Source organism: Dokdonia sp. Asnod1-B02 (assembly GCF_045063955.1).
Classification (GTDB): domain Bacteria; phylum Bacteroidota; class Bacteroidia; order Flavobacteriales; family Flavobacteriaceae; genus Dokdonia.
In genome coordinates, this window is sequence record NZ_JBEFNW010000002.1 from 1,551,886 (window position 1) to 1,609,556 (window position 57,671).

Genomic DNA, 57,671 nt, shown 5'->3' on the forward strand with positions numbered 1-57,671 from the left:
GGATCTTTTGAGCCAAAGTTGGGCTCAGGAGTGTAAGAATATGTGAAGTTGCTAGGTGAAAAATCTGGAGCTCCAAAAATTTGAAACTGCATTTCTGTTCCTCTTCCGGCATTAATGGTAGTTCCTTCAAAGAAACCTAGGCTAGGGTAGAGGTTAATACTTTTATCATTAGGCAAATTAGGGGAAGGACGCGTAGGTAAAGAATATGGAGTCGTGTAATCCCAATTTTCTAATGGAATCACCGTAAGATTACATTGCATTTTATCTTTAAGCCAGCCCTCACCATTAACCATCATCGCATATTCTCCTATTGTCATACCATATACTAAGGGCACTTCATGCATCCCTAAGAAGCTGGAGTGCTCCTTTTCCAGCGTAGGACCGTCTATATAATGAGCATTAGGATTTGGTCTGTCTAGTACAATCACCGGTATACCTTTTTCGGCAGCGGCTTCCATCACATAGGTAAGTGTAGATATATAGGTGTAAAATCGAACACCCACATCTTGTATGTCAAAGAGGATTACATCGAGTTCTTCTAGTTGCTCCTGGCTAGGTTTCTTGTTTTTACCGTAAAGAGAGATAATATTGAGACCAGTTTTTGGATCTTTTCCATCTTTTACTTGCTCTCCAGCGTCTACATCACCGCGAAACCCATGTTCTGGTGAGAAAACACGCGTAACATTAATTCCGTTAGCGATAAGTGAATCAACTAGGTGCGTACTTTCCCTTTCAGTGTGGGGAGTACTTTTAAATATGAGTCCGCTTTTGTTAGTAACCACACCTACTTTTTTATCTTTAAGTAATGGTAAGTAGAGCGCTGTTCTATTGGCAGCGGTAACGATTGGTTCTTGAGAAGGAGATTCTTGTAGTACAGTTTCTTTTTTAAATTCCGCTTTCGCGAAAGCGTTACTATCTCCACCGCTATTTGCACAAGAAATAAGCAGTGTGAGCATTAAAAAAAGGGTATTTTTGAAGAAAATGAGACGCATTTGAATTTAGAGTATTTTATAGCCAAACGCCTAAGTAGCGCGACATCGTATAAAAGTAGTGCTTCCAGTACGATAATTAAAATTGCTATCGTAGCAATTGCGATTGGTATGGTGATGATGCTTATATCTATTGCTACAGGACTAGGACTCCAGCGAGAAATTAGACAAAAAGTGTCTGCTTTTTCTGGAGATATTGTGGTGTCAAATTTTGACGGAAATAACAGTGAAGAGACGACAAATCCAATTTCTATAGATCAAGATTTTTATCCAGATTTTAATGCAGTACCAGAGGTAACGCATGTACAAGCAATTACTGTAAAAGCTGGCGTTATAAGGACTGCAGAAACCTTTGAAGGAGTAATTTACAAAGGCCTAGGTGATGATTATGACTGGAATCGTATCGAGGAATATATAGTAGAGGGAAGAAAGCCAGCACTTACGGGAGCGCTTAATAATGAGACTATCTTTAGTACCTATCTAGCTAACCGTTTAGGCTTTAAAGTAGGCGATAAGGCAATCATACAATTTGTAAATAAAGATAACACGCGCTTTAGACCGAGGGCACTAGAGATTGTAGGGCTTTATGAAAGTGCCTATCAAGAATTTGATAAAGTGTATATCATGGGTGATCGCCGTCATCTTACTCGTATAAATAACTGGGAAAAAGACGAGGTAGGAGCTTTTGAAGTTTTTGTAGATGATTTTGATAATCTTGAGGCACTGAATAATAAGGTGTATGAAAACTCTGGTTCTACTTTAAGGTCTATCTCTGTAATACAGAGTAATTACAATATTTTTGAGTGGATTAAACTATTTGATTTCAATATCATTTTAATAATTGTTATCATGATATTGATTGCAGGTATTAATATGATTGTGGCTTTGCTTGTACTAGTACTAGAACGTACAAAAATGATAGGCGTACTCAAGGCACTTGGAGCGTCAGACTGGAGTGTGCGTAAGATTTTTATCTATAATGCCATGTACCTAATAGGCCTTGGGCTCTTCTGGGGTAATCTTATAGGTCTAGGGATATTATATGCTCAGAAAATATTTGGTTTTGTGAAGTTAGACCCATCTACCTATTATGTAAGTGAGGCGCCTGTGCTCATAGACTTCTGGCATATTCTCTCTCTTAATGTAGGCGTGTTTGTGGTGTGTGTACTTATACTCCTTATACCATCTTACATCATAACAAAAATAAGTCCAGTAAAGGCAATACGTTTTGAGTAAAGAATAATAGCGATTAGTTAGATTGAAATCCTTTTTCCCATTCGCTATTAATTATAGTTGCTCCATAAACGAGTTTGTGGCCAAAGGTCCAAGCACCCATTGTAAAGTCTTCTTTAATGATGGAAGGTTCCATACGCCATTCCTCGTTGTTATTAGGTTTACCCATTAGCGATTCGGCAAGGGATCGTACGGTGCTCATATCTTTATATGCAATGGTGATAGCATATAATAACGGCTCTTGATTTTTTGTAAATAAATAGCTATACGATGTAATAGAGCTATCACTTACAGCTTCCATATATTCTATTTTAAACTCCGACTCTTTATCTAAGCGTGTCGCTTTTGGAGCCTTTTTTTCAAACTTTTTTAAAGTCATACCTAGATATAACTGCTTCTTTTTAAGTTCTTTTGGGAAGTGCTGTTGCTGTTTTCCTTTTGAAAATTCATCTAATGTCACTGAAGGAGCAGTAATAAACAAACATAAGAAGAGTAAATTCCATTTTAATAGCATATGATAGATGGTTGCTCATTATAAAGCAACAGTGTATTGGTTTGATTAACTACAGTTTCCTTTTTTGTATATAGAAATCCTCAGGTATACTCATATCAATTATTTTCTTAGACATTTTAAGCTCTTGCCACTGATCTGTAGGCTTGAGCCATTGTAATTTACCATTTATCATTATAGAAAGTGGCATAGAGAAATCACTTATCACATTTGTGTAGCGATAATTCAGTTTCTTTTTACTCACTTTATATTCAAAGGTTGGGATTTTTACCGTTCTTAAATATTGGTCAAATATAGGAGCGAGGTTCTGGTTTAATCTTTTAGACATAAAATCTTCTACCATGGCACTTGTAGTGGTTTTATGGTAAAACTCCTTGTTAAGTCCACGTAAAGTCTCTCGCCACAGCTCATCATTATCTACAATGGTGCGTATGGTGTGTAGCATATTTGCACCTTTATAGTACATGTCGCCACTTCCAGAACGATTTACATCGTAAGTACCTATGATAGGTCTATCATTTCTAATGTTTTTGCGCAGTCCAATTACGTATTCACTAGCAGCATCTTTTCCAAAATGATAATCTAGATAAAGATTTTCTGAGTAATTAGTAAAGCTCTCGTGAATCCACATATCTGCAACATCCTTGTTTGTAATGTTATTTGCAAACCATTCATGACCAGATTCATGTATGATTATAAAGTCAAATTTAAGTCCTTGTCCTGTGCCAGATAGATCGCTTCCTAGGTAGCCATTTTTAAACTTGTTCCCATAAGTTACAGAGCTTTGATGTTCCATGCCTAAGTACGGAGCTTGTACGAGTTTAAAACTATCCTCATAAAATGGATAAGGACCAAACCAATGTTCAAAAGCCTCCATCATCATAGGGGCTTGTGTAAACTGAGCTCTCGCTTTTTCCTCATCTTCACGAAGTACCCAGTAGCTCATATCCAGTGGGCCTTTCTCTCCTTTATATACTTCTGAGAAGTTTACATAATCTCCTATATTAAGGTTAACTCCGTAATTATTTATAGGATTTCTCACTGTCCAGTGATATGTTTTTGAAGATGCTGTACTATCTATGCCCACTAGTCGTCCATTAGATACATCTACTAGATTTTTGGGAACGGTAACATGCATGTCTAAGCTATCTACTTCATCTGCTGGGTGATCACGATTAGGCCACCATACGCTGGAACCTATGCCTTGATTTGAAGAAGCGATAAAGTGTTTACCACTGCTATCTTGTTGCCAAGTAATACCGCCATCCCATGGTGGGTTTACGGCGATGCGAGGCTTTCCTTCAAAACTTAAACTTATTGCTTTTAATTCTCCTGCTTTTTGAGCAGATTCTAGTTGGATAAAGTGAGCATCACCTTCAGAACGCACATCAAGAGAGTGTCCATCTTGCATTACTGCTGTGAGTTCCATAGGGGCTTGAAGATCTATTTGTAACTCGGTTACGCCTTCTTCTAGCACACGATAGGTCATTATATTAGTACCTATTAAAGATTTTGATTCTGGCATTACCGTGACAGAAAGATCATAGTGAACGAGGTCCCACCAGGCTCTTTGTGGAGTGATTGATCCTCTAAGGCTGTCTTGACGAGTAGCTTCTTGAGAAAAAACAGATAAGGTGATAAAAGAGAAAACTAGGGTAAATAGTAAGCGCATGTGTGTGTAATTATCTAATGGTGCAGATTTATGAAGGTAGAGCAAACTTTAAAAAGCGATGAGCGTATAACCTTCCATTTGTGATTGACTTAATACCGTCATTGCCGAGAGTCCTACGTCAATCATTTCTAGTCTTCGTTCTTTAGTAATATTACGCGCTCCAGCAGTTTGACCGCAAAGTATGAGTGACACGTTTGCTTCTTTTAAGGCTTTAAGTAATTCAATGTTCGGATTATCTACGCCAAATTTTTCTTTATATAATTCATTGGTAAGCATTCCATAGGCTGCTTGTCCATGTATAGCAGCGCGTATATGCATATTTTCTACGGGAACTCCTGCTTTTTCTTGCATGTTGAGAAATCGCGCCATCGTCTCGATGTATGGATTGCGCTGACTTGGATTTTCAGGTGCTTTTGCCACATCAAAAATCACTTTAAATACTGCTGTGGTATTTGTTTTAAAATCAGGATTGTCAACCTCATAGGTTTTCCCAAAATCACTTATGACATTCCCAGGAGTAGATACGGGTTGTTGTGCATGCGCTTTCGCGAAAGCGAGACTTAAAAAAAGTAAAAAAGTATATTTCATGTTAGTGAGTTTTTGTGTTATTATTTTTCTTTTTAAACATCAATGATATAATCAGCGAGTGTGGAAATGTCACTGCGGCGATAAAGGAAAAGAAAATTGCAAAGAAAAGCACACTTTCCTTAAGCCAAAAGTAGCTTAAACCAATCCCGATGATTGAAATAATCCAATAAGGCAACGCATTTTTTATATAGAGCCAGATAGTTTGATTAGTAAATCTACCATATATAAAGTGTATTTGTTCAAAAAGTGATGGAAGACTATGCCATAGCACAAAGTATATAGTGAATCCCCAGATGAGGGATGACATTTTAAATATGACCACCAGTAAGCCTAGAAAGAAGAGCTCTTTTAATAATACTTTTCTAAATATATCACTGTTAAAAGCTAAAATGGCTACTGTAACTACTAACAAAGTAAGAATACTGTATAAAGAGTACAATAGAAATGCGGGTGGAAAAGGTGCTCCTGTGATTGTCATTACAATCTCATCTACTTGCTCTGCATTAAAAAGGAATAATATAATGAGAATGAGGGCTCCATAACTCCCTTGCAATATAAGTGATAACCATTTGTACTTAGTGTCCACCTTTGACTCCCAGTGCTGTTCACCAAAATGATATGCGCTAAAAATGATAAATAGAATTACTGTGATAGAAGGGATGGTGTAAAATGCTAGAAAAGTAAGCAACACTGTAAGCACATAAAAGAAGAGCGATTTAAGGAAGCTCCTTTTTTTCTCCTTAGTAAATAACTTCTCTATTAATAATAAATCATTTGATCCGTGTATGATACCAAAGGTGAGAATAAGTAAAAAACCCAAAATCAGCTCAGCCTTACTAGAAAATAATGTGGCGACCCATAAGCCTGCAAAACTACCTATGATTGTGATATTGAGAATTTTTGTCATGAATAATTTATGTATTGATAATTTTAATATAAAAATTATGAGAAAATAATTATTTATTTGTTTAACATTATCTAAATTTACTTAAACAAATGTTTAATTAAAAATATCAATGCTATGAAATTTTTATTACTATTACTGGCCGACCCTACAAGATTAGATCCAAGTGATTATGTAGGATTTACATTCTTTGTAGGTGCGATGGCGATGATGGCAGCTTCTGCTTTCTTTTTTCTATCGCTTAACCAATTTAACAAGAAGTGGCGAACCTCAGTCCTTGTATCGGGGCTAATTACGTTTATTGCCGCAGTACACTACTGGTACATGAGAGATTACTGGTTTGCTATTCAAGAGTCTCCTACATTCTTCAGATATGTAGATTGGGTACTTACAGTTCCATTAATGTGTGTTGAATTCTACTTAATATTAAAAGTAGCTGGCGCAAAACCTGCACTTATGTGGAAGCTTATTGCATTTTCTGTAATCATGTTAGTAACAGGGTACTTTGGAGAAGCGGTATTCCAAGATCAGGCAGCCTTGTGGGGTGCTATATCTGGAGCAGCATACTTCTATATCGTGTATGAAATCTGGTTAGGAAGCGCAAAGAAAATAGCTGTAGCCGCAGGTGGAGATATCCTCAAAGCACATAAAATACTATGCTGGTTTGTACTCGTAGGTTGGGCTATTTATCCATTAGGATACATGCTAGGTACAGATGGATGGTACACAAGCATCCTAGGAAAAGGAAGCGTAGATATCGCTTACAACATTGCAGATGCTATTAATAAAATAGGATTTGGACTAGTGATTTATGCACTAGCTGTAAAGAAGAATGAAGTTGAGGTTGTTTAAGTTTGATTAGTAAAAGGTGAAAACACTCAATTGAAAAACGCAACCAGAAATGGTTGCGTTTTTTTATGTGTCGGTTTTAGTAATTATTATGCTGTAAAATAGATGTATTACGCTTTCGCGAAAAATTTCTAAGTCATTTAATAATTGCCAACCTTTGTGAGTCGTTACTTTTACGAGCCTCCAAACGTTGAAATGATTACAAGTAAATCTTACTCTTCCTCTTCTTGAAAAGTCTCTCTTGATAATAATTTACTAGAAATCTTATAAGTTCCAGCATAGGTAAGTCCTGCTTGACCTTTTCTAGAAGTCAAAAAAGCTTTTTTATACCACTTGGCATCTGTTGCTTTTTTTCTGAAATCTTCATGCTTTGATACACCAGTAGATACACCGTTGTGCCATGATTCGATGGTAAAGACACCTAAGCCAAAATGCTCTGCACGCTGAAGCACAATCTCAAAATCTGCCTCAGAGAACTGATACGAGTCATCTGCCTCCGACTCTTTATTGAGATTAGTCAAATCATTAAATAAGTGCTGTTCTAAAAATTCTGTTTTTTCCATAGTGGCGGTGAAGGTAGTGTTTAAAAGGGAAAAGTATAACTATTTTGTAACTACGAACTTATTTTTTAATCCTTGCAACGTTTTTCTGATGGGCAAACGTAGATGCATCTTAGGCTTTGTTTTATTGCTTGTTTGGTATTTGATCCATCGCTCTTTCTGCAATGGCAGTAATGGTAAGTGAAGGATTCACACCAGGATTTGCCGAAATCATAGCTCCATCAATAACGAGCATATTTTTATAACCAAAGACATTGTTGTCTTTATCTATAACTCCGCTATCTGTATTTTCTCCCATAACTGCACCGCCTAGTATGTGTGCTGTAGATGGTATTCCTGCTAGCGTTTCTAAAGCAAAGGAGGTACTTACACCTTTTATAGCCTTACTGTATGATTTAACAAGCGCTATAGATTCTGGAATAAATGGGGTAGGAGCCTTTCCAGAACTTACTGTGGATGTCATCTTCCCAAAAGCATTTCTTTTAAAACGTAATGTGCTATCTAGCGTTTGCATAAATAATAAGACAACGGTATTCTTTGCCCAGCCATTACTAATGTAGATTTTAAAATAATCTACAGGATTTTTGATAAGTTTGATTGCCGTTTTAAAAAGTCGTGAGAATACATTTGAACCCGTTACATAAGGTAAGTGAGCAAGTTTCCACGCATTAGAGCCTTCCCCATATCTACATATTTCTAGATGACTATTTTCATCTGTATCAAGTATGCTTCCTATAGCGATACCCTTTGAGAGGTTTTTATCTTTTTCTAGTGTGGAGACACTTATAAGCGTTTCATTATTACTTCGTATATCTTCACCTAGATGGTCTGATAGAAGTGGTAACGATTTAGTTTTCAGAGCTAGCAAAAGCTTGACTGTACCTAGTACACCGCCAGAAAAGATAACGCCTTTGGTAGTGATTTTTTGATGTTTACCAAAGATGCGCGTACTTCTTTTCATAAAGACTTCATATCCTAGAGCGCTGTCATTTTTATCTAATGGCTGTACATCATATACTTCATTTTCGGCAAGTATGGTGGCTCCCTGTTTTTGAGCGAGGTATAAGTAGTTCTTGTCAAGTGTGTTTTTTGCATTGTGGCGACAGCCAGTCATACACGCACCACAAAAATTACATCCAGCGCGATCTGGCCCTTCTCCATTAAAATAAGGGTCTTTTACTGTTTTATTAGGAGTTCCAAAGAAAACTGCAACCCGCGTAGGATTAAACTTTTGTGCAATATTTAAATCGTCTGCTACGGCTTTGAGAGCTTTATCTCCGTCATACAAGGAAGGATTTTGCGTTGCGCCTAGCATTCTTAGTGCTTCCTTATAGTACGGTTTTAAGTCGTTTTCCCAGTCATTGAGCGATTTCCAGCTCCCAGAGTTAAAGAAGGCACTTTTAGGTGTGGGTAACGTATTTGCATATACAAGCGAGCCGCCACCTACACCAGTTCCAGAAATAATGGCAATGTGTTTAAATATGGATAGTTTCATAATCCCAAAAAAGCGCAGGTATGGCATCCAGAGCCATTTTCTGAGATTCCAGTTGGTTTTAGGGAAGTCGGTTGCTTTGTACCATTTTCCTTTTTCAATAACGAGCACTTTATAACCCTTTTGAGAAAGACGAAGAGCGCTCACAGAACCTCCAAAACCACTTCCTACAATAATATAGTCGTATGCTAAGTCTTTTTGGTTCATAGTGATTTTGTGCGTGTGAGGTTATTGAGCTCGTAATTTACTAAACTTCTTTCTTCTGCTCGTTTATCACTGGTTTAATTAGCATAAAAGTGAATCTCAAGTTTAACTGTTCATAGACGAGCAGTATATAAGAGGGTAGGGGAGTTATTTGATAATGTGTGGTTTTTGATATCACATTTTCGCGTAAGCATAAAAAAAAGCCTCACAAATAAATGAGAGGCTTTACGCACTAATAAAACTAAGATTATAGGCTTATCGTAATCTATCTACAGATTTTACAAGATCTTCATCGCGCTTGATTGCCTTGTTTGCCAAGACTAGTAAAACGATAGAAACAAGCGGAATGATCATCCCAATACCCTTCTCAAGAACCGCCGTTCCTCCAGATAACATTTGTGATCGATATACCAAAATACCTAATAATGCAAAGTTTAATAAGATATTGAGACGTCCTAAGACGAATTGGTTCTTTCTATTATTCCATAAAAATATGGAAATAAATGAGAATACAGCACTAAGACTAAAAAGTGTTATGTAAGAAATATCATCTACTGCCCACACGGCCTCACCATCCATATCAGAATAAAGGCTAAAGGCATAAGGCAATCCTAGTGAAACTAAGGCTGCTAGTAAAAGATATATAGTTTGTATACGTTGTATCACGTGATTCTCATTTTAAACTGTGGTAAAAATAAGTCTCATTTTGTGATATTGCTAAGAAAACTTTGAAAATAAAATTGTATCATTGTCTTGTAATTATGTAAAAGGCTCTCCGCTTGTTACTTAATTGCTTAATATTTTTAGTATCAAATTCTTCTTTTGGTACGCTCTAATCACCCGATTAATAATTTACCCACATTACTAGATGTTTGATATTTCAGAATTAAAAGCAAAGAAGCTTCCCGAGCTTCAAGAGATTGCAAAAGGGATTAATGTTCCTAAATACAGAACATTAAAAAAGCTAGACCTTGTTTATAGAATACTTGATTTACAAGCAGCAGACCCAAAAAAAATAGAGGCAGTAGTGCCTAAAGTAAAAGAAGCAGCTGCACAAGCTCCTGCTCCTAAGACAGAACGTAAGCCTAGAGAAGAGCGTAAACCTCGTGCTCCACGTCCAGCAAAAACTGCAAAAGATACTAAGGATGCTCCCGCAGCAAACACTGAGGAAACTAAAGATGCTCCGGCAAAAGGAAAACCTCCTGTAAAAAAAGAAGCTCCTGCAAAAAGAGAACCGCAGGCAAAGAGAGAAGCGGTAAAACGTGAACCTGCTAAAGGAAAAGGTGGAGACGATACAAAGACACCACAAAAACGAGATAATCAAAAAGATACTCGTAATAACGATAAGCGCAACAGCAATGACAACCGTCAAAGCAATGATAAGCGTGCACCGCGCGATAATAATCGCAACACAAATACGCGTACTAATACGCCACGTAATAACCGTAATCAAAAAGACGGTAATACGCATGGTAACAATGGTAACAAGGATAGCCGTAACCGTTACCGCGAACCAGATTTTGAATTTGAAGGAATTATAGAGAGTGAAGGAGTTTTAGATATTATGCAAGATGGCTACGGCTTCTTACGTAGTTCTGACTATAACTACCTAGCATCTCCAGATGATATTTATGTATCACAATCACAGATAAGACTTTTTGGTCTTAAAACTGGTGATACGGTACTAGGGGTAATACGCCCTCCAAAAGAAGGGGAGAAGTATTTCCCACTTATTAAAGTGAGTAAGATTAATGGTTTGAACCCTAACATCGTTAGAGATCGTGTTTCTTTTGAGCACTTAACACCATTATTTCCTACAGAAAAATTTAACCTAGCAGATCGTCAAGCGAGTATATCTACTCGTGTGATGGATATGTTTGCACCTATAGGTAAAGGGCAGCGTGGTATGATTGTATCACAGCCTAAAACGGGTAAAACCATGTTACTTAAGGATGTGGCAAATGCTATTGCGGCAAACCACCCAGAGGTATATCAAATCGTACTTCTTATAGATGAACGTCCAGAGGAAGTTACAGATATGCAGCGTAATGTAAATGGAGAGGTAGTAGCCTCTACATTTGATAAGGAAGCACATGAGCACGTAAAAGTGGCAAATATTGTACTTGAAAAGGCAAAGCGTCTTGTAGAGTGTGGTCACGATGTAGTAATACTTCTTGACTCTATCACACGTCTTGCACGTGCTTATAACACCGTACAGCCAGCATCTGGAAAGATTCTTTCTGGAGGTGTAGATGCAAATGCATTACACAAGCCTAAGCGTTTCTTTGGAGCAGCACGTAACATTGAAGGAGGTGGTTCTCTTACCATTCTTGCTACAGCACTTACAGATACAGGTTCAAAAATGGACGAAGTAATCTTTGAAGAATTTAAAGGTACTGGTAACATGGAGCTACAACTGGATCGCAATATTGCAAACCGCCGTATTTTCCCAGCAATCGATCTTACCTCTTCATCTACACGTCGTGATGACTTACTGCACAGTAAAGACACTACGCAACGTCTATGGGTATTACGTAAATACCTTGCAGATATGAACCCAGTAGAGGCAATGGAGTTTATGAGCGATCGTATTAAGAGCACAAAAAACAATGAGGAATTCTTGATCTCAATGAATCAATAAGCACCCTCTTTTTAGTATAACAAAGAACCTCTCAATAGCATTGAGAGGTTTTTTTATGATTTTTAGTAAGATTTTGGAGCGCATAAGTAGCGCTACTTTGCGAGCGTAGTTTCCCGCTTTCATTACAATTCCTCGTTTCGCTATAGCTACACTGCGGGATTTTCATTTAAGTTTTTAGTGTGTAGTTGGAGCGCATAAGTAGCGCTACTTTGCGAGCGTAGTTTCCCGCTTTCATTACAATTCCTCGTTTCGCTATCGCTACACTGTGGGATTTTCATTACAATCGGGGCTAGCAGCTAATGCAAGTGTCAATCTGCAAAAGCTTAATTTTCTGGATTTTAAGAAAACTATCCACATGAAAAAAAAGCTCACCCTTCAGGGTCGGGGAAAAAGCTTTTTGGAATCAAATGCTGACCCGTTATTGCAATTTCTCGCTACACTGCGGGATTTCCATTGCAATCGGGGCTAGCAGCTAATGCAAGTGTCAATCTGCAAATGCTCAATTTTATGAGTACGTAAAAATCTTTACGTATAGAAAAGCTCACCCTTTAGGGCCGGGGAAAAGCTTTTTGAAATGAAGCTCACCCCTAAGACTCGGCAAAAAGCTTTTTTCAGCAAAAGCCTTCCTCAAACTAATCTATTTAAGCTTCTGTATCTAAAATACCAGAAAGCACATGATATCGAGGATCGTCTACGCTTTCTTCAATCACTTTATCAAACTTAGGTGATGCTTTACGCATTAGATCTTTACACTCAGTACTTAGGTGCTTTAACGTAATTGTTTTTCCTGCGGCCTCATACTTCTCTAGTAAAATATAAATCGCCTCTAGCGCAGAGTGGTCTGCTACTTTTGCTTCTATAAAGTCAATTTCGATATGCTCTGGATCACCATTGATATCAAACTTAGAATTAAAACTCTGGATACTCCCAAAGAATAATGGGCCCCAGATTTCGTACACCTTTGTTCCGTCTGCTTTAAATCTCTTTCTAGCTCTAATTTTCTTAGCGCTGCTCCAAGCAAATGATAATGCAGCAATAATAACACCTACAAATACTGCAATGGCAAGATCAAAGAATACAGTTACAGCAGACACTATAATAAGAACAAAAGCATCTGATACTGGTATTTTCTTTAAAATTCTAAAACTAGACCAAGCAAATGTTTCTATAACCATCATAAACATTACACCTACTAAGGCTGCAATAGGTACTTGCTCAATAAACTTATCTGCAAATAATATAAAGGTAAGTAGTGTAATTGCCATCATCACTCCAGATAGTCGTCCTCGTCCTCCAGCATTAATATTTATTACTGTTTGTCCTATCATACCACAACCACCGGTTCCTCCAAAAACACCACTCACGATATTTCCAGCTCCTTGTGCTACACATTCTCTGTTTCCATTACCTCTAGAGTCTGTCATCTCATCTACTAAATTCATAGTCATAAGCGTTTCAATTAAACCTACTGAGGCTGCAAGAAATGCATAAGGCGCTATAAACTTAAGGGTGTCTAGGTTAAATGGCAGGCTACTCCATAATTCAAATACATTGAGCTTACTTGAGATTTCTGCCATACCATTGAGCCCTGCACCACCACCATCTCTAATGAATTCGCCAACGTTTACAGAGTCTAATCCGCCAAAAATTGATATGAGCGATACAATAAGGATAGCCGTTAATGCAGCTGGAATCTTTGGGGTGATTTTAGGAAGTCCCCATACGATGAGCATGGTGAGTAATACAAGCCCTATCATTGTATATAATGACTTTCCTTGCATCCAGGTCTTAACGACTCCTTTGTCTTTTACAGAGTAAAATCCATCTTGAGAAGCATTAAAAACAACCTTTTGCGTATTTGTATCATATACTTGTCCGTCAGATAATACAAACACTTCTTTGTTGGTTGCCTTGTTTATTACAGAGTTTCCTTCTATTGTAAATAGTACAGTATTTGAGACCTTGTCCTTTACTTCATTATCAGATACGGTATAAACGAGCTCTTTCGAAGCTGTTTTACGCATGTTATCTCCAGCGTAGTCTTTTTTGTTTTCTTTAAACATTCCTAGTTGTGCAAGGAATATCACGATAGCAAGACCGTTTACAAACCCCATCATCACAGGGTGCGGAATCAAGCGCACGAATTTCCCCAACTTAAACAAGCCAGCAAAGACCTGAATAACTCCCATTAACACCACCGCGGCGAGTAAATAGAAGTATCCCATATTTTCAACAGGCTGGTCAAAGAGTAATCCCTTTGCATGACCTTCTTGAATCATCTGTACAAAAATCACGGCAACTGCTCCTGCTGCTCCCGAGATTAATCCTGGTCTGCCGCCAAAAAGTGCTGAGATAATTCCAATTACAAACGCCCCAAATAATGCCACAATTGGACTTATTTGAGCCACAAATGCAAATGCAACTACTTCAGGTATCATGGCTAAAGAAACCGTAATACCAGAAACGATATCATTCTTAGGATTAGAGGTGAAATTGTTGAAAAGACGCTTCATAAGGCTGTTTTTAAGAAGCCGCAAAGATAGTGTATTCTTAAGGGATAGCTATAGCGCATTTATGGGAGTTACGGTAACGTTTTCGCGCAAGCGTAAAAAAAGAAACCCTCACAAGATAACTTGTAAGGGCTAAAGATGTAAGGATGTGTTATTTTTTTACTTTGTATGTGCTTAGTCTAAAGGGAGCATAAAGCGGGCAAAATGAAACAAAGCTTGTTGCGATAAAAATAAGTGCTACGACGCCCAGTATAATTGCCACCGTGCCGTTTATAACGTTAGCTGCATATAATATACCAATAATCACTGCAGCCGCTATGCGTATACCGCGATCTAAATTTCCCATATTCTTTTTCATAGTGTGTTGTTTTTAGAAGTAATACGACACAAATGTAATGGGAGGATTTCTTGTAAATGGTGACTGTGGTCACACTTACATGATTTTTATGGTGCGTCCTTCTTGGGTTATGTGATTTTCAATCTCCAGTTTTTTTAAGATCCTGCTTACGACTTCTCTTGCGGTGCCTAGATCTGTTGCTATTTCCTTATGAGTGATATGAAGTGTTTGAGTTGCTGTAACACGCGATTTTTCTTTTAAATAATCGAGTATGCGTGCATCCATTTTATCAAAGAGGAGATGATTTACAGCGTTCATCATGTCAAGATAACGCGCATCATAGTTTTTAAAGAATAAGGTATTGAGCGCAGGGTAGGTCTTAAGCCATTGCTGTACTTTGTCTACAGGTAAAAGAAGAAGTTTTGCATCTGTTTCTGTAATTGCATATCCGCGACTAGGTAATTGTGAGATTCCAGAAGAAAAAGAGATGATGCAACTCTCTGCCGGTTCTATGTAATAAAGCAGAAGTTCTCTATCTTCATAGCGAGAATATACCTTTACGAGTCCGTGTATTACGATGGGAATAACCTTTGCATACTGTCCTTCTCGCAGTAATTCTGTTTGCGCAGGGAGTTCCTTTATGATGCCGTGTGTGGTTATTTCCTTAATGAGGTCTGGATGAAATCTTGGAAAAAGCTCTTTAATTATCATAGGTATCTATACTAGGTGCTGTAAAACTACAATTCGGTAGGCTGTTATAGCAATTGAGTAGCAACCTTTTTATGATTACTGAATTCTGGCTCATATTTGTATTGTCAATCATGAGCAATACTGTCTCAATATTTAAAAATCTAACCGATGAACTACGATACTTTCTTCGAGATATTTATAACACTACACGCCATAGGTGGTTTTATCTCCCTCATAGCGGGAACTATCTCTGTAATTGCTCGTAAAGGAAATGCTTGGCATAAAAAGTCAGGAATGGTTTTTTATTACGGGATGCTTACAGCTGGTATTTCAGGTATTGTGGCATCGTTACTTCCAGATCATAACAACCCATTTTTATTTGTTGTAGGACTTTTTAGTGTGTATCTGGTTCTTTCTGGGTATAGAGCACTCCGTTTTAAAAAGATAAAGGAAGCGAGTGAATTACGCTATGATAAAATCATTTCTTATTCTATGCTCATCATAGGTCTGGCAATGATAGTTTATGGTGCGTTGTCATTGCTTTCGGGTTCTTCTATGGGGTGGATTCTTATAATCTTTGGAGGAATTGGTGTTCTTAATGCTGTAGGAGATATACGTGCAATGCGAGATATAGCATCATTGCGTAAAAAATATCTTAGACTTCATATAGGTAAAATAACAGGTGGATATATCGCAGCTTTTACCGCTTTCTTTGTCACAAATCAAGTACTTCCGGCGCTATTAAGCTGGTTATTGCCTACCATATTTGGTGTTTTATTCATTGGTTATTGGTTGCGTAAAACAAAACCTCGCAAGAAAACTACAACTGAGACTTCATAAACGACGGTTGGGTAGGTTACGCTTTCGCGAAAGCGTACTTAAAACCATCTTTACATCATCAATCACAAACCATTATATTATGAAACATTTACTTCTTATTATCGCATTATGCAGCAGTACATTTCTTATGGCTCAAACTAAGTACGAGCAAGGAATGACAAAAGCGATGGAGCTTTGGGAAGAAAGCAAGCTTGATGAGGCTTCAAACCTCTTTGAGCGCATTGCTACTGTCGAAAAAGACAACTGGCTCCCTACGTATTATGTTGCTCAAATTGCTATAATACGTAACTGGAGAGACTTTGAAAACAGAGAGGAAGCCACTATGAAGGCGACGCTAGATAAGGCGCAAGAGTTTATAAATACAATGCGTACGATAGCTCCAGATAATCCGTATGCAGACCACTTGCAAGCGCAGCTTTATACAGTTTGGGTTGCTCACGATGGGATGAAATACGGGATGAAATATGCAGGTACTATAGGAGAGCTCAATCAAAAAATGGTAAATAAGGAGCCAGATAACCCTATTTTTATAGCAGAAAAGGCACAGTGGGATATGGGAAGCGCAAGATATTTTGGGAGCTCAATAGTGCCATATTGCGCAGAGTTGCAGCGTGCCATCACGCTTTTTGCTACCTTTAAACCTGAGACTAAATTCCATCCTCAAGGAAATGTAAAAAGAGCTTTAGAAAGTGCCGAGGCTTGTAATTAATAAGAAATGAAATATTATCTAAAAGAGTTTGCAAAGGCAAATATTGTAGGCTTAACAATATTTATCGTTCACAGTATTATACTTTATGTGCTGGGTAATCCTTGGTATGGAGATGGTGTGATAACCTTTTTCATACAAAACCAAATCTTCTCTGTAGCGCTGTATGCAGTGAACACTATGGTTATAGTGAACTTTAGAAAACGTTTTACAGGCAGTCTGTTGAATTTAAAGGTGCTTACTTATGCGCTAATTGCGCATATTGTTGTGACTTTAATTACGGTTTTTTTGCTTCGATTAATACTTATTACAGGATATTATAAAATATCATTTGATGAGTATATGGCTAGTGAAGGCCTTGAAGATTATATTTTTCCTTTTCTAATAACAGCCGTAGCAACTTCTTCATTTTATGCGGTGAGTCGATGGAAGAATAAGCAGGAGAGTAAGGTAAAGCAGTCTAAAATTATTGCTGGAGCCGCTTCGGCAAAATTTGATGCGCTTAAAAATCAGCTGGATCCACATTTTTTATTCAACAGTTTAAATGTGCTGGCAAGTCTTATTGAGGAAAACCCAAAACAGGCAACAAAGTTTACCACTTCGCTCTCTAAAGTGTATAGGTATGTGCTAGAACAAAAGAATAAAGAGCTAGTGCCGCTGGAGGAGGAACTCACTTTTGCCCGTACATATATGAATCTAATCAAGATGCGTTTTGAAGATAGTATCGTGGTGGAAATCCCAGAAAGTGCCTCACATCAAGAATATAAAGTAGTGCCGCTATCCTTGCAGTTATTGCTTGAAAACGCTGTAAAACACAACCAGGTAACGCCTAACAAGAAACTATATATTAAGATTTATGAAGATGGCAATAGGCTCTTTATTGAGAATAACATCCAAGCCAAACAGGTTATTAAGAAGAGTAGTGGTGTGGGCTTGCAAAACATCAAGCAACGTTATAGTTTACTATCCAATAGTGAAGTGCATATAATAGATGATAGTGAGACTTTTCAAGTTGGGATACCGCTATTAACACAAGCAGAGCAAGTGACATTTGAGCCTAGGCAGAGCGAACTCCTTGCAGATAAACGATACCAGCGAGCAAAGAAGAAGGTAGAAGACCTTAAAGGTTTTTACATTCACTTTACGATTTATGCGGTTATGGTACCTGTGTTTATATACTTTAATGTGCAGTCTACAAGCTTTCCTTGGGCTTTGTTTCCTATCCTAGGATGGGGCTGGGGGGTTGCTGGTCATGCATCAGAAGTATTTGGGTGGAGTCCTTTGTTTAACAAGGCGTGGGAGCGTAAAAAGGTAGAAAAGCTTATGGAAGATGAGAACTTTTAATCTAACGTCTTGCTGCTTGTTATAGTCAGAACGAAAAGAAAAATCCCCTTGAAACGTAGTTTCAAGGGGATTTTTTATGTGAGGGTGTAGTGTATTACTTTTTAGTAAGGTGCTCTACGTTTTTCTTCATTTGGATTTGAGCACCAGAGTCTTTAGTCTTCATAGCGCGGTATTTAAAGTTTATAAACTCTACTAGAAGCGAGAATGCAATCGTAAAGTATAAATAACCCTTAGGGATAGCTCCTACAGACGATCCAAAGATTTCTAGGTGTGATAGGTGCGCGCCTTCTGCAATAAGCATAAAACCTATTAAAATTAAGAATGAGAGGCCTAATATCTGTAATGAAGGATGCTTTGCGATAAAGTTTCCTACAGGGTTTGCAAAAAGCATCATGATTCCTACAGAAATGACTACAGCAATCACCATAATGATCAACGCATCTGTTGGATTATCAGAAAGCCCATTAGTCATTCCCACGGCAGTAAGTATAGAGTCAAAAGAGAATACAAGGTTGATTACTGCGATTTGTACAATAGCATTACCTAGTGTGGTAGAGCTCTTCTTTGAGATTTCTTCCTCTTCAAGACCTGTCTCGTCTACTTTTTCATGAATTTCATGCACAGACTTCCATATCAAGAAACATCCTCCTGCTAGTAATATAACCGCTTGCCAACTTATACCTCCAGTAATCCAGCTTTGATTAATGTGCCAGAATGGTGCGCTAAGTGCAACTAACCATGAGATACCAAATAGTAGTGCAATACGCATACCCATTGCAAGGGCTAGACCTATATTAGTCGCTTTCTTACGATCCTTTTGTGGGAGCTTTTCGGCGGCTATGGAGATAAAAATGATGTTGTCAATACCTAATATGATTTCAAGAAAGGTAAGTGTAAGCAGTGCTACCCAAGCATCTGCAGTGGTAAGAATGTCAAACATTAGTCAGTTGTTTTTTTGGCGATGCCACGTTGTTTGTTGGTTTCTCCTACAAGGGAGTATTCAAAGGTATAAAAATCTCCGTCAGTAGCTATGATTTTCATGTGTAGCGCTTTTTCTTCACTCATGCTACGTGGGTGGAGCTTCTTGACGATGTACTCACAGTCATTAATCCATCGCACAGAAGAGGAGTCTGCTTTGCCTTTAAAGTAATCTATCTCTAGTGTGTCGTTGCGTTTAAAAGTGGTTGCAACTAGTTCTCCGTCTAGTAATGTTTCAAATGTAAATGTACCTGTTTTAAAATCTGTACAGTCACGTTCTGGGCTTTCACAGCTTAAAGCGAAAACACTAATTATCACAAAAAAAGCTTTCCATTGATTCTTCATAGGTTACAAAAATACCACAGGAACGTGAGTAATTGAGAGTAAGTCTTAGATATTTTAAAGAAGTAAAATGACTAAAAATTTCTTACCAAAAGTGTATGCGATGTAAGGTGATTTTTGAAGAAGAAGAGTAGGTGAATTTTACATCTCATAACTCTCAAAAGTTCCATCTTCTAAGAAAATAATCACTCTCTTAATGGGTGATTTTGAAGAGGAAAAAGCAGTGATATTTTTGAGTGTTTTTTGCTCCGTGTTTGATGGTGGAGTAGCACTTGTTTTTGATGCCAATTCTTGATCATTTTTTGAAGGCACATCAGCCGAAAAAGTAGTGTGGTTTGATGGAGTAGAAGCCGTGGTTTGTGGACTTGATTTTGTTCCATAAAGAAGCCATTGTAATTCCACTTCTGGGAAGGTAGCAACTACGGTCATTACAAAGTCTAAACTGGGCTTATTTCTTCCAGCCATAAGATGAGATATGGTAGCTCTTCCTACGTGTAGTTTTTCTGAAAAAGCAGTTGCGCTCAATTCGTTTGCATCCATGATTTCTTGGAGGCGTTGCGCAAATTTTGTGTTGTTTATGAGTGTTTCCATTTGTATACAGCAAAGATACGTTACAAATGTAAACTATGGATGTTCTTATATGTAAATAGTTAGTATAGGTGTGTTATTATGTTAAATTAATACTTTAGTAATGGGTCTTTAAAATACTGATTTAAAACAACTAGAGTTTTTGTAAAGTGCATTTAGTTTAATTGGAGGTAATCTTCCAGTAAAACGTTACTTCTGTATATAAAACTCACTGTTTACATTTGTAAACAGTGAGTTTTAATGAAGAGTTGTAAAAAAAGTATCTTTGTAGTCCAAAGAATACATATGGAGTTACCTGAGTTATTACAACTGTTTTCCCAATGCCGTGAAGAATCTATTTCTGGCAGATATATATCACCAGATTTTATCACCGATTTTGTCTCTCAATTATCGTTAGATTTTACGATTGATACACTGGGTCATTCGGTAGAAAATAGACCTATTCATTCGGTAGTTTTTGGTACCGGAAAAGTGAAGATTTTTATGTGGTCACAGATGCACGGAAATGAATCTACAACCACAAAATCTATGCTTGATTTTTGTCGTTTTTTAGAGCTAAAAAAAGATTCAGATTTCTATAAAAAAGTGATTGAAAATTGCACCTTTTTTATGATCCCAATGCTCAATCCAGATGGCTCAAAAAACTGGACAAGAGTAAATGCAAATGAGGTAGATCTCAATCGCGATGCACAAGATTTGAGTCAGCCAGAATCAAAAATTTTGCGTGGTGTTTTTGATGCTTTTAAACCTGATTATTGTTTCAATTTACATGGGCAAAGAACCATCTATGGTTTTGAAGAAACAGGTAAACCATCTATACTTTCCTTCCTTGCACCTTCGGCAGATGTGGAGAGGAGTTTCACATTTTCGCGAAAGCGGTCTGCAAGTATCATTGCTCATATCTTTAAAAATCTCAAAGAAGACCTTGATGGAAATATAGGGTTGTATAATGATGCGTTTAATAATAATTGTGTAGGTGATGCTTTTCAAGAAGCTGGAGTGCCTACTGTGTTATTTGAAGCTGGTCACTATCCAGATGATTATGGTAGAGAGAAAACTCGAGCTTACGTATTTGCTGCAATGTTATATGCGATTGAAGCTTGTAGTGAGACACTAGAGTATGATATAAGTGCTTATAAAGATATTCCTGAGCATAGTGCATGTTATTGTGACGTGCATGTAAAGGATGAGGACAGCAAGTGTGGGATATATTATGTAGAGCGAGTAGAGGATGGGGAGATTGTTTTTGAACCAACAGCCCTTGAGCCAGCGTTGAGTAGCGGTAAGTTTGCTCATGCTTTACTGGATAATGCATCTGCGTTTAAACTTCCTTAATAATTATCGATTTAGTGCCCGTTTTTATGGGTAAAATGGCTGCGACAACGTTATCGTTAAATAGATTAAAATATTACAGAATAATCAGTATTATTCTATTATTTTTGCATTATACTCAAAAGACACAGTTGAATGGCAAAATTTAAATTAGACGAGGTAGATCACCAAATTCTCGATATGCTTATCGAAAATACGAGAACTCCTTTTACAGATATAGCAAAAAAACTTCTTATTTCGGCAGGTACAGTTCACGTACGTGTTAAGAAAATGGAAGAGGCGGGAATCATCACAGGTTCTTCATTAACACTTGATTACGGAAAGTTAGGTTATTCTTTTATTGCTTACGTAGGAGTGTACATTAATAAGACATCACAAACTACATTTGTACTTGAGCGTATCGCCCAGATTCCATTTGTAACTGTGGCTCACGTAACTACAGGAAAGTTTAATATCTTCTGTAAGATACGTGCAAGAGATACGAATCATGCAAAGAACGTAATTTTCTTGCTAGATGATATTGACGGAGTGTACCGTACAGAAACGATGATCTCTCTAGAAGAGAGCATCAATGATAAAAAACGATTAATGCACTCTATCTTTCAAGATCTAGTGTAATTACAATAAGACTTTATTTTACTAAAACCCTTTCTCTGTTGAGAAAGGGTTTTTTGTTACTTTTAGATTTTAAAAATAAACATGATGATAACCACTAGCGCAGTTAAAGAGAGAGAGTATAATGAGTATTACAAACAGTATATAGATCAAGTACCTGGCTCGCTAGGTATTGCTCAAGCGCTCGAGAAAGGGATGGAAGATACTAAGGACTTCTTTACATCGCTTTCTGAAAGTGAGTTGTTATTGCGTTATGAAGAAGGTAAGTGGACCCCTAAGGAGGTATTACTGCATCTTATAGACACAGAGCGCATCTTTAGCTATCGCGCATTACGTTTCTCGAGAATGGATAGCACGCCTTTACAAGGTTTTGAGCAAGATGATTTTGTACTATCTAGTGATGCAAACAATCGCACTGTAGATTCTCTTATTGCCGAGTATATCTCTGTAAGACAGTGTAGTTTATTATTATATGCGTCTATGACAGCGCAGACTATTGCAAACATAGGTACCGCAAGCGGAAGCCCGATGAGTCCTCGCGCAGCTGCATTTATCACAGCTGGTCACGAGCGTCACCACATTAGAATTATTAAGGAGCGCTATCTTTAATCTATAGTGCTAGCCTGGTAATAATCAAATGCTGCGTGGATAAGGTCATTTGAGACTTGCTTGTCTATTACTGGCTTTCCTATACTTTCTAGAAGTACGAAGTTTATTTGCCCATTGGCATTTTTCTTGTCATACTTTAAGTACTCGATGATGGAGGTTATGTCCGCTTTCGCGAAAGCTACCGCATCATACATATCATTAAAGGTTGCAGTAATCTCATCTAGTTCATCTTGTGATAAACCAGAAAGCGCCACCGAAATGAAGCTTTCCAAAATCATCCCAATTGCAATGGCTTCTCCATGCAACAAGGTTGTTCTATCCTCAGATGCTAGACAGTACGACTCAATGGCGTGACCTAGCGTGTGCCCATAGTTAAGCGCTTTACGCACATTTTGCTCGCGTGGGTCTTCTATGACAATATCATTTTTAATGATGATGCTCTCGTAGATGAGTTGGCTCAAGTCATCTGTTGTCATGGCGCTCAGATCTTTGAGCTTATCCCAATACGTTCTATCTGCCACGAGACCGTGTTTATACATCTCTGCAAGTCCAGAACGTAATTCTTCTGGAGGTAAGGTTGCAAGAAAGCCACCATCTATCAATACCATCTGCGGATTGTTGATTACCCCGATTAAGTTCTTCAATGTACCTAAGTCTACACCAGTTTTACCACCTACACTAGCATCTACCATTGAGAGTAAAGAGGTAGGAACGTTTATAAAATCCATACCACGCTTAAAAGTGCTTGCTACAAAACCACCAAGGTCTGTTACAACCCCACCACCTACATTAATAATAAGCCCTTTTCTGTCTGCATCTAGATTTGCCAGTGCATCCCATACTCCAGTACACGTTTCTATAGTCTTGTTGATTTCCCCATAAGGAATCTCAATTATCTCAATAGGAATCTCTGTCGCGAGATTGCCTAAAAAAGGTGCAAGACAGTGCTCGTGTGTGTGCTCATCTACTATAACGAAGATCTTGCTGTAGTTGCTCTGTAGTAGTAATACATTAAGGGCATCATATCCAGATTCATTAAAAACGATGTCGTAAGAAGCGGCTTGTATGGCAGTCATTATTTTTGAAATTTTAACGGTTGCAAATTACTCACTTTTGAGTAAAAAAAGTTTAAAGTGGGTGTATATTTGTGTAACAAATATATTGATATGCAAACCTCTCTTTTTGAAAATACTGAAACTGCATTTGCTCTTAAATCAGATAGCGAACTAGAACGCGCTTACTTTTTATTTAAAATGATTTCTAAAGAACCGCTTGTGCGCATAGGTACAGCGGCTGCTCGTTTTGCACTAGGTGCAAACTTACCTGTAGAAGGTCTCATACGCTCAACGGTGTTTGATCATTTTTGTGGTGGTGTAAATGAACAAGACTGTATGACCTCTGTAGATAAACTGTATAGTGCAAATGTATGCTCTGTACTTGACTACTCTGTAGAAGGAAAAGAAGAAGCAGCATCTTTTGATGAGTGCATGAATAAGGTGATAGGTCTGGTGAAGTTTGCAGACGAGAAAGAAGCGATGCCTATTGTTGTTTTTAAACCAACGGGCGTTGGTCGTTTTGCTATCTGGCAAAAGCTTACCGAAGGAGAAGAACTAGATGCCAAAGAGCAGGTAGAGTGGGAGCGCATCAAAGAACGTGTAAACGCAATATGCAAGATTGCTTATGAGCGTGACGTAGAAGTATTGATAGATGGAGAAGAATCATGGATGCAAGGTGCTGCAGATGATCTAGTGGCAGAAATGATGGCACTATACAATAAGGAAAAGCCTATTGTGTATAACACATTACAATGCTACCGTCATGATCGCTTAGATTACTTAAAGAAATTACACCTAGAAGCCCGCGCTCGCGGATTTACAATAGGTATAAAAGTCGTACGTGGGGCATACATGGAGAAAGAGCACAAACGAGCAAAGGAAAAAGGATACCCAACTCCTATATGCGCTAGCAAACAAGCAACAGATGAAAACTTTAATGCAACCATGCGTTACATTATTGAAAACTTAAATGACATCTCACTGTTTCTAGGAACTCATAATGAAGATAGCTCTTTACTTGCTGTAAAACTCATGGGAGAAATGGGAATAGCAAAAGAGGACAATAGAGTATGGTTTGGACAGCTTTATGGAATGAGTGACCACATAAGCTTTAACCTCGCTAAGGAAGGCTATAATGTAGCAAAGTACCTTCCATTTGGCCCAGTAAAAGATGTGATGCCTTACTTAATGAGAAGAGCAGAGGAGAATACCTCTGTAGCAGGACAAACTAATCGCGAACTAGAATTACTCAAAGCAGAGAAGAAAAGACGAAGATTATAATGACGAGCACGTTTGAAGTGTCATACATACATATAAACACAAAGGTCTAGCATATGCTAGACCTTTTGCTTTTTAAAAATTGCTGGCTGTGAATTATTACATGCGAATTTTAAATTCTAAGCCACTTTATTAATTCGATACAAATTTCAAGCCTACTATAGAGACAATAAGTGTTGCGATAAAGAACAATCTCCAGAAGGTAGCCGGTTCTTTAAATATAAAAATACCTAGCAATACTGTTCCTACAGCTCCTATACCCGTCCATACAGCATATGCAGTGCCTATAGGTAATACACGAGTTACTTTTACTAGCAAGAGCATACTTACCGTCAAGCAGAGTAAAAAACCAATGTACCAGTAGGTACTCTCAGCTCCCTCCGCTTGTTTTGCTTTCCCTAAACAAGTAGCAAATGCAACTTCAAAAAGCCCAGCAATTATTAATAGTATCCAGTTCATTAGGTTGATTTAAATTATGTGTTACTCGCTAGTCCCAAGCAGCATACCATTAGGTACAAGCATGTGATAAGGAATAAGTAATATATAAAAAAAAGCCCTATAGATTTTATAGGGCTTCTTTGTTTAACTCGCTATCTGTAGCTTTTTATTAATGAGTGTACTCCAACTGTCTGCAAGTTGTAGTTCGCCGTTAAGCTGCATATTATCTTCGTCATATAATGTGAAGCTTACTTCTCGTTCGGTGGCATTAGATGGTGTAAAAGCTAGTGCTACGCGTTCTGTGATAGTAAATTGTTCAGCGCCACTTTTTACATTTCTATGCGCTTTTACTGTCTGGCAGTTCGTAATAGTGGATAAATCTACAGAGGATGATTGTGGTTGTCCATTACTTTCCTTGTAAAAGAAAATGGCATTCAACTCTTTATCTCTTCCTATCACAAAATCTCCACAAAACTCGTAATCACTTATAGTGTGATTTTGAGCAGTTGCGATATGATTAAGTGCTTGTAGCATTTTATTTTCTTTCTTCTTTTTATTAATCGCCATGATAACAAATGGCACGATGCAAATTGCTACAATGATTGTTCCTACGGTAATACTTCCTAAATCCATGATATTGTTTTTTTGATATTGATATACTGGGCATTGCAATTATTGCAATGCCTTAAATGTTTTCCAGAAGCAATTACTAGCGCCTGGAAGCAATACAAAAAAAAATTACCAGAAATAATGAAAAGGAAAGATGTGATCTGCCTTACGATGATGTATTAAAACATTGATCGAGGTCTTTATGTACTGAGTATACGTACTACTAGCGAGTACATCTGTAGTATGTGATAAAGTTCCACAGCTAGAAACGAAGTTTCTGAGATAGGGAACACTAATAGTACTAGGCGCCTCTATTACAACTTCAGACTGCGGTAATTCTCCAACAATAATTGCCGAAACAGCAGCAGTTACCTTTTCTGTTGAGGAAGAAGTAGTGATATTCTCATTTAAATTAACAAATGATGTATCCATAGCACTCATTGCAATACTGCAAAGGGCTACTAGAATAAATACACTTATATGTCTGAGAGTTGTTTTCACGCCGCAAATGTAATTTAGTTTTTAATACTGAAGTTTAATTAATAAAACTTTGTGAGTGATTTTAAGACTTACCATTGATTATAAATGGGCGTTTAGGAGAAAGTAGCGCTTTTAAAAGAACAGTATGTGATTAGAGAAGCACTATGGGTGATGTTGTTACGCTTTCGCGAAAGCGTACTTAAAACCAATCATAACTAACAAGAGTTGCAATAGGTTTTAAACAGCAATATTGTGTTTTAAGACTAAAATAAATGAGAGACAATAGTAGCCGCAGCGGCCTTACTCCCTTTAAGCGAGGGATGAAAACCATCAGGACCATAGTAATCATTACTATTGTTGGAGTTGTGATACTCTTTCCAAGTCATACCTACGGGAAGTATGATGGCGTTGTTGATAGTTGCGGCATCATGATAATTCTGTATGACAGCGTCTTGGGTGTGGTGATACTGTAATGAGGGCCATACCATAAAGTAAGCAAGTTTGGCATCGTACTTACTGCAGAGAGTGGCAAATTTTTTACCATAAGTAATAAGCATGTCGCGACCTTCTTGTTGTGAAGACGGTCCTTGCTGAATGATGACATAGTCATACTTGCCAGTGGTGATGAGCTGCTGTATGTTGCCATCATTCCAGTGATCTTCCAGCGCATAATTAGGTAATGCAACCATATGTGTCTTAGTCTTTATACCCTTGGTTTTTGCATAAGATTTTACAAGCTTTGGCAAATCATTAGTGTAGGTCAGACTATTGCCTATAAATAAGATGTTTATTGTGGTGTCTTTAATTTCAGGCAGTGTATTACTTGCGCTAGTAGTTGCGCTAAAGCATATACAAAGTATGAAGATGAGGTGCCGCATAGAGAAAATTTTAATATAATTTTCTATTTATTGAGCGCCCATATCAATGCTTTCTCCTTGGTGGCTCTAAAGATGGTATTGTGCTGCTCGTTAGGTTCATCGCTATAAGTCCACATAAGTGTAGGGTGATTTATAGTTTTCAAAATATCTGCAAGCTCGTTAGTCGCTATTGAGATATCGTGAGCACTAGCACCAGCAAACCAGAGTTTAGTTTGCTTTTGTGGAGCATTTTCTAGGAACGCGGTAGCGTTTTTTACAAGATATTGATCATTCCACCACAAGGAAGGATCCATTGCGATGTAGGTATCAAAAAGTGATTGCTGCAAGAAAAAAGTCTCTATCACAAACAGACCAGAAAGTGACTCTCCTATAATAGCTTTTTGTTCTTGAGTCCTATAGGTGCTGTCTATATTTGGGATTAGTTCTTCTGCAATGAAGGCTCTAAAGTTTTTTGCGCCATCTGTAAGAGGACAGTATTCTTCATCTGCAGCTACTTGAGAGCTGCCAGATAAATCTCTACGTCGGTCTGTGTTCTCAATCCCCACGAGTATATAAGGAGGTATTTTACGTTCTACAATAAGCTGGGCTAGCGTATTTGCAATGTGCGGAAAATCTTCTTTAATCCCTCCATCTGCCATATAAAGCACTGGGAAACTATCGCTGGATGTAGCGTATGATGGCGGAGTCCAAACATTAATTACTCGATCCTCATGTACTAATGTTGAGGTTATTGTAAGACTATCATGTTCTGGGATCACATCATTAATAGGTGCTTGATGCTTAGCACAGCTAGCGAGTATGCCACAAAGAGACAATAGTAATAAAAGCTTCTTCATATAAAATGATGGTAAAATGTAGTGATAGATTTTTGATACTAGTAATCAATAGTCGTCTTACACAACCATGATATAATAGTGTTAAATATACAAGGATTTTTTATGTTACTAGCTAGTATTCAGGGAATAACTTGAGGATGTTTAATGCAATTAGAACATTGTTGAGCATAGTTATGTAGAGAAAACATAACAAACATTTATAGCAGCAGTAGATGTCTTATTTTTACCGTTATTATGTGCCAGCAGGTACTACACCTTTAAATTTTGTACAAAAAAAGCAGTTCGACTATCTGTTGTGATAGAGAAACTGTGATTTAAGAAGATATACTATGGATTATTACATCATTATAGCAGCCTTAATATTTCTTGCCGCTCTTTTTGGGTTTATAAACGCGCGCTTCCTCAAGCTACCCACTACCATAGGGCTTATGCTCATCACCATAGTGTACACCCTAGCTGTTTTCGCTTTAAGCTATTTTGATGATACCCTACTCAAAGCCGAAATACAACTCATCAAAGAGATAGACTTTGAGAAAGTCCTTATGGACTATATGCTTAGTTTCCTGCTATTTGCAGGAGCGCTACACACTAATTTTGAACAACTCAAAGTGCAGCGCTGGCCTATACTCGCCTTTGCAACCTTAGGTGTTCTAGTATCCACATTTCTGGTAGGTAGCTTCGTTTTCTACGTGCTACAACTACTAGGTATGGAGGTAGACTTTATTTACTGTCTATTATTTGGGTCTCTTATCTCGCCTACAGATCCTATTGCCGTACTTGGGATTCTTAAAAAAGCCAAAGTGCCTAAAAAACTAGAAACTAAAATCGTGGGAGAATCTCTCTTTAACGATGGGGTAGGAGTCGTGGTATTTTTGACCATCTTTGGGATTGCAAGTGCAAAAGATAGCCCTGTGACACCAGTAGATATCTTGACGTTGTTTGGTCAAGAAGTACTAGGGGGAATACTGCTAGGGATGATTATAGGGTGGATCACGTATAAAATGATGAAATCTATTGATGATTTTAGTACAGAAGTGATTATCACACTTGCGGCTGTGATGGTGGGTACAGTGCTAGCAACACAGCTGCACCTTTCTGCTCCACTAGCGATGGTAGTTGCCGGATTACTAATAGGGAATGATAGAGTGCGCACAGCCGCAATGTCTGAGACAACAGAGCATTATGTAGATAAATTCTGGGAGCTCATAGACATCTTGCTTAACGCTATTTTATTTGTACTCATAGGGATGGAAATGCTCATTCTCACCTATCAAAATAGTTATTTACTTGCCGGAGTAATCGCCATACCTCTCGTACTCATAAGCAGGTATATATCACTGTGGTTACCTATAAGGGTCTTTAAAGACAAGCTGGATTTTGTGCCAAAAACAAACCTCATAATGACCTGGGGCGGACTACGAGGCGGGATTTCTATAGCACTAGCACTTAGTCTCTCTGAAGATATGTACAGAGATATGTTTCTCGTGATGACTTATATTGTCGTGGTATTTTCCATCTTAGTGCAAGGACTTACAGTAGAGAAACTTGTAAAAAGGACCTCACTGTCTGACAAAGTGTAAGTAACTGTGACACATAGATATTAGATAGTAATAGCGTATTATAGGGTTACGCTTGACTTTGAGATAATTGTTTAAGAACACTAAGCGCCTTATCTACGTCCTTACTATCTACAAAAATATGATCATGATAATATCCAGCAATAACATTACAACTTATGTTATGTTGTGCAAGCGCGGTTGAAAATGCAGCTGTTAAACCTACGGCGTCAAGTGAAGAGTGAATTGTGAGCGTAATCCACGCAGCGATATAATCATATTGCAAGTGAAGTTCATCTGCTTTACCTCTTTCTATCACCACAGTAGTACCTTCCTTCTCTTTAAACTCACAAATGGTATCTGCACGGTCTATGGTACTTATATCTTTTACAGTCGCAAAAACATATGCTCCTGGTATGTGTTGAGGTGTCATTCCTTTTATAAGCTCAGATAAATTAGTTTTTCCACGCATGTATTGTCATTTAAATTTTAAAAGAATTGGGCTTTTGAACACATATTAATCTGCAGCATGTGAGTAAAAACAGCGGTTGGAGTTTTTACGCTTTCGCGAAAATATGAATGGGTGATGCTATTTCTGTTTTTTTCAAGATAGCGAAATGGAAATTATTGTTTCTGCAACCATTTCCTGATTTCCTTCCGTAATGAAACTTCAGGTTTAGGCAACGGAATTGATTGTCTAGCCTGTTTACTTTTATTGAATTTAGAGAAAGTAATCTTATGTTTTTTCCAAACTTCTGGATACAGTTCTAAGAACTTATTGAAGAAACTTTGTTCATTTACACGCCCTTCTATCTGTGATAGTACTTCTTTAAATTTTTCCTCCTGATCTATAAACATGTTGCTAGTGCCCTAAAATAGGTTAGTGTAGTGTGGTTTATGGTCTTGTTTAGTCTAATTATACTATTACCTTGGATATGGCTTATCTTTAGATGAAAAACATGTTCTTTGGCAAACAGCCGTCCACGGTTTTGGCTATGAGTAGTACTGTAATTAAAATTACTGAATTTCCGATTAAGCACTTAGCCAAATCTTTTTATTTTCTTTTATTTTTTTTCTAAAGCCAAATCAAAAGATTTGGCGGACTTCGTAAATATGCCTAAACTTTGGGTTAAGCACCAAAACCAGTATTAATTATAGCCATTGTTGGCAACTTTAAAGATATTCATAATTAAACATTTTATATCTATCGTCTTCAGTTACAAAATGAAATAGTCCATGTTGCCAATAATCAGTACCTATTTCCCCTTCTTTTTTCCTTGGTTTAGCATCTGAGTATAACCAACGTCTAGATTCTCTAGTATCAGTTTCAACCACTATAGAGTTTATGTCTAATTTATAACATTCGCTATAAGATGAGTGTGCAGGATTAGGGAATGTGTTTTTATATTCTTTATTATAAAGTGGTAAAAATGTTTTAATTAAACCTGCCTCAGTAAAATTTATTTTTTGTTTTTCTGAGAAAATAGATCCTTGAGGTGTCATAAAATTTACAGCACGTTTTAAATCAATTTCCTCATTTTCTTTAGGAATATCAATCATTCCATTTATACTCATAATGTTGTTTTGTTCAAATGAAGCTAGCATAATCCAAATTTCGGAATCAGGGTTTCTCGACATTGCTTCGGAATAAATTTTTTGAAGTGTTGAGTGAGAAGGTAACCTGTCCATCGCGGTTCGTTTACCATTTGTACCATAAGCTTGTCCAATATATAATACTTCATAATCAAGTAAAACCTCTTTTTTCTCCTGTCTTTTATGAGTCTCATCAATAAGAACTGCAAGTTTATAAGTATTCCAATCTCCGTTTTTAGCTTTAAGAGTGAAATAATTGTATGGGTATTCAGATTCTAATAAAATATCTTTTGGAAGATATTTGAAAGGCAGTTTTATCGTTTTTTCAATCTTATTTTCTCTAATATGTATGAAATACTTAATTTCAAGAAAATTATCGTTTACTTTAAAATAATTAGGATTAAGACTTATTCTAGGACGTTTTAGAATAAAATAAATATTACAAGGTGTTGATTCATCAAATGTACTTTGAGTTTTAACAAAGCCTTCAAGTTCGGTTTGTTGTAGAAACATATAAGTTTTCAAATACATTATAATTGAAAACTCGGAACCAAACTTAAATTCTTTTTTTTTCATTTAGCGATTATTGTTGGTAACAGGCCACTGCATAAAGCGAGTGCGACTCCCGATAATTACTGAGATTGCTGGATAGCCTGTATTTATTTGTTTATTAATTGTCTAAATATACAGCTATTTGTGGTCCTGTCACCGCGCGTAGAGCCTTAACTAATACTCATCGTATTTGCAAATAAGCTCTTAAAACAAGTCTGTGCCATCATAAAGTCAGGAAGACCCTACGATGAGAATTATAAATCAAAATTAGCTTAAAAGCTTGTGCTCATCGTAGCCGAAGTAGGCTTGTTTTTTAACTCAGTTCTTTGTTGTGCGTTCGTTTTTTATTTTTTTCCAACCCAAATTTTTCCTTTTGGTAAGAAATAAATAGTGTCTTTATCTCCATTTGGACTGTCAATTTCTTTATTCTTAAAATTTCCTTTTTTCAATTTTTTCAAAAGTCTTCTGTCCGAATAACAGTCTTCTATTCTTTCGTATTGGTCAATTGGCCAAAGTAAATCACTTTTCCAGTAGGGTTCTTCGTCAATATTCGGTTGCCATTTAAATTCAACACTCAATTGATTGGTAAATGGCGAGTCATTCGGTTTAAAATCCGCTTTCTCAAATATGTTTTCGTAATACTCAATCTTTTCGTCAATTGCGCAAACGACTTGAGATTTAGAAATCCTTGGTTCGTACAACCATATTTTTAAATAATAGGGTTTGTTTAATTTATCCAATTCAGTTTTCTAACTGTCATAGATTTTTTCAAGTCCGTTTAGAATATCTTTTTTCGCTTTTCCTTTCGGTTCAGGAATCTGACTGTTGGTCAAAGTCAGATTGTCCCAAGGGTCAACATAAACTTTTGTGTATTCGTATTTATATTCATTCAAGTGCTCAACATTTAGTTCCAAATATTCATTTATCCAATTTTGAATATTAGCAACCTTTCGTTTTAATCCTCTTATTTTCTTGTATCTCACGGTTTTTCTTAAATGACGCACAACAGGCCACTGCATAAAGCGAGTGCGGCTCCCGATAGCTATCGGGATTGCTGTTTGCTTTAGTCTGCGGTATTGATTGTTTGATCTAAATATACAATGAATTTATGAGTTGTGTGCCGGGTTCAGTATTTCCACGATTTTTACTTTTAGATAGGGTTTCTTAAAAGCGTAATGCAGATAAGAGAAGAGAGTAAGTATAGGTAAACAAGCTTTTGCTATTATAGAATTAGGTAGTCCCTATGATGAAAACTATAGATCAAAATTGGCTTAAAAGCTATCGCTGAGCATAGCCGAAGTAAGCTTGTTTTTTAACTCAGTTTTTTGCTGGCAAATCGTTTTTATTTAAAATACTTTTTGGCATTTTCCCAAATTTGATATTTGCTATGTTCTCCTAAATAATAATAATATTTTCCATCTGGTTTAATCAGAATATAATTTCCATATCGAACCTTATAAGGGAAAAATAGCTTGGAAAATAAATTATCTTTATCAGCTATCCAATTTATTTTTTTAGAATGATTGTATTCGAGATTATCGCATTCAGTTGAGTTTATCCAGAATTGATTAATATTTGCGATTTTATGCAGTTTTTTTGTGTAATTTCTATCAAAAATATTCCATGCTCATTTTGAGGAAGTATTTTTATCTTTTTTTGGAAGTCCTGTTAAGTAATTAATTACAATATTTTGAGTCGAGTCAATTTGCTTATCAGTCAATTCTGTTAAGTATGATTTCAAATTTTCAAAAGTATTTTTGTCAAGTTGCCCGAATTTTTTTCGAGTTACTAATAAAGCTATTTGAATTGTATCGTTCTCAAAATATAAGTCCAAATTTTTACTATAATCTTTGTTCACAATGAATTTCTGTTTATCTATTTTCTCTCCGCTTTCATTGTAGAAAACTATTGGTTTTTCTTGTCCGAAAGACAAACAAGTAAATAGGATAAATAAAAATGTTAATCTCATAGTCTGTTTTTTGCTCAAAAGTTGGTTAACAGGCCAACGCATAAAACGATTACGACTCTCGATAGCTATCAGGATTGCTGGTTTGCCTTAATTTATGGTGCTGTTTGTTCGATCTAAATATACAATGAATTTTGGAGTTGTGTGCTGCGCGTAGCATTTCCATGGTTCCTACTTTCATATAGCCTTTTTGAAAGAGTAATGTAAGTAAGAGAAGAGAGTAAGTATAGGTAAACGAGCCTTTGCCATTATAAAATAGGAAGGCCCTACGATGAGAATTATAGATTGAAATTAGCTTAAAAGCTTGTGCTGAGCGCAGCCGGAGTAGGCTTGATTTTTAACTCAGTTCTTTGTTATATTCAGTGACTTATTTATCAATATCAAACTAATTCGGTGTTGATGATGGAGGAGGAGGAGGAATATTTGAAATATCATATCCTTCAAAAAGAATATTATACTTAAAATAATCAGAACTGTTTTCTGTATTAATTTTTGTAAACTGTTTTACTATTTCTTTTAAAGCTCTTTTAGTTGTCGAAATTGGATATTTATCGTCAACATAAAAGTGAATTAAGGCTGGTTTTAATTTGTTCTCGTTACGCTGAAAAGTATATGTTTTTGACATTATTTCATTCAATTCCGTTTTTAAATATCCAATCGGTTCTTTCTTTTTGTTTTTTCCAAATTTGATAACTAAGGAATCATTTCGGACAAACAGTAAATTCCGTCTAAAATAGCAACTTATTTCGGCTGAAGTTGGACAGTCGGCATAACCAGTTAAATGATAAATAGTGTCATTCGATTTAAATCTCAATCCTGGCAATCTTCCTTCGCAAGTCAATTGGCCCATTTTTTTTCTTAATTCAGAGAAGTTTGAAACAGAATCTAAATCAACAATACGAATTTCGTTATCAACTCGCAACTTTTTAAAATCCTGTGAATATAACTCATACAGAGGCTTTTTTTTGTCCAATTTAGAGCAAGAACTTAAAATCAAAAATAAAATTAATATGTAGTTCAGGTTTTTCATCAAATGTTTACCAACAGGCCACTGCATAAAGCGAGTGCGGCTCCCGATAGTTATTGGGATTGCTGATTTGCTCTACTTAATGGTCTTGTTTGTTTGGAATAAATATACAATGAATTTTAGAGTTGTGGGGCGCGCATAGAGCTTTCAAACTTACATATCTCATCATCGACGAAGGAGTTAGCGACTGAGAGAATGATGCTGGATGAGATTTATAATAAGGCACAACATTCGCTTTATGCTATAGTTCTTGTATCCGACGAGTGAGGGACGAACGAGAGGAAGGCATCAAAGAACCGTTTAGCCAATCCATAACCGATAATCAATAGAAAGACACCAAGAGCTTTAAAATCCTAGCGGATTAACTCTAACTCGATCTATACCCAACTCTTAAATATTTCAACGCTTTTGGAGGTATTCTGATTTTGAAGTGGAGCCATACGACGGCGGGAATTTACAAGTATGCAACTGCCTTTGATGTGGCTTGTCTTGAGATGAAAAACATGTCCTTTGGCAATCAGCCGTCCACGTTTAATATATGTGTTGTAGCTGTGGCAAATGTTGCCTAACTGTCGACGTTTTCTGCGCATTGGTTGCTATATTTTCCTTTTGCAAGCATTGCGCTTCCTAAATATACAAAGACCTTTCGATTTAGCACTAAACAGCTATGATCACATATATCGTGACAGAGCAAGCGATTTATTCATTAAATGTACTTGCGTAGTGTTCAATTTTAGTTTTTGGAGAATAATAATTCAGATGTTTTTCAAAATTCCAGATTTTAGAATTTCCAAAACCTGTCCAAAAAGTAACAGAATCAAGCATTTTCATTCCGCTAATGAATTCAATTCTGTATTTGTAATATTGAAAACCCAATATTTTTTGGTCTGACATAGTCAATTTTACACGTCTTATTTTATTCAATTCAATTTTTCGCGTTCCTGTTTTATTTTTCAGATATAGAAAATTAGAATCATAAAAGATATTTTCAGTTCGGTTGTAAATTCGAAGAACATTTAAAACTCCGATTCCGCCAATTAATATAATTCCTGAGATTAGCCAGAGTAAATTATGTTTTAAGAGAATAATAGATAAAATTATTCCAATTCCGGTCAATAAAATCGGCATTGTTGATTTTAGCCATTTATTATTTGGAGAAAGCTCTTTCATTATTTGCTCTGACAGGCCACTACATAAAGCGATTACAACTCCCGATAGCTATCGGGATTGTTGATTTGCCTTAATTTATGGTGCTGTATGTTTGATCTAAATATACAATGAATTTTGGAGTTGTGTGGGGCGCGCGTAGCATATTCAAAGTTATCTTAGAGTGGTGCGCTTTCACGAAAGCGTAACATTAAAAAACAACAAAGTGTGGCTAATTGAGTTTCATCACAAATGTGGCTTATCTTGAGATGAAAAACATGTCCTTGGGTAATCGTTCGCCTCGTTTATGTCTAAGAATAGTTGCGGGTTTGTATGCGAGCATTTTTCATTAAAAATAAAATAGCAGACGAGAAATAAACTTTAAGTTTAGCTCTCAACTGCTATTTTTAATTTAATAGGTTATGCGTTTGTATTCTATTATCTCAAAATATATTCATACATATAATCCATACCTAGTTTAGTCTCATAATCTTTTAATAAATGGTATTTACGTTGCCATTTTATGTATTCGTAATAATGCCATGATATTTTAGGAAGTTTAATACAGCGTTCTTTTCTAAAAAGACGAATACATTTACGGACCATGCTGATTTTTGGTGCGTGAAATCCCCATTTTTCATTTCTTATTAACTCTTGGTTTAAACCTGAAAAATCACGATTTAATAAGCTAGTTGAATATAATGCTGGATTAAAAACAATACCTGTTTCTTCATTGTTTATAATAGGTCCTTCTGATCCTGAGCCTTTTGTTTTCAAATAAGAATAATGAGAATACCTATTTACTAAATCTACATTGTCATAATGGTCTCCAGAGGTTTGTAAAACTGTATGATGATTTGGTACATGGTTATTTGTAGGGTCTATTATGCTAGCAACACTATTTCCTTGCAACATCCCGGTAGGTGATAGATAGGGAGTGTTGTAGTAATTTCTAGTTCCTACATTAGAATGCTGACCTTGTTTACTTGCATGAATAACGCCGTCTTTTTTATTATCTCGGTGTCCTTTATCAACTAGTTTACCTCTGTTTTTTACTCTAAAGCGTGAGAAATCATTTCTACTATTTGCTTGACTTACTGGAGAAAGAACTCCATCATCATATCCTTTTATTAAATAGTTGCCAGCTTTTGTCATCATTGGATTAGCTACTGTACTACTATGAGGGTTTCCTATTGTTGAACCAGTCATTGTTAATGTAGGAATTGTGCTTGCCATATAAGGTCTCCATAGATTTGCAGAAACTGATGGTGTTAAATCAGTTAAAATTGTTCCATGTGGATCTAATTGTCTAAGATGGGCAATATCTACATGATTACTTAATTGGACTTGATTCAATGTAAAATATTGAGTAGCAAATTGCAGTAAAAGCGTATTGTTTGTGACTTTTGCAAGTACATTTTTTCCAATTTCGGCAAGCCTACTTCCTCCATAAGCAGCATCAAAACCTATTTGGGCATCAATTTTATCTGTAATAAATCTAACATCTCCATAGTAGTCTCTAAACCTTTGATTTGTGTGAGATTGCTCTGCAATACCAAACATGGTACTGGCTACCAGACCACCTGTGGAATGTGTTATAACTACAATACCATTACTTCCAAAACACTCGCCAGTACTTACAGCGTTTTTAGATCGTTGTAAATTGGGGTTAATACCTTCCATTGCCTCTTTAATTTGTGTAAGCACAGCATGAATTGATACATCAAGTCTTTGATTGGCAGAATAAGTGGCAATTAGGTATGAATTACTGGGTGACGTTAAACTTCCTAAACCTCTTTTAATGTGATTTTCCCAATACCCTGCATGACCATCTTTACCTTTCATTGCTTCATTATAATATTCTCCGTCTTGAGAAGATCCTGTAGCGTAGTTTCCTCCATCTTTATAGAAAGCATTTTTATTCTCTGGCCATTTTCCTTGAAATGTTGGAGTTGATTTTAAATTACCTAATATCGCTTGTAATTGAAGTCCATGAATATAAATAATATCTCTTCCTCCAAAAGGTTTACTATTATCTAAAACACGATCTTTTTTTGAACATTTTCCATCTTTTTCATTTTGTTGGATAGGAGTTATTGTACTCAAAGGAACAAACATTTTTGGTGCTGATTTTTCCAATTCCTTAGCTATAGTTTCTAATTCTTCATTTGCTTCTTCAATTTCTTGTTCTTCTTGCAGATTTAGCACTACTTGATCATCCTCAGAATCTTCTCCTCCTATTGATTGACATTCATCACCTGCAATGTTTGCATACCAGTCTGCGTTAGAAGTATCTTGGTCTGGATATAGGTCTTGAACAGAACCTGCCCAGTACTCATTATTAGTTACAGTGATAGAATCATCTCCTTGAGGATTATCTATTCCAAAAGTCAAATTATTTTGATCACAAGCAGATTCAACTTCATCTAGACAAACCCTGTCTAGCAATAAATTTATTGTTGCTTTTCTATTTTCTGGAATAAAAATCAATGCAATACTTTCAAAGTCCTTATGAGCTTCCCATGCAGATAGTGTTACTTTACTCCAATCATTCTTATATGGTATTGTACCACTTACAGTCATTATTGCAATATCAGAAGTAGGTGTTAGACTATTGAGAGTGCCATTAAAGGCAATCGCTTTTATTTTAAACTTCGACTTTTCATTTTTTTGATTCAATGAAAATTTTAGTTGGTAACTTTTATCCTTACGAAGAGGGGTTTGTAATTTTTGATAAATTATAGTATTTGGGTTTAAAATTGACCCCGAGCCCATATCATCATGCCCATTAGAAACTGTATTGGTGTTAGTGTTTGTTGTAAATGAGGTATTTGTTGTTTTCCAGTAGGATTTATCTTTAAATGAAGGATTACCTATAAACTTTGTGTTACAGGCATGTGGATCTTCATCACTTATAATCGTTCCTTTCTCGAAATAATAAAATACATTCCAATCCATATCATCCTCAATAGGTGTCTCTCCTTTAAGTTCAATATTCCAAGCGTATGCACTATTTAGTTCAAGAGATAGATTACTGAAATTTTTGGTTGTAGTGTTATTTAAGTTAGATTCAATCTCCTCTTGTAGGATGATATTATCCTCTGCAATCCAATTAGGATCGTCACTTAATTTAACCAGAGTAAGAATAACTGTTTTAGTTCCTCCTAGTTTACTTCCTGTCATAAGTGAATATTTATAAGTAGGAGAGGAGGTGTAAATGACTTCCTCAGCGCTTGGCGAAATCATGTTTTTCTCAATCAAACGCTTAGCCATTTCTAGAACAGCAGGTTTTACTTGCAAGTTTCTTAAAGTGTCAGCCCTTACTATTTGAGGGTTTTTTTGAAGTACAGCTTTATTTAAAATTGCTTTCTTCTTTAAGGGCTTGACCTGAGAAAATGAAGAAGAACAGATAAAAAAGGTTAGAAATACTATTAGAAATTTTTTCATAATACGTTGTTTTCACAATGTTAGATAGAAATAACTTCTGGTAAATTCGTTTTTCACTACTTTTCAAAAGGTGTTATACCCCTTTTTTATTTCCAGTTGTAGTTTTTGCTTCATAATATGAGAAATGTCATTAGAGTAGTGGTTGAGTTTATAAGATAAAAACGGGAAGGTGTTATCTATAATATACAACTACATAAAGCAAGTACAACTCCCCACAGCTATTGGGATTGCTAGTATACTTTAGTATGCGGTCTTGTTTATTTGATCTAAATATACAATGAATTTTGAAGTCGTGGGCCGTCCGTTCTACAGTCATATTGCTTCTAATGAACTTACTGAGAGTATATGAATTGATTCTTTCTGAAAAGCTCAAGCACATCTTGTTCTGTACTCAGAAAAAGAAGATGAAGTACAAATGTATTCCTTAATACGTCTTACAAACAGAGCAATTAGGTTCGCCAATCAATTTGCCAGATTTATTGAATTCATATTTACAACATTCACTGAATTTTGTTTTTAAAATTTCCTTAGCTCTTTTGATTCTTACTTTAACATTAGCAAGACTAATTCCTAGTTCTTCTGCTACCTTAAGTTGCTTTAGTCCTTTAATGTAGATTAGTTCAATTACTTGCTTATAAATTTTAGGTAAGTCATTTATAAATGTATCGAAGCAGCATACATGATCGTAGATTTGAGTCGGGATTTCCTTGTTGATTTCGAATTTCTCGACATAAATTGACTCGCTATTATAGTGGTTATTTATCTCGTTACGAGCGATCTGAAAAACCCAAGCCTTTACTTTGTCTTGATCTTTAAGCTGGGATAGATTTTTGTGAATTTTTAAAAAAGTATTTTGAAAAATATCATTTGTAGCATCCTTATCCTTTACTTTTTTGAGAATAAAAAAGTATAGTTCGTCATTAAACGTATTCCAAATATTTTGAGTTTCCATAAATAAAAATATATAAAGGTTAGTCCTAAAACTAACCTTTAATAAAACTTAACAGCATGTACAATTGTTACATTCACATTTTAGACAAGTGCAATTATTTCTAGAGCAATCACCACAATTACATTTAGTACAGCTACAATTAGTGCATTTACATTTATTCATAATATTCACATTTTTAGGTTCATTAAGGAGACCAGTAAATATTAAAAAGGATACATTTTTTTACGTTAATTTTATTTACGTATCCATAAACTTTGTTACAATAGGGGATAGCGGCTTATCGAGCAATTGTATGCTATGACTTTTTTATCTTTTGGTATAAATTCTTTGTTCCAAAAAAATTATGAATCTGCTTATTTGTACATCTTACGTATGCTCTCACAATTGTATTACATTTTCATACATAAAAGTGGCTCGCCACCGACAGGATGAAACCAAGAGCTTTAAAATCCTAACGGGTTTGTTCTAACTAGATCCATACCCAAATCTTTAATATCTCAAGTACTTTAGAGGTGTTCTGATATTGAAGTGGAGCTATATGAGGTTGGGAATTTGCAAGTATCTTACAGCCTTGGATGTGGCTTATCTTGAGATGAAAAACATATCTTTTGGCAACCAGACGCCCACGTTTATGTGTATGGTTAGTTGCGTGGGTTAAGTATTGAAGTTCGTAGAATTATTAAGTTATTGTTTTTTACTCTTTTTCAAATAGTTAACGAAAAAACCTATAACAACAATTGATAATCCAATAATTAAGAGAGCAAAGTCAGAACTGTCCTCCACTATATAATTTACTGCGACTAGCAATAAAATTATTATTCCACCTGCGACGATTGCTTTTCCAACCCAAGGTTCTTTATACATTTTTTTGAGTTATTGAAGATAGCAGCCCACTTCATAAAGCGATTACAGCTCCCGATGGCTATCGGGATTGCTAGTTTCCTTTAGTTTGCGGTCTTATTTGTTTGATCTAAATATACAATGAATTTTAGAGTAGTGCGCCCCTCGTAGCATATTCAAAATTGTCTTGGAATCGTGCGCTTTCGCGAAAGCGTAATGAGTATGAATAAGATAAAAAACAGCAATCTTAACAGTGTCAATAAGTTCTTTAAACACGCCTTTACCATCATAAGATCAGGAAGACATTATGATGAAAACTATAGGATTAAAATCAGCTTAAAAACATGTGCTGAACGAAGCCGAAGTAGGCTTGTTCTCTAACTGAATTCTTTGACAGCAGCAGTGCCTAATTCCACCATACTGTAATCCCGTCAAATTTTGCTGTGTTCGGAATTTTTGATCTATCAATTCCTTTTTCATTCCACCAACCATCTTGAAGTTCTGTTTTCTTAATGCTGAACCAAGCATTGATATGTTCAACATCTAAAACAATGTGTTCCATATCAGGAGAAATATTATTGGTTACATAATGTTTTTGTAAATCTCCAAAAGTTGAATTCAAACCAATTTTTCTAGTCGTTTTGAACCTTTTATCTAAAATCGAAATTCGGTTGATTTTTGAGTTTGTATTCCCGTTTTGTTTTGGCGTTAAAATCAATATTATTTTTCCGTTCGAGTCATAAATTTCATAATCGTCATAAGTATCGTCTGCAAATTCTCCGTACCCAGTCTTTTTCTTAATCTGTTCTTTTGGGATCGTATTATAAACATCAGAAATAGTCATCCCTTTTGAGAAAATTCCAACTCGGTTTTCAGAAATGTGAAAATTATCAAAAGTATAACTACTTGGTTTTTTGACCGGCTCTTTTTTATATGCAGCTTCTAAATTAGTTTTCTCAACTTCTTTCTCTTTGGATAGTGTAATCTCTTTTGAATCTGAGTTTTGTTCTTGTTTTGTTAATTCCAATTCTATTTGTAAAAGTTCTTTTTCTTTTTTTGATATCGTATTACAACTAATTAATAATAAAATAAAAGTCCCTCCTAAAATTCTCTTCATAGTTTTGTTTTTGAATTGTCGCAAATAGCCCACTATATGAAGCTATTACAGCTCCCGATAGTATCGGGATTGCTAGTTTCCTTTAGTTTGCGGTCTGGTTTGTTTGGACTAAATATACAATGAATTTTAGAGTAGTGCGCCGCTCGTACCATATTCAAAATTGTCTTGGAGTCGTGCGCTTTCGCGAAAGCGTAATATTAAAAACCACAAAGTGTTAGTTACTTGGATCTCATCACAAACGTGTTGCATCATTTATGAAGAGATGTTATTGGGAGGAAGCTGCAAGGAGCTTTAATTCCTTGATGTCTCAAGGACTTTAGAGGTGATTCTGATTTTCTAGTGGAGCTATACGTGGCCGAGAATTTGCAAGTATGCAACTGTCTTGAAAGTGGCTTATCTTGAGACTGAAAAATCAGGTTTTTAAATAAAAGTAGGTTTTAGTTACATGATCTATCCTCTCTAAAGGGTTACATTATTCATCCCGAAATAGCTCTTAAAAAGTACATAGGTTCTCTTGTTAAATAAAAAAATTATCCCTGTTTTCGGGGGTGAATGCAAGTAAAGCAATTCCTACATTTGCGCATGCTTTTTAAGCCTCGATATTTTATCTGTTTTCTCCTTGTATGTTATACTGCCACTGGTATGGCACAGATAACAGTACCCACTATTGAGAGTGAAGAAGAAAAAGTAGATGAGCTTTTTTATTACTTCAATAATGGTCTTGAAGAAAAAGCATACCAAGAGGCCCATCATTCATTAAGAACCTTTAAATCTACTAAAGCGATAACAAACACCAATTTATTACTGGCGTATTACCACAATAAATACGTCGCAGTAGATTCTTCTATTTATTATACAAACAGAGCACTTAGAAGTAAAAAGAGCCCTGAAGATTCATTAGGAGTGCGATTAACCATATTGTCATATCAATTACTTGCATTAAATAACAATAAGAAAGGCTTATTTCAAGAAAGTAAAAAGTGGCATATAAAAGGAGCAGAACTAAGCGAGAAGCATAATGAAACAAACTTGTACTATACGCATTTACACGGGCTGGCAAGTACATATGTAACACTAGGTAAAACAGAAGAGGCTTTAGCTCTTTTTGATAAATGTATAATGTATTCTAGTGATGAAGAAATCATACTAGGCAGTTATATAAATCTAGGTTCTATATATTCATCACTATCTAAATATGAAAAGTCTAATGCTTATTTACAGAAAGCAAGAGATATTTGTGAGAAGGACACTTATAGAAATCATGCCTTAGTTAATGTTATTATTAATATAGGAGATAATTATTTTGATAGAGGAGAAACAGACAAAGCGCTTACCGCTTACTATGAAGCAAAAAAGATTAGTAATGAGAGTAGGTACTATGATCTAGAACTCATTCTTCTTGGTAAAATAGGAAACATATTATATAATGATAAACAAGATAGTGAGGCGTTATTAATTTTTTCTAATACGTTAGTTAAAGCTATCAATCTTGGGAACCTAGATATTGAGATGAATAGTCATCGCATGTTAGAAAAGCTCTCTGTAAGAAAGGGGGATTATCGCAGTGCTTATAATCATGGAGCACACTATACTAAGATAAAAGATTCCATAAGAAATTCTCAAGCCGAAAAAGAAATCAATAGTTTAGAAGTTAAATTTAAAACTCTAGAGAAAGAAAAAACAATCAAATTATTACAAATAGAAAATCTCAATAAGAGTTTAAATATAAAGAACAAAGATGCAGATATAGAGAAGTATAAACTTCAAAAAGCTATAATTGCCAAACAGAATGAAAATCAAGTATTACAATTACAAAATGGTGTTGAAAAACGCAAAAATGAAATAGCATTACTTAAAGAAAAAGAAGCCTTAAAGGCTTTAGAGCTAGATAGAGAAAAGACCATTAAATACATTGTTCTTGTTGCATTCTTTATTTTATTAATCCCAATAGTTGGATTGTTAATCATCTATTATCAAAAATTGCGAGCGCAAGCTTTGCTTAATATCAAAGAGAAAGAGATTAATGAACAACAAGTAGCTTCATTAAAAAAAGATCAAGAATTAAAATTAATTAAAGCATCCATTAGAGGTCAAGATCAAGAGCGTAAAAAGATAGCTCAAGAAATGCACGATAGCGTTGGCGGTAATTTGGCAGCCATAAAACTACAGTTTAGTCAGCTTTCTAATCATCCGGATAAACTAAAATTAATATATAGCCAGCTAGACGATACCTATGAACAGGTGAGGAGTATCTCACACAATTTGCTACCAAAAAAGATTAGAGAAAATGAGTTTGTTTTCTTAATCAAAGAGTACATACATACTGTAAAAGAAGCTAGTGAGATAAGTATAAATGTGTCTTTTTATGACGAAGAGAAGATTAATAGTCTACATAAGATTTTACAAAACGAATTGTTTTCCATCTTTCAAGAACTAACAACAAATACGCTTAAGTATGCTAAGGCAAGTACCATCGATATACAGTTAGACCTCTTAAACGATAGTCTCTTTTTTGTGTATGAAGATGATGGTGTAGGGTTTGATGTATCAATCACGACATCAGGTATAGGCTTAAATAATATAAAGAATAGAATCGAAACGTATAACGGCATATTGCATATAGATTCTAAACATAATAGAGGTACTAATATTCATATTGAAATACCATTAAAAGCATAAACCTATGAAGCACAACCTTATTATAGCAGATGATCATAAAATGTTTTTAGATGGTTTATTGAGTATTCTTAATACAGAAAGTAACTACAATATTCTATTTACAGCAAAGCATGGTGGTCATGTTCAAAAATTTATTTCGGTAAACCCTAATGAAAAGATAGACCTTGTAATTACAGACGTAACGATGCCAGAAATAGATGGTATTGCCTTAAATAAATGGATCAAGAAAACAGATCCAAATATCAAAACACTAGTGGTAAGTATGCACAACTCACCACAAATCATTGATGACCTTATTGAAAGTAATGTGGATGGTTATCTTCAAAAAAATGCACAAAAAGAAGAATTCTTAAAAGCCATAGAAGCTATATTGGGAGGAGAAAAGTATTTCTCTAAAGAAATTAAAGACATCTATCTCAAAAATAAATTTGAAAAGAATAAAGAAAAGGAGATTAAACTAACAAAAAGAGAAGTAGAAGTAATCTCGCTTATTGCCGAAGAATTTACCACCCAGGAGATTGCAGATAAGTTGTTTTTGAGCAAGCATACTATAGAAAGTTATAGAAAGAACCTGATTATTAAACTCAATGTTAGAAATCTCGCAGGCCTTACTAAATATGCCATAAAAAAAGGATATGTCTCGTCTTAGTACATCTTAGATCGTATCCATTATATTCAAGAGCCCTATTTTATAATAGGGCTCTTTTTTTGCTTGTTTCTCACAGGTAGGTTTTTCTGCTTTCCTAATAAATAGCTTTCCTCTCGTTTTATTTAATGGTTATTTATTAAAAATAATAATGTAACAGCAATTATTAAGTTTCTGATTATCAGACATTATATTTTCAAACACCCTGTTTACAGGGTATTCGTTTTCACTAAAAACGGGGTTAAAATGGGGAGACTTCAGCTATAAATTTGCACAAGAGAATGGGAAACAGCTTAGAAGTATAACCAAACAACAAAAAATATTTCCACTCTTAAAACAACTAAATTTTAATCAATAAAAACAAAATTATGGCTTTCGGAATCACCCTTATTTTATTAAGCATTATCGCAGTACCCTCTTTGATATTATCAAAAAAACCTAACGCACAAGAGCTGTTAGAAAAAATAGAACCTTACCAAGGTTGGATAGGGCTCATTTTATGTTTTTACGGTGTATGGGGTATTATCTCTTCTATTTTAAACTTAGGTTGGATTACAGCATTCCCTATCTGGTGGGTAACATTGTTAGCAGGAAGTATCATACAATCTGTCTTAGGGTTTATGCTAGGATTCAGCCTGATCAATAAGTATGTATTATCAAAAAGCGATGCTGCTAGAGAAGAAGCAATGGTGCTTAGAGACAAGCTAGCTCCTATACAAGGAAAACTAGGTGTCGTAGGTCTCTTTGTAGGTGGCTGGATGATTGTCGCTTCTATTTTATTCTTTTAAAAAAAAAATATTAAACAATATAATTATGAAAAGAATCATTTTTTTAATGGTAGTGCTATTCGCTTTGCCATTAATAGCTCAAGAACACGTTAATACTATTACCGTAACAGGTGAAACTGAAAAAATAGTAGAAGAAAGCGGTTATACAATTTTAGTCGCTTTACAACAAATACTCGTCTTTGAAGGACAAGGAGAGGTAGAAGTATCATCTGTAGAGGATGTAAAAAAGAATTACATAGATAAGTTAAACGAGGTTGGTATTGATTTTAACCAGTTTTATAGAAACACTTATTATGAGTTTGCGGCATCTTATTCAGCAACTAGAGAGACTCAATATTATTACTTTCAAACACCTAATAAGGAAGATGTTAGGAAGATTTTAAACGTAAAATTAGCTGGGATCTCTATTGCAGATACGGTGATTAATGGGGGTAAATTAACAAACGAAGAGTTAGCTAGTCTCACAAAAAAAGCGATAGATGATGCAAGAGAAAAAGCAATCATTGTTGCTAAAAAAATGAATAAAACTATTGGAGAGATTACGGCCATTGTCGATAATAATACAGATGAACAGTACGTACAAAATTACGGTACGTCTACACTTCAAAGTCACGCTGTCACAGTTTCTTTTGAATTAAAATAAAGAATGTCTAAATATAAATAACCATAATAAAAATGAAAAACATGAAAATTAAATTAGTTGCATTATCAGTATTTACCTTCTGTTGTGTCTTTAACGCAGAAGCACAAAAGTTGAAAAAATTTGGAAGCTCAATCGAGAAGAAAATGGGTCCAAAAACATTTAAAGTGCCTTATACTGATGTAATATCTTATTTAGGGTATGCTTCTGCAGGTAATGAAGATGCAATCGTAGAGGGTAAAAAGTTTCACTATATCTATATATGGGTTCCTGCTGTGGCTCCAGAACTTGGTGTAAGAATGCTTTCTCCAGTTGCAAAAACAAAAGTAAAAGGAGCTATTAGCTCAGAAGCTTATACAGAAAATGCATCTTCTAGTGATTACTTTGATACCTACATTACTCTAGAGCGTTCTACTATTTTCAAAAAAGAAGATATATCTGTAGAGGCGGCAAATAGTGCTACCTGGACAAGACTTGCAAGTAATGATGATAGTAGTGAAATGCCTAAACAACCTAGTGGAAGCAGCTACAATTCTTTATTAAGATATAAAAGTGAGATAGGAAGTCCTACCAAAGCATTAACAGTTGGTTTATACCGTATTGGTTTTACAACCTATAAGACAGGCGAAGTAAAAGGAACATTCTTAGCACAGGTTGCTGCTCCAGTAAAACTACCTGGTGTTGTGATGGCAAAGACTATTGAAGATCTTAAAAAAGAATTATAAAAAGTAAATAGACATTCATAGTTTGATTTGACACCTCCTTATGTTCATAGGGAGGTGTTTTTTGTACTAGCTATTTGTTTTTTCCAAACAAGATAAATGCTTTAATACTTAAGCTAGCAAAGAGAAAAAGTACGATTTTCTCAAATCAATTTTTATAATTATTGATCGAGTAACTATACTGGTTGCGGTTCAAAAAGAACAGTCCTTTCTTTATTCTTCTTGTAATTGTTCTTTGGAGAAATCTCTCCGTTTGCAGTAGCACCGTAGTTCTTACTCTCTGGGTTTAAAACATACGCTAGTTGATACGCAATCATTTTTTCAAAAGGAATAAGAAAGTCCTTTGTCTCGCATTGTTCTAAGTCGCCTTCATTAAGTAAATTTAATACCGTATAAACAGACTCAATAGTACTTAAGCAAAGAGATTGTGGCTGTTGCTTGATAATAAATTTTGATTTGATTTTATTATCAAAACTCACCCTTTTTAGTTTTTGCAAGTTCTTACTAAGCTTAAGCATTTTACGAGCACAGGGCCAGGTGCCATCAAGAATAAAGATATTAGGATGATTACCCATAAAAGCATTCATTTCAGAACTTTTTCTTACAGATAGGTTAAAGGTTTCTTTTCCAGGATATAGTAAGAAAGAATTATTTACTTCATTAGCCAGTAGTTCATTTACACGTTTATTAGTCGTAAAATCGACGCCAACTATGATTTCTGAGTTTTCAAGTTGAAGCTGAGTCATATGCCCCGTTCCATTTTTTTGTTTCCTATGCTCCTTAGGATGCATAAGAATAATAAAACGCGTCTTAGTTTGTAAAGGACTAATGCTTTCACAAATACAGGTACTTGAAGGCCTCATGCATTTGTAACATTTGATCCTCGGGTTCTTTATATCTACTAGCAAACTATTGTTTTTCTAATTACTTTCATATTGTGGATTCGCCTAATTTGAAAATGCGGTAAATTCTTAAACACCTAAGAGCTTATGTGGATTTGCTCGTATAGTCATGTTTGTCATTTGGCTAAATATACAATGAATTTGAGAGTTGTGGGAGGTATATATCTCTTTCCAAGTGCGCTTTCGCGAAAATGTACTGATATGAGTAAAAACTAGCCATAATTCAAGTGTTTTTAAACTCTTAAAAAAAGCCTTTGCTGTTGCAAAATCTGGAAGACCTTATGATGAAAACTATAAATCAAAATTAGTTTAAAAGCATGTACTGAGCGTAGCCGATGTAGGTTTGTTTTTTAACTCAGTTCTTTGTTGTGGTGTCGTTTTATTTTTAATTTAATTCCGATTTCAGGTTTTACTTGTTCCTTTTTATTCGCAGGTTTAATTAAATACCAATAAATTCCTTTTTTTCTTTTCTCTATTTCTTTTTCGACCGTAATTTCTCGGTCTTTCATATTTTTATAAGAGTTACTGAAATGTTTATATTCTGTTTCGCAGTCAAATGTAATTTCAGAATCTGCAATTAGAAGTGTTCCAGAAAGTACTCTCTTTTTTATAATCCAAGATTTTTCAGTTTCCAATTCAATAATTTCTGTATTCGGCGGAATTCCGTTTTCATTATGTTGTAATTCAGTCAGAAGTCCAATTCCTGGGAGATTAAAACATTCAATTATTTTTATGAAACTTGATTCCATTATTTTATTTATTCATTTTGTTTTCGTGCAGTTGAGAAATGCACCACAACGTTTATGTATAAGAATAGTGAGGTTTTGTGTGCGAGGATTTTCCGCAGTAAAATCAGACGTAACAAAATTCACTAACCTTTGAATAAGCACTAACTGCCGCATTATTTTTATAAGATGTTGTAAAACGTTTTTCTGCGTGTTATTTCTTTCCGTGATAATTTGGATTTGGCATAAATTCTCCTTCCAAAATCCCATTTTCATCAACTTTCCAAGCTCCTTTAATAAATTGAGGTGGAACTTCTTCTTTTCCTTTAAATTGTTTTTCCAAGACGTAAACCCAACCATTTGGATGATTTTTCGCCTCCTCAATTAATTCCGCTGATTTTTTCATTCGTTCAAATTAATCCTTTTCCAGATGTTAGCAACCTCAAAATGACGATAGAAAATTACCCAATTTGTTTTTTCCGAAATTATAGTAACATCATCCGAACTTGAATATAGAAAGTCACTCCAATATTTTATAAATATCTCTTTTGTTGTTTTTATGGTTATAGTTCGATGCCAAGTTAAAAATAATTCTTCGTTACATTTTTCAAGAGCAATTTCTAATACTTTTCTAAATCTTTCAATTTTTTCGTCATTTTCTGCATTTGCACTTATCCAATCGGATTGAGTGTAATTATCTCTTAAAACATTTTCATTTTCGAAATAGTCAATTATTTTGGTTAACCTTTTGGATTCCATTTCCGAAACTGGATTAATCAGACTTTTTTCACGTTCTGAAATGTCAAAGTTGTGAGTTTTTTCAAATCTCCAACCTAACTCAAAATCTTTTAATTCGATTATTTCCCTAATGTCAATTTTTATATCCAAAGGTTTTTTTCAAATGTTTAACAACAGGCCACTGCATAAAGCGAGTGCGTCTCCCGATAGCTATCGGGATTGCTGATTTGCTCTCGTTTGCGGTCTTATTTGTTTGATCTAAATATACAATGAATTTTGGAGTTGTATGGGACGCATAGCGCTTTCAGACTTGTTTTTTAGAAGTACGCTTTCGCGAAAGCGTAATGAGTACTAGGGAGGAGGAGAACTAGTACTTTTAACAGTGGGAAACAAACTCTCAAAACAAGCTTTTACTATCATCAAATCAAGAAGATGCTATGACGTCAATTACAGATCAATATTAGCTTATAATCATTTACTAAGCGTAGCCTAAGAAGCCTTTTTTAACTCAGTTCTGTGGTAGCAATTGTTATTTTTCTACCCATATTGTCTTTTCCATTAAATAATCAATTGTAATTGTACTATTAACCATTAATTCAGGGTTTATCAATCCATTCTCAATACTATTAATTCGTATTTTTAAATAATCGGCAACAGTCAAAGAATCTTTATAAAATGACTTTTGCACACTATAATTTCCGCTATCATTTTTTATAGTATGATGTATTGTAGATTCGGCATATCTTCCTCCAGAATGTGCGTTCGGATTATCTTTTTTATGCACACCTTTCCATATTTCCATATCACCCGTTAGGTTATTATTTTCCCATTCAAATGTATAGTCCTTGTCCAGTGAGAAATTTGTGGGGAAATTAAATTTAGACGTTATTTTACTAGGTTTTATAAAAGCTATAGGATGTTTGGTACTGTCAGGTAATATTATTTCAAAATAATAAGACTCTCTTCGCTCTAATTCATCAGTTCTATATACAGGATATTTGTCATAATAATTTCCTGTTCTTACAAATAGCTCTAATGGTTTTCCATTTAATTGAATTTGAATGTTATCGTTAATAATACTTTTCTTACCATTAGTCAAAAAGGCGTTAATCTTATTCAACGAATTTTGATTTGTACCATCTTCAATAATTATTTCAACTTGTAGATTTGAAATGTTATTAGCCTCTTTTTCAGAAAGTGTAGTTGTGTTACAGCTTTGGAAAATCAATAATATGAATATTATATGGTAGTATTTCATTCTAATTAATGCTGGCAGACCACTAAGTAAAGTGAGCACGGCTCTCGATAGCTATCGGGATTGCTGATTTGCTTTAGTATGGGGTCTTGTTTGTTTGATTTCAATATACAATGAATTTTGGAGTTATGTAGGGCACATAGCGCCTTCAAAGTCGCTTTTTAGAAGTACGCTTTCGCGAAAGCGTAATGAGTCTAGGAAATAGGAGAACTAGTACTCCTAATCGAGGCAAATATGTTCTTAAATCAAGCTTTTGCCATTATAAAAATAGGAAAATCCTACGATGAAAAAGTTAGCTTAAAAGCTTGTGCCGAGCATAGCCGAAGTAGGCTTGTTTTTCAACTCAGTTTTTTGTTGTGGCACGTTATTTTTATTCCGTTTTGTTTTGGTCAATATTTTTTAATTCAGTTAGTAGTTTTCTATTTATTGGTCCGCGCTGTGCTATAAAAGTTTTAGTTTGGCCAGTTTTTTTTACTAACACGATTATTGGGTCACCAACATTTAAAATCAAATCCGAGTTTTTTTCAATTCCAAAAAGTATTGTATCAGATTCGTTGCCATAAGCGTAATGATATGTTCTTATAAATTTTTCAGAGTATGAAAATCCGTGGATTATTTCAGTTATTATTCCCTGCGCTTGAGTGAAGTCCGATTCATTAAAGTCCGTTTTTGAATCAGTATTTCCTTTTCCACAAGAACATAAAATCATGAATGTTAATATCAAAATTTTATTCATTTACGGTTTGTTTTTGATGTATCATAACAGGCCACTGCATAAAGCGAGTGCGGCTCCCGATTGCTATCGGGATTGCTGGTTTGCTTTAGTTTGCGGTCTTGTTTGTTTGATCTAAATATACAATGAATTTTGGAGTTGTGCTCCGCGCGTAGAGCTTTCAAGATTGCCTCCGACGAGCGCAGCGAGAGGAAGGCTTGTTTTTCAACTCAGTTTTTTGTTGTGTACAGTAATTTTTCAAGTCATCCAGATTTCATATTCGACTATGATTGTCCAGATTCCGCAAACTTTTTTTAGAAAATACTTCTTTCCATAGGCGCTCCCAGTAAACTTCAAATAGGATACAGAAACAACACAATTTTCGTAATTATTATCAAATATAGGTTCACTTATTGAAATAACTTTTTGTCTTTTTTTTGTCTTTTTGAATAGTTGTTCAGCGTCATTTTTAGTCAAACATTTTTTACGTTTAATGAAATCCTCGCCGTAATTCAATTCGTTTAACAATTCTGCATTCCAAATCCCAATGCTACTTTTTGATTCATTTAGTTCAATTTCGTTTAAGACATTTTTGGGCACATTCAGTCCAGTTTCTACTTTAAAATCTTTTACGTCGAAAGAAGTTTTGGGTTTTTCACATTGGATATATATTCCTCGTCCACCTTTTCCAATTTCGTAATCAATGATTTTTTTAAACACATCAGATTCCGAGTTATTTTGTGAATAGCTCAAGGTCGAAATTAATAACAATATTATATATAAAGTTCGTTTCACCATATTGTATACAAAAGCCCACTGCATAAAGCGAGTACAACTCCCTTTAGCTACAGGGATTGTTGATTTGCTTTAATTTATGGTCTTGTTTGTTTGATCTAAATATACAATGAATTTTGGAGTTGTGCGCCTCGCATAGCGCTTTCAAAGTTGCCTCTCTCATCATCGACGAAGGAGTTAACGACTGAGAGAATGATGCTGGATGAGATTTATAATAAGGCACAACATTCGCTTTATACTGTAGTTCTTGCATCCGACGAGTGAGGTACGAGCGAGAGGAATGCATAGGCGTAAAAACGTTTCGCGCTTTCTATGCTTTAGATGTATACCCTAGACATTTTTGATCCCTGTCTCCGACGAGCATAGCGAGAGGAAGGTATCAAAGAACCTTTTAGTTATGCCATAACCAATATTCAACAGAAAGACACCAAAAACTTTAAAATCCTTGCGGATTTACTCTAACTCAATCTATACGCAACCCCTTCGATATTTCAACGACTTTTGAGGTGTTCTGATTTTGAAGTGGAGCCATACGACGGCGGGAATTTCCAAGTATGCTGGTGCCTTGGATGTGGCTTATCTTGAGATGAAAAACATGTCCTTTGGCAATCAGCCGTCCACGTTGTTGTATATGGTTTGTTGCGTGTTTAAGCACCTAATTTAGCAAATAAAAACCGAATAGAAAATCCGCGAGGATTTTCGTAAGTAGGCTAGAACTAGCAATAAATTATATACGGTGTTAGGTGTAGTTTTTATTCTATATTTATTTCTGGTTTTAATTCAAAAGGACCTTGCTTTAAAGATATTATATCATCTAGCATAAGTACAGTTCTAATTAAACATCTCCTCGTTTCGTCTCTAAAAACCTCAGAATGAACACCTTTATTAGCCAAGTTATTTAATTTAGACCATTGAGAAAATAAAACTTCTGTTGATGCGACAACCAAATCAACATTTGTAGAACTGGCTCTATTTATTTTAGCATATTCAAATATCCTATTTCTATATTTATTAGCTTTTAATGAATTTCCAGTTTCACTAGGTTCATCTTGTGGTGGAAAAATACAATCAGTAACATATTCGAATATTCTTCTGCATGATGTTACAACTTGCGCATATTGTTCATTAGTTTCAGCACTATCAAATGTATTTAAAGCTGACCATAATTTATTACCTAAATCAGGCGCGCTATCTATTAATTCAGAAACAACATTGTCAGCAATATATGCTAATGAAGAACCGAATCCTTTTTTCCATTCAGCTATTCTTCTTGCATGTTCATAGTTGTTGAATATATCAAAAATTGTATATTTTAATTTCAAATCTTCAAATTCTACAGAATCAAAACCCAAAGCAAGAAATTCTTTTTGCATTTCAGTATCTAAATCATCACTAGTCATACTGTCATGAAACATATGTAATTTTCTGTTTATTATTCTAGTATATGGAATTAAGGATTGACCATATAACATCCAATGAGTTTTATTACTATCATTAATTTCCATTGCTCCAATGAATGGGGCGTAATCTTTTAAGTTATCAAATAGATATTCTGCGTTTTTAAGGTCAATACTTTCAAAACAAACTACAAATATATTTTGTGATAAAGACTCTTCTAACTTGGTTTCATTAAATTTTTTCCAATTATTTTCTTCTGAAAATAGCCAACTATTTATTAAGTCTATGTATTTTTCTTCGCTGACCTGATAACTCGTTCTAGTATTATTTTCAACAGTTTCTTCTGAAACTTCTTCTCGACTATATAGAAGAAACAATAGGTCTCCAACAAACATTTTTGAAGAGATATTTAAGTTTCTATGATTTAATAAGATTTTAAATATTTCATAATATATTGGATAGCTGTAAAACCCAGGAAACATTTCGTGGTCAGCATTAAAATGTAAGGCAATTTTCATTTTTTGAAATGTGTTTTGTTAAATTACACCTAACAGGCCACTGCATAAAGCGAGTGCGGTATTTTGCTGGGTAGCCTGTATTTATTTGTTTATTAATTGATTGTCTAAATATACAGTTATTTGTGGACCTGTCGCCGCGCGTAGAGCTTTCAAATCCCGATGAACTTCGGGACGTTTTATGCTGTAGTTCTTGCATCCGACGAGTGAGGTACGAGTGAGGGGAATGCATAGGTGCAACAACGTTTGAGATTTCTATAATTATGATGTGTACTTTAGACATTTTAGAGCCCTGCCTCCGACGAGCATAGCGAGAGGAAGGCATCAAAGAACCGTTTAATCATCCCATAACCGATAATCAGTAAAAAGACACCAAGAGCTTTAAAATCCTTGCGGATTTACTCTAACTCAATCTATACGCAACCCCTTCGATATTTCAACGACTTTTGAGGTGTTCTGATTTTGAAGTGGAGCCATACAATGGCGGGAATTTGCAAGTATGCAACTGACATGGATATGGCTTATCTTGAGATGAAAAACATGTCCTTTGGCAATCAGCCGTCCACGTTGTTGTGTATGATTAGTGGCGTGTTTAAGCACCTAATTTAGCAAATAAAAAACGAATAGAAAATCCGCGAGGATTTTCGTAAGTAGGCGATAACCAAGCCATTAATTATACACGGTGTTATCTCTCGTTTTTATTCCGATTTTAAATTCCTCAATAACTCTTTTTCTATATCTACGGTTGATTCATTTGGCAGATAAAATATTTGTCTTCCAGCTGACCAAGCCTCCACATTTAAAATTCCATAATCAGTATTGAAAAGAAATGGTCCATTTGCATCATCATAAGATTCAATTAATTCGTATAGGTCAAATTGAAATTTCGATAGATTTTTATTAAAATACTTTTCGGCTTCAATTATATGATATTTTTCTCCATAAATATATAACGAACTGTCAATTTTCACATATTGAATAGAACCATAAGTGTCTGTGGAATCTAATGAGCTAGAGAGGGCGAAAAAAATTGTAGAGTCACGTTCAATTTTTTTCAAAGTCAGGTTGATTTTCCTTTTCAAAACATAATTTTCCCAATTCAGCGTATCAAGTCCGTAAGAGTATAAAATTCGTTTTTGAGTTAATTCCGTATAATTTTGTTTTTGCTTTTCAAAATATTCATTTTCAGTTTTTGTTCTCATTATAGAAATTCCGAAAAAGGTTAGTCCAACAAAGACTACAACTCCGACTGAAATCAAGATTAATAATATGTTGAGTTTTTTTTTCAAATGAGAGATAACAGACCACTACATAAAGCGAGTGCGGCTACCGATAGCTATCGGGATTGCTGGTTAGCCTATATTTTTTGTTTATTAATTGATTGTTTAAATATACACTTATTTGTGAATCTGTCGCCGCGCATAGAGCTTTCAAATCCCGATGTACTTCGGGACGCTTTATGCTGTAGTTCTTGCATCCGACGAGTGAGGGACGAGCGAGAGGAATGCACAGGCACAACTACGTTTCGTGCTTTCTATGATTTAGATGTGTACTTTAGACATTTTTGAGCCCTGCCTCCGACGAGCATAGTGAGAGGAAGGCATCAAAGAACCGCTTAGCCACCTCATAACCGAGAATCAATAGAAAGACAACAAGAGCTTTAAAATCCTAGCGGATTTACTCTAACTTGATCTATACCCAACTCTTCGATATTTCAACGACTTTAGATGTATTCTGATTTTGAAGTGGAGCCATACGACGGCGGGAATTTGCAAGTATGCTACTGCCTTGGATGTGGCTTATCTTGAGATGAAAAACATGTCCTTTGGCAATCAGCCGCCACGGTTTAGCTATGAACAGTACGGGAGGAAACTAGCGTTTGCTTTCCGCCACGCACATAGCGCAATCTTTTGGTTTTGTTTTTTCTTTTTCTGGTCAAAGCGAAATCCCAAAGATTTCGCGACATCATAAATATACACAAACCTTTCTTTTAAGCCCGAAACCCGTATTGTTTATAGGTTTTGTTGTAACACGTTTTTCTATGCTACTTTAAGTGCTCTGTCTAGAACATTTAGATTTCCAATATATTCAGTCCTATGTTCCCAATTAGTAGCTAGTTCAGCCCAAATTTTTTGTCGGTCAATTGCCAGCTGGATTAACGGTTTGTTCTTTTCGTCAATTTTACCTTCATCTACTAATTGACCAAATCCAGTAGCAATAACAGAAATATCTACAGTATAAATGTATTGTGAGTCGTCAAAATTATCGTCATCCAATTGAGATTGGATTAAGGCTCTATCAAGTATTTTTTCATTGTAATCTGATATTCCTTTTTCCGAAACACCTTCGATAGTCCATTTGAGACATTCGTAAGTTTTTTTGCGCGGGTTTTCTTTTTTCCAATCTCTAAACTCAGATAAAGCCATATCTCCTTCGTCAGAACCAAACGGTCCTAATTCATCAATGCACGACCAAAAAAATTCTTCCGGAATTAATTCGAGTGCTCTGGCGTGAGCATTGTCTTCATCAATTCCATATGGTTCGTCTTCGATTTGTCCATCACTAGTGTCCTTTTTATTTTGAGTGTTTTCACTATTATTTTTCTTTTTTCCGAAGAGGTTTTCAAAGAATCCCATACTTTTTCTTAAATGTGATACAACAGGCCACTGCATAAAGCGAGTGCGGCATTTTGCTGGGTAGCCTGTATTTATTTGTTTATTAATTGATTGTCTAAATATACAGTTATTTGTGGTTCCTTCGCCGCGCGTAGAGCTTTCAAAAATGTCTCATTCGCTTTATGCTGTAGTTGTGGCTGGTTGCAACAACGTTTCGAGCTTTCTATACTTTAGATG

At 35.5% G+C, this 57,671-nt stretch carries 58 protein-coding genes (1 of these 58 running past the window's edge); 17 read left to right on the forward strand and 41 right to left on the reverse strand.

Annotated features, from left to right (window positions below):
* Positions 1–956 carry the 5' portion of an exo-beta-N-acetylmuramidase NamZ domain-containing protein gene (locus ACJJVU_RS07120; protein ID WP_405223715.1) on the reverse strand. Its footprint begins 271 nt before the window's first position, so 956 of the gene's 1,227 nt are visible here — the first part of the coding sequence; the start codon lies at positions 954–956; its stop codon lies beyond the left edge, outside the window.
* 36 nt (positions 957–992) lie between these two features.
* On the opposite strand from ACJJVU_RS07120, the gene ACJJVU_RS07125 reads away from it, so the two are divergent.
* Positions 993–2,225: an ABC transporter permease gene (locus ACJJVU_RS07125; protein ID WP_405223717.1), complete on the forward strand. Its 1,233-nt coding sequence runs from the start codon at positions 993–995 to the stop codon at positions 2,223–2,225.
* Positions 2,226–2,238: 13 nt separating this feature from the next.
* On the opposite strand, the gene ACJJVU_RS07130 is transcribed toward ACJJVU_RS07125, so the two are convergent.
* The 4 genes from ACJJVU_RS07130 to ACJJVU_RS07145 are packed head-to-tail and all read right to left on the reverse strand — an operon-like array spanning position 2,239 to position 5,900.
* A complete protein-coding gene (locus tag ACJJVU_RS07130) occupies positions 2,239–2,736 on the reverse strand; it encodes a hypothetical protein (protein ID WP_405223719.1) in 498 nt (165 codons plus the stop codon).
* Positions 2,737–2,785: 49 nt separating this feature from the next.
* Positions 2,786–4,405 carry a M1 family metallopeptidase gene (locus tag ACJJVU_RS07135; RefSeq protein WP_405223721.1) on the reverse strand — a complete coding sequence of 540 codons (1,620 nt, stop codon included), beginning with the start codon at positions 4,403–4,405 and terminating at the stop codon, positions 2,786–2,788.
* A gap of 48 nt (positions 4,406–4,453) precedes the next feature.
* A complete protein-coding gene (locus ACJJVU_RS07140) occupies positions 4,454–4,993 on the reverse strand; it encodes a DsrE family protein (RefSeq protein WP_405223723.1) in 540 nt (179 codons plus the stop codon).
* Position 4,994: 1 nt separating this feature from the next.
* Positions 4,995–5,900 carry a Brp/Blh family beta-carotene 15,15'-dioxygenase gene (locus tag ACJJVU_RS07145; RefSeq protein WP_405223725.1) on the reverse strand — a complete coding sequence of 302 codons (906 nt, stop codon included), beginning with the start codon at positions 5,898–5,900 and terminating at the stop codon, positions 4,995–4,997.
* Positions 5,901–6,014: 114 nt separating this feature from the next.
* Here ACJJVU_RS07145 and ACJJVU_RS07150 point away from each other — a divergent pair, with 114 nt between their 5' ends.
* Positions 6,015–6,749 carry a bacteriorhodopsin-like gene (locus ACJJVU_RS07150; RefSeq protein ID WP_298327154.1) on the forward strand — a complete coding sequence of 245 codons (735 nt, stop codon included), beginning with the start codon at positions 6,015–6,017 and terminating at the stop codon, positions 6,747–6,749.
* Positions 6,750–6,958: 209 nt separating this feature from the next.
* Here the strand turns inward: ACJJVU_RS07150 and ACJJVU_RS07155 are convergent, their stop codons facing one another.
* The 3 genes from ACJJVU_RS07155 to ACJJVU_RS07165 form a co-directional block, all read right to left on the reverse strand.
* Complete coding sequence (locus tag ACJJVU_RS07155; RefSeq protein ID WP_298327157.1) at positions 6,959–7,309, reverse strand: hypothetical protein; 351 nt, start codon at positions 7,307–7,309, stop codon at positions 6,959–6,961.
* A gap of 121 nt (positions 7,310–7,430) precedes the next feature.
* A complete protein-coding gene (locus ACJJVU_RS07160; RefSeq protein WP_405223727.1) occupies positions 7,431–9,005 on the reverse strand; it encodes a GMC oxidoreductase in 1,575 nt (524 codons plus the stop codon).
* Positions 9,006–9,257: 252 nt separating this feature from the next.
* Positions 9,258–9,668, reverse strand: coding sequence for a DUF4293 domain-containing protein (locus ACJJVU_RS07165; RefSeq protein WP_298327161.1), 411 nt, complete (start codon positions 9,666–9,668; stop codon positions 9,258–9,260).
* A gap of 202 nt (positions 9,669–9,870) precedes the next feature.
* On the opposite strand from ACJJVU_RS07165, the gene rho reads away from it, so the two are divergent.
* Positions 9,871–11,643, forward strand: a complete 1,773-nt coding sequence (gene rho, locus ACJJVU_RS07170) for a transcription termination factor Rho (RefSeq protein ID WP_405223729.1) — start codon at positions 9,871–9,873, stop codon at positions 11,641–11,643.
* A 641-nt stretch (positions 11,644–12,284) separates the two neighbouring features.
* Here the strand turns inward: rho and ACJJVU_RS07175 are convergent.
* The 3 genes from ACJJVU_RS07175 to ACJJVU_RS07185 all read right to left on the reverse strand — a co-directional run bounded on the left by ACJJVU_RS07175 (position 12,285) and on the right by ACJJVU_RS07185 (position 15,201).
* On the reverse strand, positions 12,285–14,156 hold the full coding sequence (locus tag ACJJVU_RS07175) for a SulP family inorganic anion transporter (RefSeq protein ID WP_298327165.1): 1,872 nt from the start codon (positions 14,154–14,156) through the stop codon (positions 12,285–12,287).
* Between the two features lie 148 nt (positions 14,157–14,304).
* A complete protein-coding gene (locus tag ACJJVU_RS07180; protein WP_339848664.1) occupies positions 14,305–14,511 on the reverse strand; it encodes a DUF2892 domain-containing protein in 207 nt (68 codons plus the stop codon).
* A gap of 75 nt (positions 14,512–14,586) precedes the next feature.
* The gene (locus ACJJVU_RS07185; protein WP_405223732.1) at positions 14,587–15,201 is read right to left on the reverse strand and encodes a Crp/Fnr family transcriptional regulator; all 615 of its coding nucleotides are present in this window, start codon (positions 15,199–15,201) and stop codon (positions 14,587–14,589) included.
* A 147-nt stretch (positions 15,202–15,348) separates the two neighbouring features.
* On the opposite strand from ACJJVU_RS07185, the gene ACJJVU_RS07190 reads away from it, so the two are divergent.
* The 3 genes from ACJJVU_RS07190 (at position 15,349) to ACJJVU_RS07200 (ending at position 18,070) form a co-directional block, all read left to right on the forward strand.
* Entirely contained in the window at positions 15,349–16,020 is a 672-nt protein-coding gene (locus ACJJVU_RS07190) for a DUF2306 domain-containing protein (protein WP_339848668.1), read from the forward strand.
* Between the two features lie 79 nt (positions 16,021–16,099).
* Positions 16,100–16,729, forward strand: coding sequence for a hypothetical protein (locus tag ACJJVU_RS07195; protein ID WP_405223734.1), 630 nt, complete (start codon positions 16,100–16,102; stop codon positions 16,727–16,729).
* A gap of 6 nt (positions 16,730–16,735) precedes the next feature.
* Complete coding sequence (locus ACJJVU_RS07200) at positions 16,736–18,070, forward strand: histidine kinase (RefSeq protein WP_339848674.1); 1,335 nt, start codon at positions 16,736–16,738, stop codon at positions 18,068–18,070.
* A gap of 94 nt (positions 18,071–18,164) precedes the next feature.
* Here the strand turns inward: ACJJVU_RS07200 and ACJJVU_RS07205 are convergent, their stop codons facing one another.
* From ACJJVU_RS07205 to ACJJVU_RS07215, 3 genes are all read right to left on the reverse strand, one after another.
* Entirely contained in the window at positions 18,165–19,010 is an 846-nt protein-coding gene (locus tag ACJJVU_RS07205) for a TerC family protein (RefSeq protein ID WP_013751719.1), read from the reverse strand.
* Positions 19,010–19,393: a DNA topoisomerase IV gene (locus ACJJVU_RS07210; protein ID WP_108876526.1), complete on the reverse strand. Its 384-nt coding sequence runs from the start codon at positions 19,391–19,393 to the stop codon at positions 19,010–19,012. The genes ACJJVU_RS07205 and ACJJVU_RS07210 overlap by 1 nt, the downstream gene beginning before the upstream one ends.
* Before the next feature lie 138 nt (positions 19,394–19,531).
* On the reverse strand, positions 19,532–19,981 hold the full coding sequence (locus ACJJVU_RS07215) for a helix-turn-helix domain-containing protein (RefSeq protein ID WP_405223737.1): 450 nt from the start codon (positions 19,979–19,981) through the stop codon (positions 19,532–19,534).
* 282 nt (positions 19,982–20,263) lie between these two features.
* Here ACJJVU_RS07215 and ACJJVU_RS07220 point away from each other — a divergent pair, with 282 nt between their 5' ends.
* From ACJJVU_RS07220 to ACJJVU_RS07230, 3 genes are all read left to right on the forward strand, one after another.
* A complete protein-coding gene (locus tag ACJJVU_RS07220) occupies positions 20,264–21,313 on the forward strand; it encodes a M14 family zinc carboxypeptidase (protein ID WP_405223739.1) in 1,050 nt (349 codons plus the stop codon).
* 132 nt (positions 21,314–21,445) lie between these two features.
* Positions 21,446–21,928: an Lrp/AsnC family transcriptional regulator gene (locus ACJJVU_RS07225; RefSeq protein WP_013751723.1), complete on the forward strand. Its 483-nt coding sequence runs from the start codon at positions 21,446–21,448 to the stop codon at positions 21,926–21,928.
* Positions 21,929–22,009: 81 nt separating this feature from the next.
* On the forward strand, positions 22,010–22,534 hold the full coding sequence (locus ACJJVU_RS07230) for a DinB family protein (protein ID WP_405223741.1): 525 nt from the start codon (positions 22,010–22,012) through the stop codon (positions 22,532–22,534).
* Here the strand turns inward: ACJJVU_RS07230 and aroB are convergent.
* Positions 22,531–23,610 carry a 3-dehydroquinate synthase gene (aroB, locus tag ACJJVU_RS07235; RefSeq protein ID WP_405223743.1) on the reverse strand — a complete coding sequence of 360 codons (1,080 nt, stop codon included), beginning with the start codon at positions 23,608–23,610 and terminating at the stop codon, positions 22,531–22,533. The two genes, ACJJVU_RS07230 and aroB, sit on opposite strands and share 4 nt — an antisense overlap.
* A gap of 90 nt (positions 23,611–23,700) precedes the next feature.
* Between aroB and ACJJVU_RS07240 the strand changes: the two genes are divergently transcribed.
* Positions 23,701–24,870: a proline dehydrogenase family protein gene (locus ACJJVU_RS07240; RefSeq protein ID WP_405223745.1), complete on the forward strand. Its 1,170-nt coding sequence runs from the start codon at positions 23,701–23,703 to the stop codon at positions 24,868–24,870.
* A 129-nt stretch (positions 24,871–24,999) separates the two neighbouring features.
* Here ACJJVU_RS07240 and ACJJVU_RS07245 read toward each other — a convergent pair whose 3' ends face one another.
* The 5 genes from ACJJVU_RS07245 to ACJJVU_RS07265 all read right to left on the reverse strand — a co-directional run bounded on the left by ACJJVU_RS07245 (position 25,000) and on the right by ACJJVU_RS07265 (position 28,108).
* Positions 25,000–25,326 carry a DMT family transporter gene (locus ACJJVU_RS07245; protein WP_405223747.1) on the reverse strand — a complete coding sequence of 109 codons (327 nt, stop codon included), beginning with the start codon at positions 25,324–25,326 and terminating at the stop codon, positions 25,000–25,002.
* Positions 25,327–25,449: 123 nt separating this feature from the next.
* On the reverse strand, positions 25,450–25,938 hold the full coding sequence (locus ACJJVU_RS07250) for a hypothetical protein (protein ID WP_405223749.1): 489 nt from the start codon (positions 25,936–25,938) through the stop codon (positions 25,450–25,452).
* Between the two features lie 105 nt (positions 25,939–26,043).
* Positions 26,044–26,346 (reverse strand): hypothetical protein, encoded by a 303-nt coding sequence (locus tag ACJJVU_RS07255; protein ID WP_405223751.1) that lies wholly within the window; start codon positions 26,344–26,346, stop codon positions 26,044–26,046.
* 311 nt (positions 26,347–26,657) lie between these two features.
* On the reverse strand, positions 26,658–27,272 hold the full coding sequence (locus ACJJVU_RS07260; protein WP_405223753.1) for an SGNH/GDSL hydrolase family protein: 615 nt from the start codon (positions 27,270–27,272) through the stop codon (positions 26,658–26,660).
* Between the two features lie 23 nt (positions 27,273–27,295).
* On the reverse strand, positions 27,296–28,108 hold the full coding sequence (locus tag ACJJVU_RS07265) for an alpha/beta hydrolase (RefSeq protein ID WP_405223755.1): 813 nt from the start codon (positions 28,106–28,108) through the stop codon (positions 27,296–27,298).
* A 329-nt stretch (positions 28,109–28,437) separates the two neighbouring features.
* Between ACJJVU_RS07265 and ACJJVU_RS07270 the strand changes: the two genes are divergently transcribed.
* The gene (locus tag ACJJVU_RS07270; RefSeq protein WP_405223757.1) at positions 28,438–29,688 is read left to right on the forward strand and encodes a cation:proton antiporter; all 1,251 of its coding nucleotides are present in this window, start codon (positions 28,438–28,440) and stop codon (positions 29,686–29,688) included.
* Positions 29,689–29,734: 46 nt separating this feature from the next.
* On the opposite strand, the gene ACJJVU_RS07275 is transcribed toward ACJJVU_RS07270, so the two are convergent.
* From ACJJVU_RS07275 to ACJJVU_RS07300, 6 genes are all read right to left on the reverse strand, one after another.
* On the reverse strand, positions 29,735–30,136 hold the full coding sequence (locus tag ACJJVU_RS07275) for an ACT domain-containing protein (protein ID WP_405223759.1): 402 nt from the start codon (positions 30,134–30,136) through the stop codon (positions 29,735–29,737).
* Between the two features lie 701 nt (positions 30,137–30,837).
* Positions 30,838–31,833, reverse strand: a complete 996-nt coding sequence (locus ACJJVU_RS07280; RefSeq protein ID WP_405223761.1) for a hypothetical protein — start codon at positions 31,831–31,833, stop codon at positions 30,838–30,840.
* 320 nt (positions 31,834–32,153) lie between these two features.
* A complete protein-coding gene (locus ACJJVU_RS07285) occupies positions 32,154–32,549 on the reverse strand; it encodes a hypothetical protein (RefSeq protein ID WP_405223763.1) in 396 nt (131 codons plus the stop codon).
* Between the two features lie 9 nt (positions 32,550–32,558).
* Positions 32,559–32,828 carry a hypothetical protein gene (locus ACJJVU_RS07290; RefSeq protein ID WP_405223765.1) on the reverse strand — a complete coding sequence of 90 codons (270 nt, stop codon included), beginning with the start codon at positions 32,826–32,828 and terminating at the stop codon, positions 32,559–32,561.
* Between the two features lie 608 nt (positions 32,829–33,436).
* Complete coding sequence (locus ACJJVU_RS07295) at positions 33,437–33,778, reverse strand: hypothetical protein (RefSeq protein WP_405223767.1); 342 nt, start codon at positions 33,776–33,778, stop codon at positions 33,437–33,439.
* A 382-nt stretch (positions 33,779–34,160) separates the two neighbouring features.
* Entirely contained in the window at positions 34,161–34,832 is a 672-nt protein-coding gene (locus ACJJVU_RS07300; protein WP_405223769.1) for a hypothetical protein, read from the reverse strand.
* Between the two features lie 395 nt (positions 34,833–35,227).
* On the opposite strand from ACJJVU_RS07300, the gene ACJJVU_RS07305 reads away from it, so the two are divergent.
* Positions 35,228–35,371 carry a hypothetical protein gene (locus ACJJVU_RS07305; RefSeq protein ID WP_405223771.1) on the forward strand — a complete coding sequence of 48 codons (144 nt, stop codon included), beginning with the start codon at positions 35,228–35,230 and terminating at the stop codon, positions 35,369–35,371.
* Positions 35,372–35,501: 130 nt separating this feature from the next.
* Here ACJJVU_RS07305 and ACJJVU_RS07310 read toward each other — a convergent pair whose 3' ends face one another.
* The 5 genes from ACJJVU_RS07310 to ACJJVU_RS07330 form a co-directional block, all read right to left on the reverse strand.
* Positions 35,502–35,972 (reverse strand): hypothetical protein, encoded by a 471-nt coding sequence (locus ACJJVU_RS07310; protein ID WP_405223773.1) that lies wholly within the window; start codon positions 35,970–35,972, stop codon positions 35,502–35,504.
* Between the two features lie 414 nt (positions 35,973–36,386).
* Positions 36,387–39,395 carry a hypothetical protein gene (locus tag ACJJVU_RS07315; RefSeq protein ID WP_405223775.1) on the reverse strand — a complete coding sequence of 1,003 codons (3,009 nt, stop codon included), beginning with the start codon at positions 39,393–39,395 and terminating at the stop codon, positions 36,387–36,389.
* A gap of 424 nt (positions 39,396–39,819) precedes the next feature.
* Positions 39,820–40,347, reverse strand: a complete 528-nt coding sequence (locus ACJJVU_RS07320; RefSeq protein WP_405223777.1) for a sigma-70 family RNA polymerase sigma factor — start codon at positions 40,345–40,347, stop codon at positions 39,820–39,822.
* A gap of 684 nt (positions 40,348–41,031) precedes the next feature.
* Positions 41,032–41,211, reverse strand: coding sequence for a hypothetical protein (locus tag ACJJVU_RS07325; RefSeq protein WP_405223779.1), 180 nt, complete (start codon positions 41,209–41,211; stop codon positions 41,032–41,034).
* Between the two features lie 382 nt (positions 41,212–41,593).
* Positions 41,594–42,304: a hypothetical protein gene (locus tag ACJJVU_RS07330; protein WP_405223781.1), complete on the reverse strand. Its 711-nt coding sequence runs from the start codon at positions 42,302–42,304 to the stop codon at positions 41,594–41,596.
* Positions 42,305–42,946: 642 nt separating this feature from the next.
* Between ACJJVU_RS07330 and ACJJVU_RS07335 the strand changes: the two genes are divergently transcribed.
* The 5 genes from ACJJVU_RS07335 (at position 42,947) to ACJJVU_RS07355 (ending at position 47,782) form a co-directional block, all read left to right on the forward strand.
* Positions 42,947–44,983, forward strand: coding sequence for a tetratricopeptide repeat protein (locus ACJJVU_RS07335; protein WP_405223783.1), 2,037 nt, complete (start codon positions 42,947–42,949; stop codon positions 44,981–44,983).
* Positions 44,984–44,987: 4 nt separating this feature from the next.
* A complete protein-coding gene (locus tag ACJJVU_RS07340) occupies positions 44,988–45,632 on the forward strand; it encodes a response regulator transcription factor (RefSeq protein ID WP_339848731.1) in 645 nt (214 codons plus the stop codon).
* Positions 45,633–45,997: 365 nt separating this feature from the next.
* Positions 45,998–46,417 carry a hypothetical protein gene (locus ACJJVU_RS07345; RefSeq protein WP_339848733.1) on the forward strand — a complete coding sequence of 140 codons (420 nt, stop codon included), beginning with the start codon at positions 45,998–46,000 and terminating at the stop codon, positions 46,415–46,417.
* 25 nt (positions 46,418–46,442) lie between these two features.
* Positions 46,443–47,060, forward strand: coding sequence for a hypothetical protein (locus ACJJVU_RS07350; RefSeq protein ID WP_405223785.1), 618 nt, complete (start codon positions 46,443–46,445; stop codon positions 47,058–47,060).
* A 41-nt stretch (positions 47,061–47,101) separates the two neighbouring features.
* Positions 47,102–47,782, forward strand: coding sequence for a Lipl32 family lipoprotein (locus ACJJVU_RS07355; RefSeq protein WP_339848737.1), 681 nt, complete (start codon positions 47,102–47,104; stop codon positions 47,780–47,782).
* Positions 47,783–47,955: 173 nt separating this feature from the next.
* On the opposite strand, the gene ACJJVU_RS07360 is transcribed toward ACJJVU_RS07355, so the two are convergent.
* The 10 genes from ACJJVU_RS07360 to ACJJVU_RS07405 all read right to left on the reverse strand — a co-directional run bounded on the left by ACJJVU_RS07360 (position 47,956) and on the right by ACJJVU_RS07405 (position 57,491).
* Positions 47,956–48,687 (reverse strand): tRNA-uridine aminocarboxypropyltransferase, encoded by a 732-nt coding sequence (locus tag ACJJVU_RS07360; RefSeq protein ID WP_405223787.1) that lies wholly within the window; start codon positions 48,685–48,687, stop codon positions 47,956–47,958.
* Positions 48,688–49,031: 344 nt separating this feature from the next.
* Positions 49,032–49,430: a hypothetical protein gene (locus tag ACJJVU_RS07365; RefSeq protein ID WP_405223789.1), complete on the reverse strand. Its 399-nt coding sequence runs from the start codon at positions 49,428–49,430 to the stop codon at positions 49,032–49,034.
* A gap of 190 nt (positions 49,431–49,620) precedes the next feature.
* Complete coding sequence (locus ACJJVU_RS07370; protein WP_405223791.1) at positions 49,621–49,812, reverse strand: hypothetical protein; 192 nt, start codon at positions 49,810–49,812, stop codon at positions 49,621–49,623.
* On the reverse strand, positions 49,809–50,294 hold the full coding sequence (locus tag ACJJVU_RS07375) for a DUF2947 family protein (RefSeq protein WP_405223793.1): 486 nt from the start codon (positions 50,292–50,294) through the stop codon (positions 49,809–49,811). Before ACJJVU_RS07375 ends, ACJJVU_RS07370 begins: the two co-directional genes overlap by 4 nt.
* Before the next feature lie 379 nt (positions 50,295–50,673).
* Complete coding sequence (locus ACJJVU_RS07380; RefSeq protein WP_405223795.1) at positions 50,674–51,402, reverse strand: hypothetical protein; 729 nt, start codon at positions 51,400–51,402, stop codon at positions 50,674–50,676.
* A 367-nt stretch (positions 51,403–51,769) separates the two neighbouring features.
* Entirely contained in the window at positions 51,770–52,135 is a 366-nt protein-coding gene (locus ACJJVU_RS07385) for a hypothetical protein (protein WP_405223797.1), read from the reverse strand.
* 234 nt (positions 52,136–52,369) lie between these two features.
* Positions 52,370–52,831, reverse strand: a complete 462-nt coding sequence (locus ACJJVU_RS07390) for a hypothetical protein (RefSeq protein WP_405223799.1) — start codon at positions 52,829–52,831, stop codon at positions 52,370–52,372.
* An 827-nt stretch (positions 52,832–53,658) separates the two neighbouring features.
* Positions 53,659–54,822 carry a hypothetical protein gene (locus tag ACJJVU_RS07395; RefSeq protein ID WP_405223801.1) on the reverse strand — a complete coding sequence of 388 codons (1,164 nt, stop codon included), beginning with the start codon at positions 54,820–54,822 and terminating at the stop codon, positions 53,659–53,661.
* A 695-nt stretch (positions 54,823–55,517) separates the two neighbouring features.
* Positions 55,518–56,108 (reverse strand): hypothetical protein, encoded by a 591-nt coding sequence (locus ACJJVU_RS07400; RefSeq protein ID WP_405223803.1) that lies wholly within the window; start codon positions 56,106–56,108, stop codon positions 55,518–55,520.
* 750 nt (positions 56,109–56,858) lie between these two features.
* On the reverse strand, positions 56,859–57,491 hold the full coding sequence (locus tag ACJJVU_RS07405; RefSeq protein WP_405223805.1) for a hypothetical protein: 633 nt from the start codon (positions 57,489–57,491) through the stop codon (positions 56,859–56,861).
* Positions 57,492–57,671: the final 180 nt, after the last annotated feature.

What these genes read in the sequence shown, in the direction of transcription:
- ACJJVU_RS07130 (WP_405223719.1), bottom strand. Translation starts at nt 2,736, where the DNA reads ATGCTATTAAAATGGAATTTACTCTTCTTATGTTTGTTTATTACTGCT.
- ACJJVU_RS07135 (WP_405223721.1), bottom strand. Translation starts at nt 4,405, where the DNA reads ATGCGCTTACTATTTACCCTAGTTTTCTCTTTTATCACCTTATCTGTT.
- ACJJVU_RS07140 (WP_405223723.1), bottom strand. Translation starts at nt 4,993, where the DNA reads ATGAAATATACTTTTTTACTTTTTTTAAGTCTCGCTTTCGCGAAAGCG.
- ACJJVU_RS07145 (WP_405223725.1), bottom strand. Translation starts at nt 5,900, where the DNA reads ATGACAAAAATTCTCAATATCACAATCATAGGTAGTTTTGCAGGCTTA.
- ACJJVU_RS07150 (WP_298327154.1), top strand. Translation starts at nt 6,015, where the DNA reads ATGAAATTTTTATTACTATTACTGGCCGACCCTACAAGATTAGATCCA.
- ACJJVU_RS07155 (WP_298327157.1), bottom strand. Translation starts at nt 7,309, where the DNA reads ATGGAAAAAACAGAATTTTTAGAACAGCACTTATTTAATGATTTGACT.
- ACJJVU_RS07160 (WP_405223727.1), bottom strand. Translation starts at nt 9,005, where the DNA reads ATGAACCAAAAAGACTTAGCATACGACTATATTATTGTAGGAAGTGGT.
- rho (WP_405223729.1), top strand. Translation starts at nt 9,871, where the DNA reads ATGTTTGATATTTCAGAATTAAAAGCAAAGAAGCTTCCCGAGCTTCAA.
- ACJJVU_RS07175 (WP_298327165.1), bottom strand. Translation starts at nt 14,156, where the DNA reads ATGAAGCGTCTTTTCAACAATTTCACCTCTAATCCTAAGAATGATATC.
- ACJJVU_RS07180 (WP_339848664.1), bottom strand. Translation starts at nt 14,511, where the DNA reads ATGAAAAAGAATATGGGAAATTTAGATCGCGGTATACGCATAGCGGCT.
- ACJJVU_RS07185 (WP_405223732.1), bottom strand. Translation starts at nt 15,201, where the DNA reads ATGATAATTAAAGAGCTTTTTCCAAGATTTCATCCAGACCTCATTAAG.
- ACJJVU_RS07190 (WP_339848668.1), top strand. Translation starts at nt 15,349, where the DNA reads ATGAACTACGATACTTTCTTCGAGATATTTATAACACTACACGCCATA.
- ACJJVU_RS07195 (WP_405223734.1), top strand. Translation starts at nt 16,100, where the DNA reads ATGAAACATTTACTTCTTATTATCGCATTATGCAGCAGTACATTTCTT.
- ACJJVU_RS07200 (WP_339848674.1), top strand. Translation starts at nt 16,736, where the DNA reads ATGAAATATTATCTAAAAGAGTTTGCAAAGGCAAATATTGTAGGCTTA.
- ACJJVU_RS07205 (WP_013751719.1), bottom strand. Translation starts at nt 19,010, where the DNA reads ATGTTTGACATTCTTACCACTGCAGATGCTTGGGTAGCACTGCTTACA.
- ACJJVU_RS07210 (WP_108876526.1), bottom strand. Translation starts at nt 19,393, where the DNA reads ATGAAGAATCAATGGAAAGCTTTTTTTGTGATAATTAGTGTTTTCGCT.
- ACJJVU_RS07215 (WP_405223737.1), bottom strand. Translation starts at nt 19,981, where the DNA reads ATGGAAACACTCATAAACAACACAAAATTTGCGCAACGCCTCCAAGAA.
- ACJJVU_RS07220 (WP_405223739.1), top strand. Translation starts at nt 20,264, where the DNA reads ATGGAGTTACCTGAGTTATTACAACTGTTTTCCCAATGCCGTGAAGAA.
- ACJJVU_RS07225 (WP_013751723.1), top strand. Translation starts at nt 21,446, where the DNA reads ATGGCAAAATTTAAATTAGACGAGGTAGATCACCAAATTCTCGATATG.
- ACJJVU_RS07230 (WP_405223741.1), top strand. Translation starts at nt 22,010, where the DNA reads ATGATGATAACCACTAGCGCAGTTAAAGAGAGAGAGTATAATGAGTAT.
- aroB (WP_405223743.1), bottom strand. Translation starts at nt 23,610, where the DNA reads ATGACTGCCATACAAGCCGCTTCTTACGACATCGTTTTTAATGAATCT.
- ACJJVU_RS07240 (WP_405223745.1), top strand. Translation starts at nt 23,701, where the DNA reads ATGCAAACCTCTCTTTTTGAAAATACTGAAACTGCATTTGCTCTTAAA.
- ACJJVU_RS07245 (WP_405223747.1), bottom strand. Translation starts at nt 25,326, where the DNA reads ATGAACTGGATACTATTAATAATTGCTGGGCTTTTTGAAGTTGCATTT.
- ACJJVU_RS07250 (WP_405223749.1), bottom strand. Translation starts at nt 25,938, where the DNA reads ATGGATTTAGGAAGTATTACCGTAGGAACAATCATTGTAGCAATTTGC.
- ACJJVU_RS07255 (WP_405223751.1), bottom strand. Translation starts at nt 26,346, where the DNA reads ATGGATACATCATTTGTTAATTTAAATGAGAATATCACTACTTCTTCC.
- ACJJVU_RS07260 (WP_405223753.1), bottom strand. Translation starts at nt 27,272, where the DNA reads ATGCGGCACCTCATCTTCATACTTTGTATATGCTTTAGCGCAACTACT.
- ACJJVU_RS07265 (WP_405223755.1), bottom strand. Translation starts at nt 28,108, where the DNA reads ATGAAGAAGCTTTTATTACTATTGTCTCTTTGTGGCATACTCGCTAGC.
- ACJJVU_RS07270 (WP_405223757.1), top strand. Translation starts at nt 28,438, where the DNA reads ATGGATTATTACATCATTATAGCAGCCTTAATATTTCTTGCCGCTCTT.
- ACJJVU_RS07275 (WP_405223759.1), bottom strand. Translation starts at nt 30,136, where the DNA reads ATGCGTGGAAAAACTAATTTATCTGAGCTTATAAAAGGAATGACACCT.
- ACJJVU_RS07280 (WP_405223761.1), bottom strand. Translation starts at nt 31,833, where the DNA reads ATGAAAAAAAAAGAATTTAAGTTTGGTTCCGAGTTTTCAATTATAATG.
- ACJJVU_RS07290 (WP_405223765.1), bottom strand. Translation starts at nt 32,828, where the DNA reads ATGCAGTGGCCTGTTGTGCGTCATTTAAGAAAAACCGTGAGATACAAG.
- ACJJVU_RS07295 (WP_405223767.1), bottom strand. Translation starts at nt 33,778, where the DNA reads ATGAGATTAACATTTTTATTTATCCTATTTACTTGTTTGTCTTTCGGA.
- ACJJVU_RS07300 (WP_405223769.1), bottom strand. Translation starts at nt 34,832, where the DNA reads ATGCAGTGGCCTGTTGGTAAACATTTGATGAAAAACCTGAACTACATA.
- ACJJVU_RS07310 (WP_405223773.1), bottom strand. Translation starts at nt 35,972, where the DNA reads ATGAAAGAGCTTTCTCCAAATAATAAATGGCTAAAATCAACAATGCCG.
- ACJJVU_RS07315 (WP_405223775.1), bottom strand. Translation starts at nt 39,395, where the DNA reads ATGAAAAAATTTCTAATAGTATTTCTAACCTTTTTTATCTGTTCTTCT.
- ACJJVU_RS07320 (WP_405223777.1), bottom strand. Translation starts at nt 40,347, where the DNA reads ATGGAAACTCAAAATATTTGGAATACGTTTAATGACGAACTATACTTT.
- ACJJVU_RS07325 (WP_405223779.1), bottom strand. Translation starts at nt 41,211, where the DNA reads ATGTATAAAGAACCTTGGGTTGGAAAAGCAATCGTCGCAGGTGGAATA.
- ACJJVU_RS07330 (WP_405223781.1), bottom strand. Translation starts at nt 42,304, where the DNA reads ATGAAGAGAATTTTAGGAGGGACTTTTATTTTATTATTAATTAGTTGT.
- ACJJVU_RS07335 (WP_405223783.1), top strand. Translation starts at nt 42,947, where the DNA reads ATGGCACAGATAACAGTACCCACTATTGAGAGTGAAGAAGAAAAAGTA.
- ACJJVU_RS07340 (WP_339848731.1), top strand. Translation starts at nt 44,988, where the DNA reads ATGAAGCACAACCTTATTATAGCAGATGATCATAAAATGTTTTTAGAT.
- ACJJVU_RS07345 (WP_339848733.1), top strand. Translation starts at nt 45,998, where the DNA reads ATGGCTTTCGGAATCACCCTTATTTTATTAAGCATTATCGCAGTACCC.
- ACJJVU_RS07350 (WP_405223785.1), top strand. Translation starts at nt 46,443, where the DNA reads ATGAAAAGAATCATTTTTTTAATGGTAGTGCTATTCGCTTTGCCATTA.
- ACJJVU_RS07355 (WP_339848737.1), top strand. Translation starts at nt 47,102, where the DNA reads ATGAAAATTAAATTAGTTGCATTATCAGTATTTACCTTCTGTTGTGTC.
- ACJJVU_RS07365 (WP_405223789.1), bottom strand. Translation starts at nt 49,430, where the DNA reads ATGGAATCAAGTTTCATAAAAATAATTGAATGTTTTAATCTCCCAGGA.
- ACJJVU_RS07370 (WP_405223791.1), bottom strand. Translation starts at nt 49,812, where the DNA reads ATGAAAAAATCAGCGGAATTAATTGAGGAGGCGAAAAATCATCCAAAT.
- ACJJVU_RS07380 (WP_405223795.1), bottom strand. Translation starts at nt 51,402, where the DNA reads ATGAAATACTACCATATAATATTCATATTATTGATTTTCCAAAGCTGT.
- ACJJVU_RS07385 (WP_405223797.1), bottom strand. Translation starts at nt 52,135, where the DNA reads ATGAATAAAATTTTGATATTAACATTCATGATTTTATGTTCTTGTGGA.
- ACJJVU_RS07395 (WP_405223801.1), bottom strand. Translation starts at nt 54,822, where the DNA reads ATGAAAATTGCCTTACATTTTAATGCTGACCACGAAATGTTTCCTGGG.
- ACJJVU_RS07405 (WP_405223805.1), bottom strand. Translation starts at nt 57,491, where the DNA reads ATGCAGTGGCCTGTTGTATCACATTTAAGAAAAAGTATGGGATTCTTT.